Raw genomic sequence first — 55536 nt, forward strand, 5'->3', positions numbered from 1 at the left:
AACCGGCACGCCCTACAACGAGACGACCGCCTGGCCACACCACACCGCCGAACCCGCTACTTGACACTCGTACGTCCTGGGATGTCTTACACCTCAGAAGGTGTGCTCGGGGGCGGGGAACTCGCCGCCGCGGACCTCGTCGGCGAAGCGGCGGGTCGCCTCGGAGAGGGTGCCGGCCAGGTCGGCGTAGCGCTTGACGAAGCGCGGCGCCTTGCCGGTGCGCAGGCCGGCCATGTCCTGCCAGACCAGCACCTGGGCGTCGGTGTCCGGGCCGGCGCCGATGCCCACGGTCGGGATCGGCAGCTCGGCGGTGATCCGCTTGGCCACCTCGCCCGGCACCATCTCCAGCACCACCGCGAAGGCGCCGGCCTCGGCCACCGCCCGCGCGTCGGCGATCACGTCGTCGGCGGCGTCACCGCGCCCCTGCACCCGGTAGCCGCCGATCGCGTGCTCGCTCTGCGGGGTGAAGCCGATGTGCGCCATCACCGGGATGCCGGCACCGGTGATCGCGGCGACCTGCTCGGCGCAGCGCCGGCCGCCCTCCAGCTTCACCGCGTGGCAGCCGCCCTCCTTCATGAACCGCACCGCGGTGCGCAGCGCCTGCGTCGGCCCCTCCTCGTACGAGCCGAACGGCAGGTCGCCGACGATCAGGGCCTGCCGGGTGGCGCGGACCACCGCGCGGACCAGCGGCAGCAGCTCCTCGGCGGTCACCGGCACGGTCGTCTCGTAGCCGAAGACGTTGTTCGCGGCCGAGTCGCCGACCAGCAGCACCGGGATGCCCGCGGCGTCGAAGATCCCGGCGGTGTACTGGTCGTACGAGGTGAGCATCGACCAGCGCTCGCCGCGCTCCTTGGCGGCGATCAGGTCGCGGGTGCGTACCCGTCGGGTGGCCGGCCCGCCGTACAGGGCGGTCACCTCGGTCGGGGTGGATTCCACCATCACTGTCTCCCTTCCTCGAGGCCGCGCACGCGGTCCCCGGGTTCTGCCGCGATCGTCGCACCGGGACGCGGCGGGGCGGCAGGGTCGAGTGCAGGATTTCACTCCCGGCGGGGCCGGCGCGCGGCCCGGACCGGCTCAGCCGTGCTCCCGCCAGCGGTTGGTGATCGGCAGGCGACGGTCCCGCCCGAACGCCTTGATGGAGATCTTCGTGCCGGGGGCGGACTGGCGCCGCTTGTACTCGGCGAGGTCCACCATCCGCAGCACCTTGTCCACCACCGCCGGGTCGTGGCCCGAGGCGATCAGCCCGTCCCGGCCGAGGTCCCCGTCCACGTAGCCGATCAGGATCGGGTCGAGCACGTCGTACTCCGGCAGGGTGTCGCTGTCGAGCTGGCCCGGGCTCAGCTCCGCCGACGGCGGCTTGCCGATCGAGTTCTCCGGGATCGGCGGGGTCTCGCCGCGGGCGGCGGCCTCCGCGTTGCGCCACTTCGCCAGCCGCCAGACCAGCGTTTTCCAGACGTCCTTGATGGGGTTGTAGCCGCCGACCGAGTCGCCGTAGAGGGTGGAGTAACCGACCGCCAGCTCGCTCTTGTTGCCGGTGGTGAGGACCAGGTGGCCCTCCTGGTTCGACAGCGCCATCAGGAGCACGCCGCGCACCCGGGCCTGGAGGTTCTCCACGGTCACCCCGGACAGCGACAGGTTGGCCAGGAAGGCGTCCACCATCGGCTGGATCGGCTCGACCCGGTAGTCCAGCCCGGTGCGCTTGGCCAGCTCGGCCGCGTCCTCCCGGGAGTGCTCCGACGAGTGCTGGCTGGGCAGCGACACGCCGACCACCCGGTCGGGGCCGAGCGCGTCCACCGCCAGGGCCGCCACCACCGCCGAGTCGATGCCGCCGGAGAGGCCGAGCACCACCGACGGGAACCGGTTCTTGTCGACGTAGTCGCGCAGGCCGACCACCAGCGCCTGCCACACCTCGGCCTCGTCGGCGACCGGCTCGATGATCCCGCCGGTCGCGGACTGCCCGGCGGGCGCGGGCGGCAGGATGTCGCTGATCTTCGCCCGGACGATCCGCATGTCGTCGGCCAACTGCTCGCCCTGGCCGGCCGGCTCCACCGCCGTGGGCAGCTCCACGTCGTGCACCAGCAGGTGCTCCACGAACTGCGGCGCCCGGGCGAGCAGGGCGCCGTCGGCACCGACGATCATCGAGTCGCCATCGTAGACCAGCTCGTCCTGGCCGCCGACCATGTTCACGTACGCGATGGTGGCGCCGGCCTCGGCGGCCCGGCGGCGGACCAGCGGCAGCCGCACGTCGTCCTTGTTCAGCTCGTACGGCGAGCCGTTGATGGTGAGCACCAGCCCGACGCCGGCCTGCCGGGCCACCGCGAACGGGCCGCCGGCCTGCCACAGGTCCTCGCAGATGGTCAGCGCGACGTCGACCCCGCCGATCCGGACCACGGTGAGGATGTCGCCCGGCACGAAGTAGCGGTCCTCGTCGAACACGCCGTAGTTGGGCAGGTGGTGCTTGAAGTAGGTGGCCACCACCCGGCCCTGGTGCAGCAGCGCGGCGGCGTTGCGGGCGCCCCGGCCCGGCTCGGCGTCGGCGCTCACCTGCGGCGGCCCGTCGGCGTCCAGGTAGCCGACCAGCACCGGCAGGTCGCCCAGCCCGTCGGCGGCCAGGTCGGCGGCGAGCCGGTCCCGGGCGGCCTGCGACGCCGCGACGAACGAGCGCCGGAAGACCATGTCCTCGACCGGGTAACCGGTGAGCATCAGCTCGGGGAAGAGGACCAGTTGGGCGCCGGCGTCGGCGGCCCGGCGGGCCCAGGCGCGGACCAGGTCGGCGTTGCCGGCGATGTCGCCTACGGTCGGGTTGACCTGCGACAGGGCGAGACGCAGCGTGGGCATGCCCTCATCTTGCCCCAGCCACCGGCGCCCGACACCGGCGGACCGCCCGACACCGGCGTAGGTGGGACACGGCCGCACGCCGTGTCCGGCGAGCGCGTAACGTCGGCGTAACGAGGTCGATGGACACTGGTCGGTCAGGCGCGTGGCCGGTCCGACCGGTGGCGGAGAACAGTGTCGCGAGGTGTTGAAGTGGACCGTCAGCAGGAGTTCGTCCTCCGCACGCTGGAAGAACGGGACATCCGTTTCGTCCGGCTGTGGTTCACCGACGTGCTCGGCACGCTCAAGAGCGTGTCGGTCGCGCCCGCTGAGCTGGAGGCGGCCTTCGAGGAGGGCATCGGCTTCGACGGCTCCGCGATCGAGGGTTTCGCCCGGGTCTTCGAGTCGGACATGGTCGCCATGCCCGACCCGACCACCTTCCAGGTCTTCCCGTTCGAGGGCGGGGTCAGCGGCGAGAGCGCCCGGATGTTCTGCGACATCCTGCTGCCCGACGGCGCCCCGTCCTGGGCCGACCCCCGGCACGTGCTGCGCCGCGCGCTGTCCAGGGCCGCCGAGAAGGGCTTCACGTTCTACACCCACCCGGAGATCGAGTTCTTCCTGCTGGAGAACGGGCCCCAGGACGGGTCGGTGCCGGTGCCGGTGGACACCGGCGGCTACTTCGAGCACACCACCCACGCGGTGGCCCGGGACTTCCGCCGGCAGGCGGTGCTGGCGCTGGAACGGATCGGCATCTCGGTGGAGTACAGCCACCACGAGGTCGCCCCCGGCCAGCAGGAGATCGACCTGCGCTACGCCGACGCGCTGACCACCGCCGACAACATCATGACCTTCCGGCACGTGGTGAAGGAGGTGGCGCTCTCCACCGGGGTGCAGGCCACCTTCATGCCGAAGCCCTTCACCGACCAGCCGGGCAGCGGCATGCACACCCACCTGTCACTGTTCGAGGGGGAGCGCAACGCGTTCCACGACGGCGGCGACCCGATGAAGCTCTCCAAGGTGGCCAAGTCGTTCATCGCCGGCCTGCTGATGCACGCCCGGGAGTACACCGCGGTCACCAACCAGTGGGTGAACTCGTACAAGCGGCTCTTCCCGCTGGCGCTGCCGGACCGGATCACCGAGAGCCCGGCGTACGTCTGCTGGGGTCACCTGAACCGGTCCGCGCTGGTCCGGGTGCCGGCGTACGGCAAGCCGAACTCGGCCCGGATCGAGGTCCGTTCGCTGGACTCGGCGGCGAACCCGTACCTGGCCTACGCGGTGCTGCTCGGCGCCGGCCTGAAGGGCATCGAGGAGGGCTACGAGCTGCCGCCGGGCGCCGAGGACGACGTCTGGTCGCTGTCCAGCGCCGAGCGCCGGGCCATGGGCTACGAGGCGCTGCCGGAGAACCTGGCCGAGTCGATCGACGTGATGGCCGGCTCGGAGTTGGTCGCGGAGGTGCTCGGCGAGCACGTCTTCGACTTCTTCCTGCGCAACAAGCGGGCCGAGTGGGAGCAGTACCGCCGCGAGGTCACCCCGTACGAGCGGCAGCGCTACCTCTCGCTCTAGATCATGGCGGTGCGGTGCCGCTATCGTCTGCGGCACCGCGCCGGCACGCCGCCGCGCGGCGAGGGCGGGAGGCGGCCGGTGTTTGCGGATCTGCTCAGCGCCGCCAGCCACTTCGGGGCCGCGCTGATCGTCTGCGCCTGCATCGCCTGAGCGCCGTCGTACCCCCGGGTTAGCCTGCGGGAGTGAACCGGACGGATCGGCTCTACGCCCTGGTGGAGGAGTTGCGGGCGGTGTCGCCGCGACCGCGCAGCGCCCGCTGGCTGGCCACGCGGTTCGAGGTGAGCACCCGCACCGTCGAGCGGGACATCGGCGCGTTGCAGGCCGCCGGGGTGCCGATCTGGGCGGAGCCGGGTCGCACCGGCGGCTATGCGCTCGACCGGGCGCACACCCTGCCTCCGGTCAACCTGACCCCCATCGAGGCGGTGGCGATGGCCCTGGCGCTGCACCGCCTGGGCGGCGGCCCGTTCGCCGGGGCCGCCGGCTCCGCGCTGCGCAAGCTGCTGGCCGTGCTGCCGCCGCCCGCCGCCGCCGAGGCGCGCCGGCTGGCCGACCGGGTGCACCTGATCGGCGGCGGGCCGGCCACGCCCGTCCCGGCCGCCGTCGCCGACGCGGTCTCCGCCCGCCGGGTGCTCCGCCTGACGTACGCCGACCGCGCCGGCGCCGATTCGGTACGCGAGGTGGAGCCGCTGGGCTACCTGGGCAACCGGACGCACTGGTACCTGCTGGCCTGGTGCCGGCTGCGCGACGGGCTGCGCTGCTTCCGCACCGACCGGATCGTCTCGGTGCGCGCGCTGGCCGAGCCGGTGACCCGGGAGCTGCGCCCCGGTGACCTGGACATCCCGCACGACCGGGTCCGCGCCCTCACCCTGGCCTAAACACCGACAGGGGGTTGTCGCGGGCCGGGCCGAGAGTGGGGGGTGACGGTTCAACCCGACGACCCACAGGGAGACACCATGTCCGACACGCCCATCACCTGGTTCGAGATCGGCACCGACCGCCCGGAGGAGGCCGAGCGCTTCTACGGCGAGCTGTGCGGGTGGAGCTTCGAGGAGCAGGGCGGCCCCGCCGGGTCGTACCGGGTGACGACGGCCGGCGGGGAGCAGGGGATCGGGGGCGCGATCCGGGCCACCGAGGGGCAGCCGCCGTACGCGATCTTCTACGCCGAGGTCCCCGACGTGGCGGACGCCTGCCGCCGGGCGGAGGCGGCCGGCGGCAAGGTGGTGTCGCCGCCGCGTACCGCGCCGAGCGGGTTGGTCTCCGCCCACCTGGTCGACCCGGCCGGCAACCGGCTCGGCGTCTTCACCCCGCCCACCGGGGCGTGACCCGCCGGGGGCCGGGCCGCGCGGGGCCACGGCCGAGCTGAGGGGTGCGGCGGCCCCACCGGGTACGACCGGCGGGGCCGCCGCTGTGGGGGTGCGGTGGCTCCGCCGGACGACGGGCGCCGGCCAGGAGGGAGAGGGTCGGCCGGCCCGGGCCCGGCGGGGCCACCGGGTCAGTTGCCGCCCGCGCCCCAGCGCATGTGGTGGCCGCCCCGGCCGCCCGGACCGCCCGGGCCCGGGAAGACACCCGCGTCGACGGCCTTCTCGATCGCGTCGGCCTGTTCCTGGGTGAGCTTGCCGTCCTTGACCGCCTGGTCGAGGCGCTCCGTCAGCTTCGCCTGCCGGTCCTCGCCGGTCGGGCGCTGCGGCCGGTCGCCCTGGTGCTGCTCGCGGAGCTTCTCCAGCGCGGCGGTCACCTTCTCGGTCGGCACGCCCAGCTCCTTGGCCAGCGCCTCGGCGAACTCGCCCTGCCGGTCGGCCCGCTCCTGCTGCCGGTCGGTGCCCTGGCCGGTACCGCCCTGATCGGTGCTGCTGCTGGTGCTCGGCGTCCGGGTGGCGTCCCCGGCGAAGGCGGGAGCGGCGATCCCCACCCCGAGTACTCCGGCGGCGGCCAGGCCGGCTAGCAGGTGCTTCTTCGACATCGTGCGGGACATCGGTCCTCCGGTCGGTTGCAGTGTTGGTGCGATGACATCACCCACGGTGACCACCCGACCTGGAGGCAACCCGTGGCGACCCTATGAACCAGCTGGCAATCGCCCCGTCACGAGCCTGCGGAAAGCCGTTGCGCGGGGGAGACGTCGCCGGACGGGGCGCTCTGGGTCACCCTGGCCGGAAGTGGCGGGACGGCCCGGGTGCGGCCGGACGGGGAGACGCGGGTACACCACGACGATCCCGCCGACAGCCGTCCGCTGATCATCACGACCGGCCCGGACGGGGCCCTCTGGTACACCCGCTCCGGGGACGACCGGCTCGGCCGGGTCACCACCGGGGGCGTCACCAGCTCGGTGCCGCTGCCGGCCGGCAGCGGCCCGTGTGGCATCGCCGCCGGTCCGGACGGTGCCCTCTGGTACGCCGCCATGAACCGCGACACCATCGGCCGGGTGACCCTGGACGGGCGGGTGACCGAGTTTCCGCTGCCGGTGACCGGGGCCTTCGCGTCGATGCTCGCCGTCGGCCCCGACGAGGCGCTGTGGTGCACCCTCAACCAGGCCAACGCGATCGCCCGGATCGGCCTGGACGGGCGGGTGCGGCTGCACCCCCTGCCGACCGACGCGGCCGGCCCGGTCGGCATCACCCTCGGCGTCGACGGCGCGCTCTGGTTCGTGGAGATCGCCGCCGGCCAACTCGGCCGGATCACCGTCGACGGCGCGATCACCGAGTTTCCGCTGCCGGACCGGACCGCGCGCCCGCACGCCGTCGTCGCCGACCCGGCCGGCGGCTGCTGGTTCACCGAGTGGGGCGCGAACCGCATCGGCCACCTCGACCCCGCCGGCCACATCGAGGAGTACGACCTGCCCACCCCGAACTCGGAACCCCACGGCCTGACCATGACCCCCGACCGCACCCTCTGGGCAGCCCTGGAACAAGGCCCCCTGGCCCACCTGACCCCCTGACCCTGGCCCCAGCCGAGTTGACCAAGGGGTTTGCGTCGCGGAGTGCCTGCTCTCGCGACGCAAACCCCTTGATCAACCGCCTGGTGAGTGTGCGCGGCGGGGGCGCTCCGGCTAGATGCAGTTGGGGAACTGGGCGTTGACGAGGTTGCAGTTGGTGCCGGGGACCACGGTGCCGGACTGGTCGAAGAAGCGCAGGTTCCAGGTGGCGCCGACGTCGCGCAGGACCGCGTAGCCGAACGTCTGCAGGGTGATGAGGTGTCCCACCGGTAGGCCGTCGACGAGCTGGCCGATCATGGCGCCGTCCTGCCAGTTCTTGACGTCGAGTTCGGTGCCCGAGTCGCCCACGGTCACCTGCGGCGGGCGGCGGGGCGTGGCAGTGCCGAAGTCGAGCATCTGGTAGAGGTGGATGTGGCCGGAGAGGATCAGGTTGATCCGCGGGTCGAGCATGCCGCCGGTGGTCGACGCGACGGCCGTCTCCAGGTCCTGGTCGATCCAGATCGGTCTGCCGTTGGTCTGGCGGATGATCGCCCAGATCGGTGTGTGACTGAGCAGAAAGTTGTCGCCCGGCTGGACGAGAGCGTTGTTCACCTGGTTGAACTGCGTCGTGTAGGTGGCGACCCGGTGCGACTGGTCGCAGGTTGCCGGCGCTTCGTCGCCGGCGCAGGACGTGTCCATGAGCAGCAGTCCCAGGGTCCCCGCGTTGATCCGTACCGGCGGGCTGTAGTCCTCCGGGTTCGGGCCGTTGCAGGCGGTCAGGCTCGGCGTGGTCGCCAGGTAGCGGAACCACACCGGGCCGGCCCGGCCGCAGGTCTCGTGGTTGCCGCGGACGAACACGAACGGCGCCTGCGCCAGCAGGTCCGCCGCCGGCTCGAAGAAGTCGGTGACCAGGCAGCCCCAGGTGTGCGGGCTCAGGCTCGTGCCCGGTCCGCCGCACAGCGGCGCCGGCTGCTGCTGCGGCCGGGACCGGTAGATGTAGTCGCCGGTGTGGACGACCAGGTTCGGCGGGACCGGGCTGGTCGCGGCGTTGGTCGCGACGCGTTCCAGCGGCCAGTTCCACGGCTGCCCGTCGCAGGTCTGGCCCAGCCCCCCCGCCGGGATCCGGCAGCCGGTGTCGCCGATCTCGGCGATGTTGGTCGGGCGTACGGTGGTGGCCCCGGGCTGGGTCCAGTCCGGCAGGGGGACGGTTCCGTTGACGTTGGGGCGCACCGTGGCGGGGCTGGTCAGCACGTCGATCCGCGCCGAGGTGGCGGCCGGCGGGACCAGCCGGGTGCAGACGGTGGCCGTGCTGGGGAACAGGCCCACCGTGCTCTCCAGCACCATCTGGCGTCGTACCGACTGGGTGCCGGTGGTGACCACCAGGATCGGGCAGGTGGGCGCGGGCGTGGCGAACCTGACCTGGGTGCCGGCCGGGGTGAGCTGGGTCCACGCCCAGGCGTCCTGCGGCATCCCCGCCGTCGGCGGCGGCTGCTGTGGCGGTGGTGGCGGCTGTGGCGGTGGCGGACGATGACCGCCGCCGTCGGCCTGGGCCTGGCCGTCGGCTTGGGCGAGCGGCGCGGGCTGGCCGGCGCTGAGGGTCGCCGCGACCAGCGAGCCGATCACCACCGCGAGCCGCAGCGCATTCCGATGCCTCATGGTGTTGCCTCCGCACTGTCGGGTGATCCGCGTCGCCGCCGACGGGTCCGAGCCGGTATGGCCGGTTTACCGACCGTACCGACGGATTTTCACCTTTTGCTGCGGGTCTGCGAAGCCAGCGCCGGGACACACCCGGATGGGTGGTCAGCGGACCGCCGGCGCGACGGTCAACGTGCCCGCGTCCGCGTCGAGGACGGCCGGGGTGCCGACGGGGACGGTGAGCTGGCCCGGGCCGTGGCCGATCGGCAGGCCGCCGAGGACCGGCACGCCCAGGTCGGCGAGGCGGTCGGTGAGCACGTCGACCACGGTGGTGTCCCAGTCGTCGGCGCAGTCGGTGAACTGGCCCACCGCCACCCCGGCGACGCCGTCCAGCGCGCCCGCGCGGCGCAGGTGGGTGAGCATCCGGTCGACCTTGTACGGGGGCTCCTGCACCTCCTCGATCAACAGCACCGTGCCGGTCAGGTCCGGCATGTCCGGGGTGCCGATCGAGGCGGTGACCAGGCAGAGGTTGCCGCCGAGCAGGACGCCCTCCGCGCGACCGGGCGCCCGGACGGCGTACGTCTCCTCCTCCGCCACGGCGGCGACGGTCACCGGCTCGGTGGTCATCAGCGCGGCGTGCAGCGACTGCGCCGAGTGCAGCGGGGTGCGGTCGTCCAGCCACGCCGCGCCCGGCCCGTGCACGCCGGCCAGCCGGGCGCCCCGCCAGAGCGCGAACTGCAGGGCGGTGATGTCGGAGAAGCCCGCCACCACCTTCGGGTCGCGGCGTACCGCGGCCATGTCGATCAGGTCGACCACCCGCTGCGCGCCGTAGCCGCCGCGGGTGCAGATCACCCCGCGGATCTCCGGGTCGGCGAACGCGGCGTTCAGGTCGGCCGCCCGCAGCGCGTCGTCGCCGGCCAGGTAGCCGTGCCGGGCGTACGCGTTCGGCGCCAGCACCGGCCGCAGCCCCCAACCGGTGAGCAGTTCCACTCCCCGCGCCACCCGTTCCGGTCGGGTGGGGCCGGACGGAGAGACCAGCAGCACCGGGTCGCCGGGGCGCAGGACGGGTGGGCGCAGCACGCTCTCGTCGGTGATCACAGCGGTCGAGCCTAACCGCCGTCACCGGGCCCGGCCGAGCCGTTCCGAGCGGGGACGGGCGTACCCGTTAGCCTCGACGGCGTGGCAACCGCGCTGGTGATCGAGAACGACCCGACGGACGACGTCCGCCGGCTGGGGGAGTGGCTGGTCGAGGGGGGCCTCGAGCTGCGGGTGCTGCGCCCGTACGCCGGGGACGAGCTCCCCGCCGACCTCGCGGGGTACGCGGCGCTGGTGGTGCTCGGCGGCGACCAGCAGGCGTACCCGCGCCCCGACGGCACACCCGACGCGCCCTGGTTCCCGGCGCTGGAGGGCCTGCTGCGCAAGGCGGTCCGGCACCGGGTGCCGACCCTCGCCGTCTGCCTGGGCGCGCAGCTGCTGGCCATGGCGCACGCCGGCCTGGTCGAACGCAGCCCGTCCGGCCCGGAGATCGGCCCCGGCGTGGTCGGCAAGCGGGACGCCGCCGAGGGCGACCCGCTGTTCCGGTACGTGCCGCTGATCCCAGACGTGCTCCAGTGGCACGCCGACGAGATCACCGAGCTGCCCCGGGGGGCCACCCTGCTCGCCGCCTCCACCCGCTACCCGCACCAGGCGTTCCGCCTCGGCGACCGGGCCTGGGGCCTCCAGTTCCACATCGAGTGCGACACCGCGATGATCGCCGAGTGGGCGCGCGGCTCGCGGCAGCTCGCCGAGCTGGGGTACGACGAGGAGCTGGTGGTGGCGGCCTGCGACCGGGTGATGGCCGACGTGGAGGAGGTCTGGCAGCCGTTCGCGATCCGGTTCGCCGCCCTCGCCCTCGGTGAGCTGGGCGACGACGTGACCCGACCGACCCTGCCCCTGCTCGGGCACTGAGATGACCAGACCGGCCAGGGGACGCCTCGCCCGGTACGGCTTCGCGGAGGGGGACGGCGCGGCGCGCGCCGCCGACCTGCTCGGCCCGGAGGGGCTCGGCCTGTGGCGGATCGAGGAGCAGGAGCCGGCCGACGAGCCGGCCGCCGAGCTGCTGGCCGGGCTGTCCCGCGCCGCCGACCCGGATCTCGCGCTGCGCCAGCTGCATCGGCTGGTCGAGGCGGAACGCCGGGCCGCCGGCAGCGGCGCGGGGCCGGTCACCGGCGCGGGCAGCACGCCGTCGTCGGCCGGCGGGGCCGGTGGATCAACCGTGCTCGGCGCGTTGCACGACGACCCGGGTCTGCACCGCCGGCTGATCGCGGTGCTGGGCGCCTCCGCCGCGCTCGGTGACCATCTGGTCGCCAACCCGGCCCAGTGGACGGTGCTGGCCACCGCGCCGGACGGGCTGGCCCCCACCGCCGACGGCCGGCTCGACCTGGAGCTGGCCGGCCGGCTGACCCCGTCACGCCAGCCGGTGGCGGTGCTGCGGCAGGCGTACCGGCTGGCGCTGCTGCGGATCGCGGCGGCCGACCTGACCGGCGGGCGAGGGCTGGAACAGACCATGGCGGCGCTCTCCGCGCTGGCCGACGCCACCCTCGCCGCCGCGTACCGGATCGCGGTGGCGGAGCTGCCGGAGGGTACGCCCGAACCGCGGCTGGCCGTGGTCGCGATGGGCAAGTGCGGCGGCGACGAGCTGAACTACGTCTCCGACGTCGACGTGATCTTCGTGGCCGCCGAGGACGCCGACCTGGCCGCGGGCACCACCGTCGCCACCCGGCTGATCCACGTCTGCGGCCTGGTGGCCTGGCCGGTCGACGCCGCGTTGCGGCCCGAGGGCAACCGCGGGCCGCTGGTCCGTACCCTGGCCAGCCATCTCGCCTACTACCGGCGCTGGGCCCGGACCTGGGAGTTCCAGGCGTTGCTCAAGGCCCGGCCGGCCGCCGGTGACCTGGAGCTGGCCCGGGAGTGGATCGGCTCGCTGGCCCCGCTGGTCTGGACCGCGGCCGAGCGCCCGGAGGCGGTCGAGGACGTCCGGGCCATGCGCCGCAGGATCATCGAGAACATCCCGCCGAAGGAGCTGGACCGCGAGATCAAGCGCGGGCCCGGTGGGCTGCGTGACATCGAGTTCGCCGTGCAGCTGCTGCAGCTCGTGCACGGCCGCGGCGACGAGTCGCTGCGGGTGGGCGGCACGGTGCCCGCCCTGCGCGCCCTGGTCGCCGGCGGCTACGTCGGCCGCGCCGACGGCGAGGCGCTGCTGCGCGGCTACCGGTTCCTGCGCGGCGTCGAGCACCGGCTGCAACTCCAGGCGCTGCGTCGCACCCACACCGTGCCGACCGAGCCGGCCGCGCTGCGCTGGCTGGCCGGCGCGCTGGGCTACCAGGCCACGCCGGGGCGCAGCGCCGTCGAGGCGTTCCGCGCCGACTGGGTCGCGCACGCCGCCGAGGTACGCCGGCTGCACGCCAAGCTGCTCTACCGGCCGCTGCTGGAGTCGGTGGCCCGGGTTCCCGCCGACGGCCTGCGGCTCACCCCGGAGGCGGCCCGCAACCGGCTGAAGACGCTCGGCTTCGCCGACCCGGCGGGGGCGCTGCGTCACCTCCAGGCGCTCACCGGCGGGGTCAGCCGGACCGCCGCCATCCAGCGCACCCTGCTGCCGGTGCTGCTCAGCGAGTTCGCCGACGCGCCGGAGCCGGACCGCGGGCTGCTCAACTACCGGCAGGTCTCGGACTCGCTCGGCAGCACCCCGTGGTATCTGCGGCTGCTGCGCGACTCCGGCCCGGTGGCTCGGCGGCTGGCCCGGGTGCTCTCCTCCTCCCGGTACGCCGCCGACCTGCTGGCCCGCGAGCCCGAGGCGCTGCGGCTGCTGGCCGAGGACGCCGAGCTGACCCCGCGCGCCCGGCAGGTGCTCTGCGAGGGTTTCACCGCCGCCGCGGCCCGGCACACCGACCCCGAGCAGGCCACCCGCGCGGTCCGCGCGCTGCGTCGTCGGGAGCTGGTCCGGCTCTCCTGCGCCGGCGTGCTCAGCCGGGCCGGTGGGCTCGCCCCCCGCTCCGACCGGGGCGCGGCGGCGTCGCCGCTGGTGGACGTGGAGGTGGTGGGCACCGCGCTCGCCGACGTCACCGACGCCACCCTGGCCGCCGCGCTGCGGACCGCCCGGGCCGCCCGACAGGAACTGCCCGGGCTGCGCTTCGCGGTGATCGGGATGGGCCGGCTCGGCGGGTACGAGTCGAACTACCTCTCCGACGCCGACGTGCTCTTCGTCTACGACCCGCCGGCCGGCGGCAACGAGAGCGCGGCCAGCGCCGCCGCGCACGCCGTCGCCGAGGAGCTGCGCCGGCTGCTCGGCATGCCCGCCCCGGACCCGGCGCTGGGCGTCGACGCGGACCTGCGCCCCGAGGGGCGGCAGGGCCCGCTGGTGCGCAGCCTCGCCGCGTACGCGCAGTACTACGCCCGCTGGTCGCAGGTGTGGGAGGCACAGGCGCTGCTGCGCGCCCGGTTCGTCTGCGGCGACGCCGACCTGGGCGCGGAGTTCGAGACGATGATCGCCCCGGTGCGCTGGCCGGCGGGCGGGCTGACCCGGGAACAGGTGGTGGAGATCCGCCGGATCAAGGCCCGGGTGGAGACCGAGCGGCTGCCCCGGGGCGCCGACCCGGCCACCCACACCAAGCTGGGCCGGGGCGGGCTGTCCGACGTGGAGTGGGCGGTCCAGCTGCTCCAGCTCCGGCACGCCGGCGACCACCCGCGGCTGCGCGTCACCCGTACCCTCGACGCGCTGGCCGCGGCCCGCGAGGCCGGCCTGGTCGACCCGGACGACGCCGCCGCGATGGCCGCCGGCTGGACGCTCGCCGCGCAGGTCCGCAACGCGCTGATGCTGGTCCGGGGCCGCTCCGGTGACCAGCTGCCCCGGCACGGCGTGGAGCTGGCCGGGGTGGTCCGGCTGCTCGGCGGCGAGGACCCGGGGGAGTTCCTCGACGAGTACCTGCGCACCGGCCGGCGCTCCCGGGCGGCGATGGAACGGGTGCTGGATGCCTGAACCGACCGCCCGGCCGACGCCGGTGGTCGCGGCCTCCGCCGTGCTCGCCGCCGCCCTCGGCGTGCTCTTCCTGCTCGCCCCGCCGATGGGCACCGACCTGGCCGCCCAGGTGGCCCGCGCCGACTTCGCCGCCCGGTACGGCGCCACCCCGGTCGACCTGGGCTGGTACGGCGGGGTGAACCAGTTCGGCTACAGCCTGTTCACCGGCTGGCTGGGCGCTCTGGTCGGCGTCCGCCCGCTCGGGGTGCTCGCCGCGGTGGCCGGCGCGGCGGCGTTCGGCGCGCTGCTGGTCCGGCACCGGGCCCGCCGGCCGCTGCTCGGCGGGCTGCTGGGCGCGGTGGTTCTGGTCGGCAACCTGGCCAGCGGCCGGGTCACCTTCGCCGTCGGGCTGGCCCTCGGGCTGGCCGCCTGCGTCGCGGTGTCGGCGCAGCGCCCGCCCCGGCCGGTCCGGCTGGTCCTCGCCGCGCTGCTCGCCGCCCTGGCCACCTGGGCCAGCCCGGTCGCCGGGCTGTTCACCGGGCTGGCCGGCGCGGCGCTGCTGCTGGCCGGCCTGCGGCGCGGCGCCGGCCCGGGCCGGCCGCTGCTTGGCGGCTGGCGGCTGGACCGCCCCGCCGCGGAGAGCCTGGTGCTCTGCCTCGGCCCGGCGGTGGCGCTGGCCCCGATGGCGGTGCTGTTCGGCAACGGCGGCACCCAGCCGTACGCGGCGGAGTCGATGCGGATCAACGTGGCGTTGGCCGTGCTGGTCTTCTTCGTCCTGCCCCGCCGCCGGCGGGCGCTGCGGGTCGGCGCGGCGCTCACCGTGCTGCTGGTGGTCGCGGCGTTCTACCTGCCCAGCCCGGTCGGTTCCAACGCGATCCGGCTGTCGTTGCTGTTCGCGTTGCCGGTGGCCGCCGCGTTCGCCGCGCTGCCCCCGGCGTGGCTGGCCGCGCTGCTCGCCGCGATGATCTGGTGGCAGCCGCCGTGGATGACCAACGACCTGGGCCGGGCCGGCTCGGCCGAGGCCGGCGCGGCCTTCTACCGGCCGCTCGCCGACGAGCTGGCCCGCCGCCAGCTGGTCGGCCGGGTCGAGGTGGTGCCGCTGCGCGACCACTGGGAGTCGGCGTACCTGCCGCCGACCGTGCCGCTGGCCCGGGGCTGGGAGCGGCAGGTCGACACCGGCCGCAACGCGCTGTTCTACGCCGACCGGCTGGACGCGCAGCGCTACCAGCGGTGGCTGCGCCGGGAGGCGGTGGCCTACGTGGCGGTCGCCCCGGACAGCGTGCCCGACCGGTACGGTCGCGAGGAGGCCGACCTGATCGCCGCCGGCCAGCCGTACCTGCGGGAGGTCTGGCGGGACGCCACCTGGCGGCTGTACGCGGTGGTCGACCCGACGCCGCTGGTCGGCGCGCCGGGACGGCTGGTCGCCGCCGACCGGGCGCAGGTCCGGCTCGCCGTGACCGCCCCCGGTGACGTGCCGGTACGGGTGCGCTGGTCGCGCTGGCTCACCCTCACCGGCCCCGGCGGCTGCCTCGCGCCCGGCGAGGACGGATTCACCACGCTCCGGGCCGCCGCCCCGGGCGACTACCGGGTGTCGAGTTCCCTGCGGCCGAACGGGAGATGCTGACCGTGGACCAACCGCGGCTGACCCGCTGGACGGGTTTCGCCGGATCCCTGCTGCTGGCCGTGTCGGCCTGGTTGGGCGGGGCGCTGCCGGACGCCTCGCTGCGTACCAACCCGGTCAAGATCTGGCAGGGCCCGAATGGGCCGCTGCTGCTCTCGCTCTGGCTGGTCGGCACCGCCCTGCTGGTGTGGGCGTGGTGGCGGCTGCGCAACGAGGTGCCGTCGGCGCGCTGGGTGCTGCTCACCGTCGCGCTGTGGGTGCTGCCGATGCTGTTCGCCGCCCCGTTCGGCAGCCGCGACGTGTACGCGTACTCCTGCCAGGGGGCGAGCTTCGCGGCCGGGATCAGCCCGTACGAGCAGGGGGTGTCGGCGCTGCCCTGCCCGTGGCTGGACACCATCTCCTACATCTGGCGGGACACCCCGGCGCCGTACGGGCCGCTGTTCGTGGTGATCGCCGGGGCGGTGGTGAAGGCGACCGGCTCGCTGACCGCCAGCATCGTGGTGTTCCGGGCGCTCGCCCTGGGCGGCGTGGTGCTGACCGCGTACGCGCTGCCGGCGCTGGCCCGGCGCTGTGGGGTGCCTCCCGCGCGGGCGCTCTGGCTGGCGCTGGCCTGCCCCCTGGTCGCCATGCACGTGATCGGCGGGCCGCACAACGACGGCCTGATGGTGGGCGTGCTGGTCGCCGGCCTGGCCGTGGTGGCGAGCCGGCCCGGCCGGCGCTGGCCGCTGCTGGGCGGCGGGGTGCTGCTGGGGCTGGCCTGCGCGATCAAGATGACCGCCGTGGTGGTGGTGCCGTTCGCCGCGCTGGCCGCGATCGCCGGGGCGTTCTCGATCCGGTCGCTGATCCGCGACGGCGGCTGGGTGGTCGGTGGGGCGGTCGCCACTGTGGTCGGCGTGACCTACGCGGGCGGCCTCGACTTCGGCTGGGTCGGTGGGCTCTCCGAAGGCGGGGTGGCGGTCGCCTGGACCTCGCCGCCGACCGCCGTCGGCCAGACCGTCGGCCAGGTGGCGCGGTTGTTCGGCTGGCACGTCGACGCGCTGCCGGTGACCCGGGGGATCGCCGTGGTGCTGCTGGCGGTGCTGTTGGTGCTGCTCTGGTTCCGCGCGGTCCGCCGGCCCGACCCGATGTACCACGCGGGGCTGGCGCTGGCGCTGACCGTGGTGCTGTCGCCCGTGGTGCACCCGTGGTACTGGATCTGGCCGCTGACCGTGCTCGCCGCCACCGCACCGCTACGGCAGCAGTGGTACCTGGTGGTCGCGCTGGTCTCCTCCTTCCTGATCCTGCCGGACGGCACCGGCCTGGCCCGGTACACCAAGACGCCCGGGGCCCAGCTGATGACGCTGTTGATGATCTGGACGGTCGTGCGGTTGGTACGGTCGGCTCGGGCGGAGCGCACCCCGGCCCCCGTCGACTGAGGGAAGGTCTGCCGGTGGACGACGTGCGGCCCGGTCGGGCCCGGCTCGTCCGCTGGGGCGGGCTGGCCGGCGCGCTCCTGCTGACCGTCGCCGGTTGGCTGGGCGGTGCGCTGCCCGGCACCGCGGGTGGCGGTCCGGCGGAGCTGTGGCGCACCGGGCGGGCACCGGTGGTGCTGGGCTGCTGGCTGGCGGGCATGGCCCTGCTGGCCGGCGGCTGGTGGGCGCTGCGCGCCGGCGCCCCGTCGACCCGCTGGGCGTACCTGACCGCCGGGCTGTGGCTGCTGCCGCTGCTGGCCGCGCCCCCGCTGGGCAGCCGGGACGTCTACTCGTACGCCTGTCAGGGCTGGGTGTACGCGGCGGGACACGACCCGTACGCCGGCGGGGTGGCGGCGGCCGGCTGCCCGTGGGTGGACGCGGTGGCACCGATCTGGCGGGACACCCCCACCCCGTATGGGCCGTTCTTCGTGCTGCTCGCCGCGCTGGCGGCCACCGTGGGCGGCGGCCTGGTCGGCACGTTGGCCGTGCTGCGCCTGTACGCCGTCCTCGGCGTGCTGCTGGCCGCGCTCTGCGTGCCGGGGCTGGCCCGGGCCGCCGGGGTGCCGACCCGGCGGGCGGCCTGGCTGGCGCTGGCCTGCCCGCTGGTCGGGGTGCACCTGGTGGCCGGCGCGCACAACGACGCGGTGGTGCTGGGCCTGCTGCTGCTCGGCCTGCTGGTGCTGGTCCGGCTGCCCGGCCGGCCGCGGGCGCTGCTGGTCGCCGGGGCACTGCTCGGGCTGGCGCTGGCGGTGAAGGCGACCGCGCTGGTGGTGCTGCCGTTCGCCGGGCTGCTCGCGGTGCGCGGCCGGTACACCGTCCGGGCCCTGGCGCGCGATGCCGGGCTGCTGGCGGCCGGCGGGTTCGGCGTGCTGGCGGTCACCTCGCTGCTGTCCGGGCTCGGCCTCGGCTGGCTGGGCGGGCTGGCGCACAGCGGGGACTCCCGGCAGTGGACCTCGCCGCCGACGGCGGTCGGCCTGGTCGGCGACTACCTGGGCGAGGCGGCCGGCGCGCGGTGGCCGGCCGTGCCGGTGGCCCGGGTCGTCGCGCTGGTGCTGCTGGCGGTGGCGCTGGCCGGCCTCTGGTGGTGGGCGTGGTCGGCGTTGCGTCGACTCGACGACGTACCCGGGCGGGTGCGCCGGCTGGCGGCGGCCCGGCCCCGGGTGGCGCTGCTCGGCGCCGGCCTGGCCCTGGCGGCCACGGTGCTGGCGGCCCCGGTCTTCCACCCCTGGTACGCGACCTGGCCGCTGCTGGTGCTGGCGGTGGCGACCGTCCCTCCGGCCCGGGCGCGCTGGTTCGTGCTGCCCTGCGCGGCGGTCTCCTTCCTGACCCTGCCGGACGGCAGCAGCCTGGCCGCGTACACGAAGGCACCGGGCGCGGTCGGGATGACCCTGCTGGTGCTGGCCGCGGTGGTGCTCGGATCGCGGGCCGCGCTGGGCCGCCGACGGCGCCCCCCGGCGCCGGGTTGACCGGCTGGGCCCCGCTCGGCCCGGCCCCGCTCGCCCCGGCTCGGCCCGGCCCGGCCGGCTCTGCGGTTGGCGTCGGGCCCGTCGCCGATGTCCGGAGTGGCTGCGGCGACTCATGAGGGTACGTTCCGCGCCCTACCAACTTGATGTCGTGAACGAATCGCTCACTCGCTCGGGTCACGCCGGTTTGCGGCGATCAGCGAGGTCGGTGATTCGTTTGTGAGGTCAAGTTGGTAGGGCGCGGACGGGGTCCGGTCAGCCCCGGGCCGGTGCGTCGGCACGCCGGTCGGCTCCGGCGGCCAGCGCGGGCGCCGGACCGCAGCGCCGGCTCAGCGGGATGACCCGCAGGTCGGGCAGGGCGGGGTCGGCTGTTGCGGCGCGGCCTGGAGGCGGGCGGACAGCGCCGCCAGCAGCAGCCCGGGCCCGAGCAGGCTCACCGCCACCGCGGTGGCCGCCAGCGTGGCCCAGTCCGGATTGCGCTGGCCCAGCTGGGCGAGCTCGTGGAGGTTGAGTAGGCCGATCGGGGTGAGCAGGATCAGCAGCGCCCAGCCGCCCCGGAAGTCCCAGCGCCGCCCGGGGCGGAGCGCGGCGGCCACGGCGGCCAGCAGCAGGACCGTGCCGACCGCGACGGGCGCCTGGAAGTTCCAGACATCGCGGTAACCGACGATCGGGCCGATCCGAGGCACGGCGGTCTGGGTGAACACGACGACCAGCACCGCGACGGCGAGCGGGACAACCCGGGCCCGGTGCGGCACCCGCGGCGGCAGGCCGAGCGCGATCACCCCCAGGACGAGTTGCGGCAGCACCACGAACAGCGGCGGCCGGGACAGGCCGGTCACCGCCGACACCGGCACGACCAGGGCGGTGGCCAGCACCGCCGCCCAGAGGAGCGGCCGGGCGTAGCGGCGCGGCGCCAGCGTTTGCCCGAGCGCCGCGGCGAGCCACGCCGCCCAGACCACCGCGCCCAGGCTCGCGAACGGGCCGACCTGCTGGAGCCCGTACTCGGGGCGCGCCGGGCGCAGTTCGGGCACCATCCAGTGGGCCGCGAGCGCGGTGGCGGCCAGGAACGCCAGCACGGCGGCGAGGCGTACGCCGGGCAGCAGGTCGGTGGCCCCGGCCGCGCGCAGCCGGGCGGCCAGGCCGCCGCGGGCGAGGTCGAGGGCGTCCGCCGGCGCGGGCCAGCGCCGTCCCGGCGCGGCCAGGTCGAGGTACGTCCCGACGATCTCGGCGCCCCGGGCCCGCCGGTACGCGGCCGGGTACGCCCACAGCAGCCGCAGGTAGCGCCGTTCCAGCTCGGTCATGCCAGCCCTCCCGCCAGCCGTGCGGTGCTGCCGGCGCTGCTGGCGGCCCGTCGGCGCAGCCGGGTGGTGGCCGCCTCGACGTTGCGGCGCATCCGTTCGGTCTCCGCGCTGAGGGTGCCGGCGCCGTCGGGGGAGAGGCGGTAGTAGCGCCGCAGCCGGCCGTCCACCACCTCCTCCCGGTCGACCTGGACGAGGCCGGCGTCGACCAGCCGGTCGAGGGCGCCGTAGAGGGTGCCGGGGCGCAGCGACACCCGGCCGTCGGAGAGCGCGGCCACCTCGCCGATCAGGCCGTAGCCGTGCATCGGCTCGCCGGCGAGCGCGGTGAGGATCAGGTACGTGGGTTCGCGTAGGGGAGTGTCCACGCCGACAATATATCGGACGCGAAGGTATTACGGGGGGCGATACACGGCCGGGCCGGCCCCGCTTCCGCGGAGCCGGCCCGGCCGGCGCTGGTGGAACCCGGGTCGACCGCGTCAGCAGTCGAAGTACATGGCGAACTCTCCCCGTGCGTTGACGCTCGTTGACTGCCGTTGGATACCGCTCCTGACCTGGGCAATCAGACCGTCCGTCCGTTGGCCACCGTTGGCAGTCTGCGGACTTCCTGCGGACTAGCTGCGGACCCGACCCGCCCAAGTAGGCGGGCCCGGACTCGGAGATAGCGACTCCGGCCGGGCCCTTGATCAGGAAGCGAGTCCTGACCCATGAGCAATCTATCCATCATTCTGTCCGACTGCGACCAGCTGGCCACCGTGCGGCTGGAGGTGTTCAGCCCCGCTGATGGCGACCTGTACGGCTCCCTGGACGCCTCGGTGTACGTGTGCGAGCAGCACGGCATCGACACCGTCGCGGCCCTCTGGCGGGCCAACCTGACGGCCCACAAGGCGACGATGGCGCCCGGCGTCGTGCGGGCGTGCCCCGAGGTGTACGTCTTCCCCACCGGCACGTTCGGGAACGCGAAGTGAGCGCCCGGCACCCGGCGTGGTGCGACCGGAGCAACTGTGCCGAGCGCCGGGAGCACCGCTCCCGGGCCAGCCACATCGACACCAACCGGCCCGAGTCAACAATTGTTGACGTCGCGCTCATCCAGGCCCTGCACCCAGCCGCCGCGCCGATGCTGTCGCTCACCTCGATCGAGGGGCACTTCGCCGAGCAGGTCATCATGTCGATCGGCCAGGCCCGGGCGCTCACCTACGTGATGCGCCGCCTTATCGACCAGACGAAGGGCGGCCAGCGATGAGCCGCCCGGACCGCTGGTGGCGGCCGACGACGAGCCGTCGGCCGGCGCAGCGCACCCGGGCCCGCCGGATGTACTCCGGCAAGGAGTTGGACACGACGTTCGACCTCGGTTACACCATCGGCCAGGCCGACGAGCGCAAGCGTCACCAGCAGCGCGACGAGCAGATCACCCGGCTTGCCCGGGCGGCCGACGCGGCGCAGAACGGCGACCCGTCGCTGCTCGACGAGATAGCGCGTGAGGCAGCCGCCGACGACCTGCTCGACGTGGCTGACGCGGCCGGGGCTACCCCGCTGCCGGTGGCCGACCCGGACCGGATGGTCGACGAGCTGGAGCGCTGGCTACGCGAGCAGGGCTGATCGCGCAGACTCCTGCGCGATTGCGAACCCGGGTGCCGAATTCGGCACCCGGGTTCCGAATTTCGGCCGCGGCCCGCTCGGTCCGATGGGTCCGGGCGGGCCGCCTGGCCGGGGCTGTCCCGGCATCAGGCGGGCCGGTTCGGAACGGCGTAGACCAGGCCGAGCGCGGCCAGGGCGGCCGAGGCCACACCCACCCACTCGGCCGGGGTGACGGTGTTGTCGACCAGGGCGGTGCCGAGGACACCGAGCCCGGCGACGGCGGCGCCCACGAGCGCCTTGGCGTACGGCTTCCAGGTCATGTGGTCCCTCCGTGGGATCGGATGTGGTCTTCCAGGCGCTGCTCTAGGCGGCCGATGGCGTCGCGCAGCGTGCTGCCGGAGTTGGGCTTGAGTTCCTTCTCGATCAGCGCGAGGCGCTCCGGCACGCCGGGCACGGCGACCCGGCCGGGCCGGGCGGGCCGGCCATACCAGTCCTCGCGGAACTCGTCGTTCTGCCGGGCCAGCCGCCGCAGCGGCTTGCCGACCATCACGGCCAGGGTCAGCGCGGTGAGCAGCACGCCCAGGACCACGCCAGCGCCGGCCCACTGTTGCAGGGTCATGGCCTACCTCTGGGAGAGGCGTTCCGCGACGCCCTGGAGCAGGGTGCGCAGCTGGGTCACCTCGGTACGGAGCTGCTTCATCTCGGTGTTCAGCCTGACCGCCGTGGCGTGGGCGGACCAGAGGATGTCCTTCGCGGTGCGGTCGTCGCGGATCTTGTTGCCGTCCTGGTCGACGTACTCGCGGGCCTGGGCGGCCCAGACGGTGTTGGCGTCGGCGGGGGTGAGCGGCATGTCGTCCTCCAAGAGTCCCCACGGGCGGCGGTCCTGCTCCGCCGCCCGGGTCTGGTCGATGCTGACGTGGACGTGCTTGTCGTGCGGGTTGACCCCGCCGTACGGCTCCGGCCGCCAGCCGCGCAGCCGGTGGTAGAGGCGCCGCTCGTAGATGACGTAGCGGGCCGACGGGTGCCGCTTGATGGCGGCGAACACCACGGCGAAGCTGATGCCGTCCTCGTCGATGTCGATCGCGTCGACCGACCCGCGCTCGTTCGGGTTGTGGTCGCTGCGGGTGGCCCGGTGGCGGGCGTCGCCGATCCACCCGTCGGAGGTCTTGTCACGACCCGGCCACCGCCGGTTGATCTCGTCGCGCAGCACCGCCAGGGACGGCGCGAGGTACGGGGCGGTCACGGTCAGCCCCTCACGTAGTCGACGTACAGGTACGTGGGGCGGTTGCTGCTGGCCTCCCGGTACAGGTTCCCGGTGCCCGACGCCCGCTGCGCGGTCCCGACGAACGTCTTCGCGCCGTCTGCCGCCGCGGTGTATTCCGTCTCGACGATGAACAGGTTCCCGACGGTGCCGGCGTTGGGCAGCGGCAGGAAGTCCACCGTCCGCTCCGCCCCGGAGACGTTGTCCTCGCGGATGCGGGGGGTGGCGATGTCGTTGGCCACCGACGTGCCGATGCGGGTCACCCACCGCACCCGGTACGTGCGGCCCGCCTTCAGCGTCGCCGTGACCGACGCGATCACCGTCTCCGCGGTCGTGAAGGTGCCGGAGTCGGTGTCGTGGGTGGCGGTGGCGATCCGGGCCCCGGACACACTGCCGTCAGTCAGGATCCGGTTGACGTCGGTCGCCAACGTCTCCAGGTGCTCCCAGATACGGGTGTGCCCGTACGACGCCGGGTAGGTGATGCCCTTACTGGTCGTGGGCACGGCTCTATCCTCTCTGCCACATGATCGTCAGGGTGAACGCCGGCGACCACGAACCGCGGCCGGCCAGCCGCACGTACGGGGCGCCGGTCGCGTCGTAGACGGCCAGCCCGCCGGCGGTCCCGTCGACGAGCTGCTGCGCCCACGACAGCGGCACCGCGAACTCGAGCTCACCGCCGACCGCCAGAGCAGGCCCGGCGGTGCTCGCGCCGAGGGTCGGTGCGCCGGCGGGCCGGGCCGCCTCCGTGACCAGGCGCAGCGTGGTCGCCTGGGCTGCGTGGTCCCCGCCGGGCAGCCGCCGCACCCGCACGGTCGCGGCGGTGACCGTCGCCCCGGCCAGGCTGCGCGGCTTCGTCGCGTAGAACGCCGCGCCGGTGTGGTTGCCGCCGTAGTCGCCCTGGAGGACGTCGTCGACGTCGCCACGCCACCCGCCGGCCGGCCGGTACGAGCGGGTCTCCACCGGGGACACCGCCAGCCGGCCGCTGGTCACCGCCGGCCGCGGCGTCGGCGGGGCGTCGTTGTCCACCGCGGTGGGCGCGGTGGCGAAGCCGCGGGCCACGGCGAACCACTGCGACCCGATGCGCTCCACCACCAGCACGTCCCCCGACGCGACGGCCAGGTCCCGGGCCACCTGCACGGTGGTCGGCGTGCCGTTGACGGTGGCGGTGACGGTGGATCCGCTCTTCGCGGCGGTGGCGGTGGCTAGGATCGCGCTCATGCCAGTGCCCTCACCTTCAGCGTCTGCGACCCGCCGCCGGCCACGTACGGCAGGGTCAGCGCCTCCACCGAGCACGGCAGGCCGGTGTAGTCGTCGGTGGTGACCGCGACGACGTCGCCGACCTGGATGCCCGGGTGCGGCACCATCACGACCTTGAACTCCCGCGAGGTGCGCCGCTTCAGGGTGGCCAGCCGGGTCGCTGCGGCCTGCCGGCACTGCGCGACGGTGGTCAGCAGCGGCGACGAGTAGAAGAACGGCACCGGCAGCGGGTTGAAGTCCCCGCCGTACGCCTTCGGCCCGTCGTAGTTGTAGGCGACGCCCTGGACCTGCCCGCCGTCCGGGGCGGTGCCCCTGGCGACCACCACGTTGTACGCCTCATCCCTGGTGGACGAGCCGGACGCGGTGATGATGGTGCCGCCGGTGCCGTTGGTCAGCGACAGCAGCGGGGTGGTGGGCTGCGTCGCGGGCCGCACCGACAGGTAGCCGTCCTCGGTCACGTGCGCGTCGGCCGGCCAGGCGTCGATCAGCTCCCACACGGCGGCCAGCCGGTCCTCGTCCCAGTTGATGCCGGCCGGCACCGCCCGGTCCGTGAGGCCGACGTCGACCACCGCGGTGAGCGCCGGCTCGACCAGGGCCCGCAGCGTGGAGGCGAGGGTGCCGGCCGGTTGGAACGGGCTGACGAGCCGGGCCTCCTCGAGGAGCGCGAGCAACCCGACGGCTTCGACGTTGACCGCGTCGCCCTCGGTGCCCGAGTCGCGGATGACGAACCAGCCGCGCTGGATCCACTCCACCCGCCCGTTGCCCAGGCCGATGCCGAGCTGCACGCGCAGCCTCTGGCCGTTCGCGGCGAGGGGGTGATCGTCGGCGACCGGCGACCACGACCGGCCGCCCGCCCGGCGGGGCACGGTGAGGGTGAGCCGCTCCGGCACCCGGATTCCCCGGTCGGTTTCCTCGGTCGCCGCGTCGATCGGCACGTCGTCGGCGAGCAGCTGCCCGCCCAGCCACGACTCGACCCGCTGGTATAGCTCGTACGAGCCGGTCAGCACCGACAACGCTTCCGCCGACAGCCCGATCACGAGAAATCCCCCTGCGCCAGGTCGAGCAGCGTCGCGTAGTCGGCGGCCAGCGCGGTCAGGGACTCGTACGCCTTGCCGAACCACGCGTCATCGATGTAGAGCAGCGACGACGCGGGTGGGGTGCCGGTGAGGGAGCCGCCGACCATCCGCGCAGCGACCGCGCCGGCCGGCGCGGTCACCTCCGTCTCGTTGAGCGTCCACGTGTTGTCGATCGGTTCTGTCTGCTGACTCGCCGACGAAATGATCACGTTGGACGCGTTGTAGAAGTTGACTCCTACGGCAGTGAGCCGGGTCGACCCGACACGCTGCCACGCGGCGAGCCGGTACACCTTGCCCGCCACCACAGCCACGGGCGGGTCTATGCGGGCCTCAACAGTGGCGGTGGTGCCGTTCGGGGTCAGCAGCAGCGACGCGGTGCCCTGGTGCGCCTGCGCGGTGGACCGGGCCACCGTGCCGCCCAACGGCAGCCACCCGGCGGCGTCGACCTCAAACGTCGGATTGGGCAGCAGGTTGGGCCCGGCTACGTCGTAGCGGGCGGCGACGTCGGCGAGGGTGAACCCGCGCGCCTCCAGCTTCCCCGCCCACGCGTCGGTCTGGGCCACGTCCAGGGCGAACACCCGCCGCTGATCGGAGCCGTCCTGCGACCACCGGCGCTCCCGCACGCCGAGCACCGACAGGTACGAGTCGACACCGTCGTACCCGCCGGGCTGGCGGATCTGCACGATGCCCTCGGTCGCCGAGGCGATGGTGGCGGCCAGATTGTCCCGGGAGCTGGTCGTCTCGACGTACAGCTCGATGGTGCTCTCGAACTGCCCCATCGGGCCGACGACGGCGATGTTGCGGCCACCGACGCGGAACACCGACGCCTGCCGGCCGACCGCCTTCTCGTCCCAGGCCAGGATCGTCACCTCGGCGGCGTTGCCGTTTATCGCGTCGGACACGGCCACCCGCCCGCCCGGCAGCACATAAGTCACCGGGTCCGTCCGGTGCTCCACCAGCCCGCCGGACAGCGACGCCACATACCTGACCGGCACCCCGAACGGCAGCTCCGCGTCGGTGCGCAGGAACACCCCGGACATCGGCCCGGCCGACCCGGCACGCAGCGGGGTCCGCACCCCACCAACCTCCCGGTACACGGCCACCGACTCGTCGGCGAGGAACTGCACGGTCACCAGCACCCGGGGCGGCCAGGTGTCCTGCAGGGCGGCGCTGATCTCGGCCACTACCGGCTCCCCACCTTCTGCCGCCAGGCCGTACGGCGCCGGTCGTCGGCGACCGCCCGGGCGGTGTACGCGTAGAACGGGGCCCCGTCGAGGTTGACGTTGAGCGTCTGGTTGACGCTGGCCTCCACCCGGGTGGGGCCGCCGGTGCGGAAGCTGCCGGCGGTGCCGTCGATGAAGCTGGAGCCGGCCGCGTTCTTCACCTGGGTGCCGACGCCCGGGATGTAGTGGTCGCCGGTGTTGTTCACCCGCACGGTGACGGTGACCGTCTTGCCCTTCAGCCCGTTCACCTTCTTCTGGAAGGTGGTGACCGCGGCCGACGCCGCCTTCGTGTCGGCGTTGATGTCGGTGGTGACGTTCTTCGGCACCTTCAGCAGCTGCGCGGCGAGGTTACGGGCCTGGCCGGCGCTGTAGCCGGCCTTCTCCGCCATCGCGACCAGCTTGGCCCGGTTGTTCTGGTAGGCGTCGCTGGCGTCCCGGGCGGAGCGGCCCGACTTGTCGCCGGCCTCCGTCTCCCGGTTGAACGCCGACGCCATCGCGTTGAGCGCGGACTCGTTCTCCCGGCCTTTCTGGGTGTTGAAGCCCTTCGCCGCCCCGTTCTCCTTCAGCGTCTTCGTGGCGTCGGCGATGGCGCTGCGAGCGGCGATCTGCGCATCCCGCAGCGACAGGTTCGAGTCGGCGAACTCGTCGGCCTTCTCCCGCGCCCGGGTGATCCCGTCCGCAGCCGCGTCGGCACCATCACCCAGCTCGCGGAAGCCGCTGGTCAGATTCCACGCCGAGGTCTTCGCCCCGTCCTGGCTGGACGTCATCGAGTCCAGCAGCTGCTTGCCGCCGGGGATCTTGTTGACGAAGAACTCGAACGCCTCCGTCAGCAGGTTAAGCGCGCCACCGATCCCACCGATGGTGGCCTTCAGCAGCTCGAACAGACCCTTCAGCCCCAGCGCCATCGACGCGCCGTTATCCGACAGGTCGGAGAACACCTTCCCCACCACCTGGCCGATGCCCTCGATCCCGGCGCCGATCTGCGCAACGACCGGCCCGGCCTTCGTGACGGCGGCGGTGATCCCGGACAGCATCGACTGCGCGGCCCGACCGAGGGAGTCCGTCAGCGGAGCGACCCAGTTCGCGGACACGTCGAACAGCCGCTTCAGGTCGGGCATCATCCCCCGGAAGGCGGCCTTCGCCCGGCCGATCGCGTCGAGGGTGGCCGGCACGAACCGCTGCGCGGCCTGCCGCAGCTGGGCGCCGGCCGTCTCTTTCAGGTCGGCGAACGCGCCAGCGACCCGGGCGTCCTTCGCGGCGATGAGCACCCCGCCGACCACACCACCGAGGGCGGCGCCACCGACGATCGCCCCGGCGACGGCCGGAGCCGCAGCCACCGCAGCGCCGACGAGGACACCGGCCAGGGCGAGCTGCACGTACGGGCCGGCCGCCGACACGGCCTTGGCCAGCCCGCCGCCGATCGACCCGCCCAGCTCGGCCACCTGGCCGACGCCCTTACCGAGGCCGCGGGCGAACTTCTTCCCCGCGCTGTCACCCGAGTTGGCCCAGCGGGACGTCGCGCCGCCGATCTTCGCCAGGCCGCTGCCCCACGTCGAGGCGATGTGCTGCGCGGCGGCCAGGGTCTTCTTGCCCTGCCCGTCGACGTCCCGCCACGACTTCTCGACCTGCTTCAGGTTGCGGTTGACCGACTGGATGGCCGGGCTGGTCCGGTCGCGGGCGACGACGTCGAGGGTCACGTCCCGGTCAGCCACGGCGGATCACCTCCAGGGCCTCGTCGACGGCGTCCAGGGTGGCCTTGCGCCACCCGTCGAACTCCGCCCCGGTCTCGGAGAAGAACCCCGGGGTCACCTGCTGGAAGTGCCAGTCGCCGTCACCGCGGCGGCCCCACGACGGAGCGGCGGCCCGGCCCTGGTCGATGCGCCGCAGGTCCACCTTCGGCTGCTTGTCCGGGAAGCCCTTGCGACGGCCCTTCAGGCTCACGCCGGCGGCCCGGCCCTGCAGCTTCACCCGGGCGGTAATGGACAGCTTCGACACCCACCGGCCGAACCCGCCCCGGGCCGGCAGCACCGCCAGGGCCCGCTGCCGGATCGCCTTGCGGACCGCGGGGACCGGCTTGCGGACGTTGCGGGCCAGCGCGTTGGTGACCTCCTTGCGGCGGTCGAACGTCCGCAGGTCACGGATCAGCGCCTCCAGACTGTCGCTCACCAGGTCACCCCCTCTGCGCCCGCCGTGCCGCGGCGTCGTGCTCTTCGATCAGGTCCTCCAGCGTGGCGAGGTCCCGCGGATGCCAGGACTCAAGGCCAGCCGGCCCCGTCAGCGGCTGCCCTGTGCGCCACGCGAGCGCGACGAGGTCCGCCCGGACGGAGCCGGCGTCCCAGGGTCCTCGGCGTCCACGCCGATCGTGACCTCACCGCCCTGGCCGTCGCCGTCGCCCGGGTCGCCGGCCTCCAGGCACACCGCGTCGAACTCCGGCCACGTCATCGTGATCTCGCCGCGCCGGGTCAGCACCGACCAGGCCAGCCAGCGCAGCGCCAGCATCGGCCGGGAGTCGATGTCGGAGAACGGGCACCCGAAGTCCTGGATCTCCCAGCGGGCGACGTCGCGCTGGTCGGCGACCACGTCGTACGTGGTGCCGTCCTCCATCTCGACGCGCAGCTCCACCTGGATGCGGGCCATCAGGCGCTCGTCCCGAACACCGGCTGCCCGACGACCGGCAGGGTCAGCTCCTGGGTGAGCCAGTTGCCCTGCTCGCCGCCGAACTCCGGCATCAGCGCCAGCACGGTGAACGTGGCGGTCGCCTGCCCGGTGCCGGCCTTCGGCTGCAACGTCACCTCGATCTCGGTGCCGGCCGCCGTGCGCAGGGCCTTCGCCAGCCCATCGGTGGCGTTGATCTGAAGGCCGGCGATCTCGAACGTCCACACCGGGCTGTCGACGTCCTGCACGACGCCGTCCGGCACGAGGGTCCGCATCGTCTGCACCGGCTGGTCCGGCACCAGCCGGGCCTTGCTCAGCTGGTTGGCGTACTCGACCTCGTCGATGGTGACCACGGCGTTCTTGAACACGTGGGCGCCGGTCGCTGCGGGCATGGTCATTCACCCCTCATGGTGATCTGCAGTGCGTACTGGTCTGAGCCGCTGGCGCCCAACGCCACGGGCTCGATGCGGTCGACGAAGCCCAACGGCTCCAGGACGTCGACCAGGTACTCGGCGTGGGCGTCGATCCACTCCGACGCGCCCCGCTCGTCCTGCGGCAGGTACACCAGCACCCGCCAGGTGACGGTGAACGCCCGGCCGTCCGCGCGGTCCAGCGGGCCGAGCAGCGGCCACCCGTCACCCGACCGCGGCGTGGTCGGCCGGTACGCGTACCCCTTCACCCCGTCGGCTGTCGACAGCGCGGCGGCGATGGCGTCCCGGGCCCCGGTCAGCGACATCAGCCCACCGCCAGCCGGCGGTGCGGGGCCTCGAGGCGGCGGACCTCCGGGTCACGCCCCGGGGCCATGGTCGGGCCGAGCTCGGCGTCGCCCTGCATCACCGCCAGCGGCAGCTGCCGCATGGCCAGGTTCCGCTGGACGCGCCGCAGCAGCGCCTGACGCAGGTCGTCCGGGTAGACCGCGCCGACCCGGCAGGTTGCCCGCTGCGCGGCGGCCTCGGCGTCCAGGGCGTCGGTCAGGTCGGCGGTGTCCCACGACGCGGCGCCCTCGCGCAAGTAGTCGGCGACGTCGTCGGTGGTCGGCATCCCGGTCGTGGTCGTGGTGGCGGTGACGTACGCGGCGAAGTACACGGCGTCGCCGCCGGTGGCCACCTGGGCGATGTAGCGGCCCGGCGCGTCGACGGTGTACGTAGCCCGGTAGCGGCCCGTCCCCACCGCCTCCACCGCCGGCAGCGCGACGCCGCCGGCCGGGGGGGTGACCGTCGCGGTCGGCGCGGCGACGTCCGCGTACCCGTCGAGGTCGCGCGCCTGCACGTCGATGAGCCACTGCCCACCGACGGGCAGCAGCGCGCTGGTGCTCGACAGTGCCGCGATCCCCACGACGGTCACCCCCTTCCGTTACTTCCGGTTCGGCTTCGCGGTGGCGAACTCGTCCGCCGACGCCTCACGCGGCTTGTCGCCGGGCTTGCCGGTGCCGACCTGCCGGGCGCCGGTGAACGGCGACACGGTGCGGCCGGTGCGCTCCAGCTCGTCCCGCTGCCCCTCGGACAGGGCGTAGGACGGCTCGGTCGGCTTCTGCCGGGTCGGCTGGCCGGCGGCGGCGAGCTGCTCGCGCAGCGCCCGGTTCTCCTCCTCCAGCGCGGTGATCCGGCCCGCGTCGGCCGGCTTGTTCGGGGTGTTCGCCATGGTCACTGCTCCTCTGCTCCGGCTCACGGCACCGGGTCGTAGGTGATCTCGCGGACGCCGTTGATGTCGCTGATCGCGGTGGCCTTGTAGCCCCAGATCGCGAGATCCACGTACGCGACGCGGTACTGGAAGTCGAGGCGCTGCGGGGCGCTCGCCCAGCCGTGCACGACCTCCCGGTCGAACAGGTACGAGCTGGCGACCACCGAGCCGGTCGCGGCCAGCGCCCAGGCGGGCAGGAACTGCACGCCGTCCACGTCGATCGCGCCGAGCCGGGACCGGGTGGAGCCGTCAGCGTTGGTCGGGCCGAGGATCGGGAACAGCGGCCGGCCGTCGTTGTCCTTCGCCCCGGCCAGCGCCTTGTAGAGGTCGATCTGCGAGAACGCGGTGTCCATCGAGAACCCGCCCCGGATGAACTGCAGGGCGGCGAACGCGGCCTTCAGCTCGGCGGCCAGGGCCTGCCCGGTGGTGCCGCCGCCGGCGGTCAGCGCGATGGCGGTGGGGGTGGCATCGTCGAGCACCTTGACCGCGGCGGCCTCCAGCGCCTCGTACCAGGCGCGGGTCATCTGCCGCCAGATCAGGTTGGACACCTGCGGGTTGCCGCCCTGGTCCCACGTCTCGCGGGTGATCTCGATTTTCCCGGACACCGCCGACGGGGTGACCGTCTGACTGGTGGCGGTGAACGCGCCCGGGGTCGGCTCGGTGCCCTCCGTGTGGTTGGCGACCAGGCCGGACGAGCTGGAGAACTTCGGGAACGTGAACGGGGTGTTGTCGCTCAGCGAGCCCTTGCTGATCGCCTCCCACACCGGGTAGCGGTACTCGCGCTGGTCGACGTACATGTCGGGGCGCTGCCGGGTCGGGTTGAGGCTGGACACGTTGGTCTGCGTCACCGCGAACTGCTCGCGCATGAACGTCTCGGCCCGGGCCAGCGCCGCGGCGTCGCCCTTGCTGCCGGCGATCAGGTCGGTGCTGAAGTCGTGGGTGCCCTTCTGCAGGTGGCCCTTGGCGTCGAAGGTGTACGGGGTCGGCTCGTCGACGAACACGGCACCGCCGGGCGTCGGGTTGACCACCTGCCGGCCCTCCGGCTGCGCGGGCGCCTGCGGCTGGCCCTGCGCCTGCATCAGCTGGAGCACCTGCTCCATGGTGAACGTGGCCGGTCCGGTGTCCGGCGCGGTGGCGGCCGGAGTGGTGGAAGCGGTGCACGCCACGCCCTCCGCGTGGACCTGCCCGCAGGTGGCGCATGGCATGTTGCTACCTCCCTCTCTGCTCGCCACGACGGATGTCAGGCGAGAGTCGTCGAACGCGGGCATCGCGGTCAGCGACACCTCGCGCAGTGCGGCACGCTTCACCAGCCAGGTGGCCGCGTTGTCCGGGTCCTTGGTGAAGGCGTCGTCGGTGAAGTCCACGCCGATCGACAGGCCGTCGAGCACCCCGTCGGCGGCCAGGGCCAGCGCCTCGTCACCGCGCGGGCCGCGGGCCACCTTGAACGTGGCCACCAGCCCTTGCGGCGTCTCGGTGAGCTTGGTGGCGTAGCCGATGGCCTGCGCGTGGTCGTGGTCGCGCAGCAGCTTGACGCGCTTCTCCGCCGACCAGCGGATCGAGCCGGCGGCGAACCGCCACTGCCGGCCACCGGAGCGGGCCACCTGCCCGTACGGCACCGCCAGGCCGGTGATCGTCCGGGAGTCCTCGTCGACGGCGAACGTCGAGGCGGGCACGTCGTCGAACGTCAGCCCCGACTCGCGGGACAGCACCAGCCGGGCCGGCCCGGTCGCCGACACCTCGGCGGGCGCCGGGGCGGGCGCGGGCTGCGGCAGCTCGGCCGGGTCCAGGGCGGGCATCTTCTCCTCGGCGCGGATCTCCGGCACGGTGATCGCCCCCATGTTCTTCGCCTTCTCGTACACGTCCCAGCGGGTCCGCGGGTCCGCGCGCATGTAGTCGTCGACGTCGAAGCGCACCTGGTGGCCGCGCTTGGTGACGTCACCCATCGACAGCCGGTCGGTGACCGCCCGCATGTACGGCGACAGGGTGTCGTTGATGCGGTCCTGCCGGCGGTCGGTGGCGTTCTGGTAGGTGCGGCTGGTCGTCGACTGGCCGAGGTCCTCCGGGTCCAGGCCGAGCGCGTTGGCGATGTCCAACGTGGCCTGCCTCTGCAGCTCGACCAGCTGGAGGTCGGCGGGGGTCGGCTGGTCCGCGGCGTTGTACTTCAGGGCGGCCGGCACGTAGGCGGTGCTGCCCTCCTTGCGGGCCTTGCGCCACTTCGCCAGCACGTCCTTGATGTCGTCGTCGTCGGCCGGGTCGGCACCCTCGGTCGGGGTGAAGTAGTCCAGCGGCCTCGGGTTGTCGGCGTACATCGCGGCGAGCTGCTCAAGCAGCAGCGCCCGCTTGATGGGCCGGCCCGCCGACGACAACAGCCCCGGATTCGGGCTGTAGAAGCGGATCAGCTCGGTGGCCGGCACCCGCTTCCCGTCCACCCAGACCGTGCCGTCCTCGTCGAGGGTGACCCGCAGCGGGTCGAGCCGGCGCGCGTTCACCGGGTAGCCGTCCCAGCCGAACCCGGAGATCCGCCACCAGGCGATGCCCTCGAACAGCAGGTCCTCGATCGTCTGCGCCAGGGTGACGACGTTGGGCACGTCCGGATCGATCTGCTCGAACAGCGGGTTGCGCACCGGGGTGTTGTCGCCGTCGTACTGCACCAGCGGCAGCGTGGCGATCGAGCAGATCAGGTTGCGGCCCCGCAGGACGGCCGGCACCGACAGGGCCTGGACGCGGCCGATGCGCGGGGAGTCACTGCGCCCCGACATCTCCAGGATCAGCTTGTCGATCGGGCGGGGCGGCGGCTCGGAGAACCGGGCGGTGGGCACGCCGAAGAAAGCAGCAACGCGATTCCGGAATCCCACGCCGCCTATCGTCGCACATGGCAACGGTTTTCAACTAGCACCGGCTCACGGGGCGGTCACGATCCGCGGCTTGCCCACCGGCGTCGGCAGCGTCCGCGCCAGGTGCGCCGCCCCGGCGGCTGCATACAGCGCGTCAACGTGCCCGTCGCCCTTGCGGCTGAACACCCAGGCGTCGCCGCGCTTCAACGGCTCCGCCCCGGCCACGTGCTGGTTGAGCAGCGGGTCGTCGGGGTGCACGATCTGGCCGGACAGCACCAGCTCCGCGAAGCCCATCGCGACGGCCGTCAACTCGCCCCGGATCTCCTCCACCTTCACCCCGGCCGGCGGCCAGCCCGTCCGGCCCGCCTTGCGCCGGTCCGCGAGATCGGCCACCAGCGACGCGCCCGGCCCCGACGGCAGGTAGCCCAGCGCCTGCGGGCGGACCTTCGCGATCAGGGCGGGCAGCTCGCGGCGCAACTGGTGCGTGCACGTCGCTCCGGACCAGTCGCCGACGTGGTCGACGGCCACCCGGCCGTCGGCGAGCACCGCGGCGGCGTACAGCGACGCGTGCTGCTGGTCCGGTGCCACGTCGACGCACAGCGCCACCCGCGACCGAACGCCGGCCAGGTCGACCGGCCCGGCGCACCGGCTCCACGCGCCCGGGTCGATCGCCGGGTTCATCAGCTTCACCCGGATGCACATGCGCTCGGTCTTGAAACCCGCCAGCGCCTCGCCGCCCAGCCGCTTCGCCCGCGCGGCGCCGGTCTTCAGCACCTCCAGGTCCAGGCCGTACCCGACACGCGGGTTCGCCTGGAGCAGCGCGTCGACGTCCTCCGGGTCCGCGTCCTCCGGCGCCGACCACTCCAGCAGCCCCAGCCGCGGATCACCGACGCCCGTCTCGATGAACTCGCGCGCCGAGTCCTGCAGGTCGTTGAGCACCACCGACCGGGCGTCGCCGGCGTTCGACAGGCACCAGATCTGCGCGTCCTCCGGCGAGCACGCCGGCTCGAACGCGTCCCAGGCCTCGTACGTGCGGTGCTGCCGCAGCTCGTCGGCGATGCCCCGGTGGATCGTCAGCGACCGGCCACCCTCGCTGTTGCTGGCCGCGATCCGGTACCGGGCCCCGTCCAGCGTCCAGCTCTCCGTCTCGCCGTTCGTCCGCCGCAGCCACTTGCGGCCCGGCTCGTGCAGGTCGTCCAGCAGCCGGGTGCGCCGCACCAGCGACACGGCCTTCTGCCACGACTCCTTGGCGTAACTGAGCTGCGTCGACGTGCCGAGGATCAGCGGCACGCTCTTGCGGAACTGCCAGTACACCGACAGCACCACCGGCAGCTCAGTCTTCCCGTTCTGTCGGCTCACCAGCAGCACCACGATCCGGAACCGCGGCCGACCGTCCGGCAGCAGCTCCCCGCCGTGGATCACCGCGAACTCCTGCCACGGCAGCAGCGGGTGATCGATCTCCCGCGCGAAGTCGATCACCTCGAAGCCGTACGACGTCTCCGGCGTCAACTCCCGCAGGGGTGGCGTGAACAGCCGCGGCTCAGTCTTGCCGAGCACCGGCGCGGCCAGGACAGAGGCGGTCATTCCGGTTCCTATCTGGGCATCGGGGAGGGGGAAAGGACACGTACGGCGGGGTGTCCATCCCCCTCTGGCGGGAAGAATCGGGCCTCACCAGCGGGTCGCTGAGCGTCCAGGGGGGTCGGGTAGGGCGGCAGGGTCACCCACTGCCCCGTTGCACGGCTGGCACGAGGCCACGAGGTACGCAGGGTCGTCACCTGTGACTGTCCTGCCCAGGGTGTGGTGTACCTGGGTGGCCACCACCGTGCACACGGGTAGGCGTACCTGGCACTGGTACTGGTCTCGCAGTAGGACGGCAGCACGGGTGCGTCTCCACGTCCTGGTGCTGCCGCCCTCCCACGCTCTGCTCATGACCGGCCCAGGTACCAGACTCCGCCCCAGCAGCACAGGTACATCAGGCCGAGGGTGACGACCAGGGCGACGACGGTGCCCAGCGGGCTGGCCTTCTTGCTGGTCTTGGGTGCGGTGATGGGCTTGCTGTAGCGGACGGGTCCGATGCCGATGTTCCAGCGCCAGTTGCTCACGTGCTCCTCCTCGGGTTCAGCGACCAGGGTGCGCGGCCTGCGCAACCATGTGCACCTGGACGAGCTGGAGCGCCCGTGCGAGGTGCTTGCCGCAGAGCAGGATCTCGCCGTCGGCGTCGACGACTTCGCCCGCGCACATCTCGTCGTTGCGTCGCCGGTAGCGGCACCGGACGGCCCGGCCGCTCATCGCCGCATCCCGTCAAGAATTCTTGACGTCGGTCTCGCGGTCACTGGTTGTCCTTCCGGCCGTGAAGCTTCTGGTGGTGGCGTCGCTTCAGCCCGATGGTCCGGGCGGCGGCGAACTCGTCGCGGATCCGCTTGCGCTCTTCCCGCTTGCGCAGCGTCTCGGCCACGGCGGCCTGGAGGCGTTCCTGCCACTCGGCCTGTTCGGTGGGGGTCATCTATCCCTTCCCCTCTCGGATGGCTATCGCTCTCATCGCTCTCACCCCTACGGGGTGGTGAGAGCGTGAGAGCCATGGCGATCGGCGCTCACTGAGAGCGTTTGAGAGCCATGAGAGTCATTGATGCTCATGGCTGGCGTGTGAGCTTGTAACGGACGTTGCGACCGGCCCCTGTGCGCTCCACCAGACCGGCCCTGATCAGGGCGAACTTCTGCCGGTGGAACGTCGCCTCGGACACGACTTCGGTCTTGGTCAGGACGCTGACGCTGACCTCATCGCTCTCATGTGACTCCCACCAGAGCTTCAGCCAATGGCTCTCAAGCAGGGCCGTCGGATCGCCTCCCTGGCCGGGGTCCGTGAGAGCCAAAATGGCGGCCGGTCCGTGCGAGATCAGCCGCAGCGTGACCTTGTCGAACTCCGGGGCGTCCTTCTGCTTCACGCACTCGACGGTGAGCAGGTCGTCGGCCTTCTTCACCTTGATCACGGTCGTGGCGGCGCCCTCGAGGGCCGTGGAGCCGCGCATGTGCTCGCCGCTGCGGCCCTGGTGGTGCACGACGAGCACGCACGCCCCGGTGGCCTCGCGCAGCTGCTCGATCCGCTGCACGAACTGGCCCATGTCCCGGGCGGAGTTCTCCTCCATGCCGACGGTCACCCGGGCCTGGGTGTCGACGACGACCAGGTTGGGCCGAGGGTCCATCTCGGCGGCCACGGCCACGAAGGCGTCCCACTGGGCGCCCTCGGCGGCCTGCACGGCGACGGGCAGGATGGTCAGGCCGGTCATCTTCTGGTTCTGGCCGGACTCCCACGCGCGGATGCGCTGCTTGATGCCGGTCAGGCCCTCGGCGACCAGGTACAGCACCGGGCCCTGCTCGACCGGGCTGCCCTGCCAGGTCTCGCCGGTGGCGACGGACCCGGCCATGTCCAGGGCCACGAACGACTTGCCGTTGGCGGGCGGCCCGATCAGCCAGGCGGTGGAGTTGCGGTACAGCATGTCGCCGATCAGCGGCTCCAGCTCGGGGATGCTGTCGAGCTGGTCCGGGGTGATCAGGGCGGCGCGGATCCGGTCGACGTGCCCGCCGGCGGCCTTCGGCGTGCCGGCGATGCGGTCCAGGAGCTCGCGCAGCTCGGCGACCCGCGCGATGCGGGCCTCACGGTCGGCGGTCTTCGCCGCGTTGTCGGCCTGGACGCTGAGCTGCTCCAGGGCGCGGCGCTGGCGGTCGTCGAGGATCTGCCGGGCGTGGTACGGCCCGTCGAGGCCGAGGCCGGCGGCATAGCAGGTGTGCAGGTACTCCAGCCCACCGGCCTTGCCGAGCGCGCCGGCGGCGTCGAGGTGATGACCGACGGCGGCCGGGTCGGTGGGCTCGCCCCGGTCGTGCAGCGCCGCGACGGCACGCCAGATGTACGAGTGGCGGGGTGGGCTGAGCGGGTGGTCACGGCCGAGCAGGTCGAGCAGCGCCCCCGTGGTGTCGGGCGCGCCGGACATGGCCACGCCGATGACGACTCGCTCGGCGAGCACCAGCGGCGAGACCTCGGTGAGCGTTGCGGTCACGCGGCGCGCTCTGGGTGGTAGATCTGGCGCATCAGGGCGCGGGTCTGGTCGCGCGCCTGGTCGGCCGCCTTGACGATGTCGGCGTGGAGCCGGTCGAGCGCCGCCTCGATCTGCTTCGGGTGGGCGTCGAGGACGTCGAGGGCACGCAGCTGCTCGCTGAACGTCCAGACCATGCCCTGCAGGGTGTTCGACCGCGACACGACGGCGCTGTCGACGATCCCCCGCTCCCAGTCGGTCAGACCCGGCCCGGTCATCAGGCGCTCGCCTTGGCCTGCTCGTCCCCGCCGGCCAGCCACGCCGCCACGCTGCTCTCGGCGTAGAGCACCCGGCGGCCCCGCTTCACGCCCTTGGGGCCCTTGCCGACGTGCCGCCAGTAGCGGACGGTGCTCGGCACCGTTCGGGCCAGCTCGGCCACTTCCTCGGTGGTGAGGTACTTCTCCACGTCCGACGCTCCCTGCGCTCCGCGCACTCTGACAATGGCGCGACACGCAGAAAGCCTATGCATGATCCAACGTTGACTGCAAGCGCCCAACGCAGTTAGATTCTTTCGCGTGGCGCAACAACCATCAGCCGAAGATCTCTTCGGCACTCAGGTTCGGCAAGCGCGCGAGGCGCGTGGCTGGACGCAGGATCGGCTACGCAGGGTGCTGCGGGATGTGGCCGGACTGGACCTGAGCTCGACCGCGATGACGCGGCTCGAGCAGGGGAAGCGGCCGATCCGGCTGAACGAGGTGACGGCCCTTGCCCGAGTCCTCGAACTGGAGCTGGCGCAGTACGGAGGCACGGAGGTGCGTCTCACGCAACACGATGCCTACGAGCAAGCCAAGACGCAGCTTGCTGAGTTGCAGGGCATGTTGGAGGCGGCGGAGAACGAGCTGGCCGCCGCCTCCATCACAGAGCAACATGCGAGGCAGGCGAGGGTGGTGGCGATGCAGCACGTGGACGTGCTGCGCCGTCAGTACACGCTTCTCCAGACGGCGATCAGTCAGTACGACATGGGTCGGGAGGAACTCCTGAGGGAGCTTCACGGCCCGGATCGGCGCAACGATGGCCAGCATTAAGAAGCGCCCTGACGGGAAGTACCGGGCCCGGTACCGGGACGAGGCCGGCAGGGAACACGCGAAGCACTTCGTCAAGAAGGCCGACGCGCAGAACTGGCTGGACGAGCAGACGGCAGCGCTGGTCACCGGCACTCACGTCGCGCCACGGAAGGCCAGGACGACGGTGGCCGAGTGGTGCTCGACCTGGCTCGACGGGTACGGCACCCGGCGCGCGTCGAGCGTCCGCCAGGCCAAGGTGCACGTGGCGCAGATCGTCGCCGAGTTCGGGGAGATGCGTCTCGGTGCCGTCCGGCCGTCGCACGTCAAGGCCTGGACCACGAAGCTGCGGGAGGCTGGCCTGGCGGCCTCGTACGTCTACGCGCTGCACAACCGCTTGGCGCAGATCTTCTCCGACGCCGTCCACGACGGGATTGTGCCGCGGTCGCCATGCTCGCGGCGCACCTCGCCCGGGCGGGCCAAGCAGCGGGCGTACGTGGCCACCACCGCGCAGATCTGGGGTCTGTACGACAAGATGCCGGCCCGGATCCGTGCGGCGATCCTGTTGGGCGCGTTCGCGGGTCTGCGGACCGCTGAGGCGTGCGGGCTGCGGGTCACTGACGTCGACTTCATGCGCGGTGTCATCACGCCAGCGGTCCAGTACCCGGCGCTGCCGCTGAAGACCGAGGTCTCCCGTACGCCGATCCCGATCTCGCGCAAGCTCGCCGTCGAGCTGTCGGCGCACGTGGCGCAATGGCGGGCCGACACCATCCTGACCGGCGACGACGAGGGCCAGCTTGGTCCGTGGGCCCTGGAGCGGGCTGTACGCGACGCCCGGCAGCGGGTACCTGGCCTGCCGGACGGCTTCCGCTTCCACGACTGCCGGCACTTCTTCGCCAGCCTCTTGATCGAGTCGGGCGCCAACGTCAAGGTCGTCCAGGCGCGGCTGCGGCACGCCTCGGCAACCACGACGCTCGACACGTACGGCCACCTGTTCCCCGATACCGACGAGGCCACCAGGTCCGCGGTAGACGCGGTCCTGGTGGCCCGTGCGGACTCCCTGCGGACTAAGGAGGTGATCGCCTAGCTATCACCGCAGGTCAGCAGCATGATCACAACTAGCAGTCGAAGTACATGGCGAACTCGTGCGGGGTGGGACGCAGGCGGACCGGGTCCACCTCGTTGCTCCGCTTCCAGTCGACCCAGGTGGAGATCAGGTCGGGGGTGAAGACGCCGCCGTCGAGCAGGTAGTCGTGGTCGGCCTCGAGCGCGTCGAGCACCGCCGGCAGCGAGCCCGGCACCTGCTTGACGTCGCCCCACTCCTCCGGCGGCAGGTCGTACAGGTCCTTGTCGATCGGCGCCGGCGGCTCGATCTTGCTCTTGATGCCGTCCAGGCCGGCCATCATCATCGCCGAGAAGGCGAGGTACGGGTTGCTGGACGGGTCCGGCACCCGGAACTCGACCCGCTTGGCCTTCGGGTTGCTGCCGGTGACCGGGATCCGGGTGCAGGCGGAACGGTTGCGCTGCGAGTAGACCAGGTTGACCGGCGCCTCGAAGCCCGGCACCAGCCGGCGGAACGAGTTGACCGTCGGGTTGGTGAAGGCCAGCAGCGACGGCGCGTGGTGCAGCAGGCCGCCGATGTACCAGCGGGCCATGTCCGACAGGCCGGCGTAGCCGGTCTCGTCGTAGAACAGCGGCTCGCCGTTCAGCCAGAGGCTCTGGTGGGTGTGCATGCCCGAGCCGTTGTCGCCGAAGAGCGGCTTCGGCATGAACGTGGCGGTCTTGCCCTGCGCCCAGGCCTCGTTCTTGATCAGGTACTTGAAGAGCTGGAGCTGGTCGGCCGAGCGCAGCAGGGTGGAGAACCTGTAGTTGATCTCCGACTGCCCGGCGGTGCCGACCTCGTGGTGCGAGCGCTCCACGGTGAAACCGGCGTCGACCAGGCGACGGACCATGCTGTCGCGCAGATCGGCGTAGTGGTCGACCGGCGGCACCGGGAAGTAGCCGCCCTTGTACGCGGTCTTGTAGCCGCGGTTGCCGCCCTCCTCGACCCGGCCGGTGTTCCAGGCGCCCTCGATCGAGTCGATGTAGTAGAACGACTGGTGGGCCGACGTCTCGTGGCGGATCGAGTCGAAGATGTAGAACTCGGCTTCGGCGCCGAAGTAGGCGGTGTCGGCGATGCCGCTCGCGGCCAGGTACGCCTCGGCCTTCTTGGCCACGTTTCGCGGGTCCCGGGAGTACGCCTCGCGGGTGAACGGGTCGTGGATGAAGAAGTTCAGCGCGAGGGTCTTCTGCGTGCGGAACGGGTCGATGAAGGCGCTCGCGACGTCCGGGAGCAGGAGCATGTCCGACTCGTGGATCGCCTGGAAGCCGCGGATCGACGAGCCGTCGAACGCGAGGCCGTCGGTGAAGACGCTGTCGTCGAAGGACTCGACCGGCAGGTTGAAGTGCTGCATCACGCCGGGCAGGTCACAGAAACGTACGTCGACGAACTTCACGTCCTCGTTCTTGAGGTATCGCAGGAGTTCCTCGGGATTGGCGAACACACGTCCTCCTGGCACGTCCACGGGGTGGCTGGCTCCTGGCGACGGTATGACCACCGGGTTGCCCGGCAATGTCTCCGGTGTTTCTGCCGTGTTACGTCGCTCGCGCAGCGTCATACCCGCCGCTCAGTTGCCGTCGAATGTCCGTTCGCACGATACCCGGCGAGGGATAGTGTCGCAGTTCAACGTGTTTGGTCCGAATTCCCGAGGGGTGCGGGCGGCGCCATCGTGACCGTGCGTACCGGACGCCGCGGGCGGCTGACTACCCTTGGCGGCTGTGACCACGCCGTACCCCGTACCGCCCGCCCGGGACCCCGGGTTCGTCCCGCCCACCCTCGGCCGCCGGTTCGGCGCGTTGGTCACCGACTGGCTGCTCTGTCTGCTGGTGTCCAACTTCTTCGGTGGCCCGGTCCAGCACCCGTGGCTGCCGGTCCTGGTGCTGATCCTGGAGTACGGCTTCTTCCTCGGCCTGTTCGCCCAGACCCCCGGCATGTACATCACCCGGATCCGCTGCGTGGCGTGGACCGACGGCGGCCGGATCGGGCTGGTCCGGGCGCTGCTGCGCGGCGCGCTGCTCTGCCTGGTGGTGCCCCCGCTGATCATGGACGAGCACCGGCGCGGCCTGCACGACCGCCTCACCGGCTCGGTCATCGCCACCGCCACCCGCCCCGCCCGCACCCCCTCCTGACCCGGCGCGCCCGCTCGCTGGCTCCTCGTGCACCGGCCCCGCGCCGGCAGGATCGTGCTCGATCCTGGTTGTGGTGGCCTCGGCGGCGCTCGGCTGCCACCACTTCCAGGATCGAGCCCGATCTTGCGCGGGGCCGGACGCGCGGGAAGGAAGAGAAGGTCAGGGCAGGGCGACCTCGGTGGAGTCGAGGCGGACCCGGGTGGCGGTGGGGGGAAGCAGGGCGGCGTGCCGGCCGGCGGGGTGCCAGCGGCCGTCGGTGCCGAGGTAGCTCAACCTGGCGTCCTTGCGGGCCACCAGCCAGCCCCGCCCGTCCGGCAGCCGGACCGCCACCGGCAGCGGCGCCGTCGGATCCACCTCGTCGCCGTACACCGCGATGACCGGCCCGAACCGCGGGTGGGTCGAGGTCAGCGGCTCGATGTAGACGACGGTGCGGGTGGCGTCGCCGCCGAAGCGTACGTCGGCGGCGACGAACAACTCGCCCCGCCCGGTGCGGCCGTACGCCATCCAGTCGAGTCCCGTCGCCGCGCCGGTCGGTTCGTGCTCCCCTGCGTTGTCGCCCTTGCCGACGAGCGTGCGCACGGTGTCCAGGGACAGTCCGGCAGCGTGCGGGGCGACCGGGAAGAGGGCCGCTCGATCGGCCGGCCGGCCGTCGCCCGGCGGGGTGCGCCAGCCGAGGCCGGGATCGCTCGGGACAACCCTGGGGTCGATGAGGTTGCCGATCCGCAGGTACGTCCCGGAAGCGTCGCGGACCGCCACGGCGTACCGGTCGCGTTGCGGCGGCACCTGAACCACGGCGGCCCCGTCGGCGAACGTCAACGGTCGCCAGTCCGTGCGGGTGACCCGGTCGGCGAGATAGGTCCGTTGCGCGGACCACTGCGCCGGGCCGCCGACGTCCAGCACCACCAGCACCGACCGGTCCGGGCCGGCCAGGAACGCCCGGGTGCTCTCGGTGGGCCGGTCCGAGGCGGGGAGGAAATCCGCGCCGACCGGCTCCGGCCGGCCGGCGGCATCGCTGCCGGCGAACCAGATGAACACCGACTGCCGGCCGCCGTCGCCCGACATCCGCTGCACCACGGCGGCGGCCGGCCCGGCCGAGGTGCTGCCCGCCCAGGTGACGTGGGGTGGCCCGGCCGGCCGGCGGGTCAGGCCCAGCCCGCCCAGCGGAGAGTCGTCACGGGTCCGCTCGTAGCTCGCCAGGACCCGCGCCAGCCAGTCCCGGTCGTCGGCCAGGTCGCCCCGGGTCGGCTGGTCCAGCAGCCGCTCCGCCACCCCGGCGGGCGGGGCCGGGGCGGGCGGCCCGGCCAGCTGTGCCACGCCGGCCGCCCCGCCGAGCAGCAGAACCGCGAGGGTGGCCGCCACGGTCCGCCGGCGGTGGACCCGCCGCCGGCCGCCGCGCCGGGCCCGGTCCGCCAGGTCGGCGCGGGGTCGTACCTCGTCGGCGGTGATCGCCAGGGCCCGGCGTACCGGGTCGATGTCCAGGTCGCTCGTCATCGGATGCTCCGCAGCGGGTGGGTGACGGGGAGGGTGGGCAGCGGCGGCGTGCGGCGCTCGACCGGGCCGAGGTGGGTCTGCTCCCGGAGGCGGGCCAGGCCGCGCGCCGTGTGGCTCTTCACCGAGCCGACCGAGCAGCCCATGACCTGGGCGGTCTCGGCCTCGGAGAGGTCGTCCAGGTAGCGCAGCACCACGGCGGCCCGCTGCCGGGGTGGCAGCGCGCGCAGCGCCGCCAGCACGCTCTGCCGGACCGCCACGCCGTCGGCGTGGTCGACGGCCAGCGGGCCGGTCCGCTCGCCGAGCGGCGCCTCGGGGCGCCTGCCCCGTAGCCGCCACCGGTCGACCGCCCGGTTGTAAAGGATCTTGCGGGCGTAGGTGTCCGGGGCGGCGCGGGCCCGGCGCCACTTCGCGTACAGCCGTTCCAGGACGTCCTGGAGCAGGTCCTCCGCCGCGTGCCGGTCGGTGGTCAGCAGGTACGCCGAGCGCAGCAGCGCGGTGGAGCGGCTGCGGACGAACTCGTCGAAGGAGTCCGGGTCGTCGTCGGTCTTCATCACCGGGGAAGACGACGGCGGACATCCCGGGGTTTACCGGCGTACGGAAAAGCCGGGCCCATCGACGACGGGCCCGGCTCCGGTGGCATGGTTGCGGGTCAGCGGCCCCGCGTCTGGCGGTACGCGCCCCGCGGCGGCCGCATGTTCTTCGGGATCGCGCCCTTGGGCAGCTGCGGCCGGGCGGTCAGCGCCTTGAGCCGCTTGTCGAGGGCGTTGACGTCCTTGGGGGAGAGGGTGCGGGGCAGCCGCATCAGGGTCATCCGCAGCTTGCGGATGGGCAGCTCGCCCTCGTCCTGGCCGATCACGTAGTCGTGCAGCGGCGCGGTGCCGATGACCTTGGCCAGCCGCCGCTTCTCCTGGCCGAGCAGGCCGCGCACCCGCTGCGGGTTCCCCTCGGCCAGCAGGATCACCCCGGGCCGGCCCAGCACCAGGTGCACCATGTCCATCTGGGTGGTGGAGCTGACGGCCGGGGTCACCCGCCAGTCGCCGCGCATGCTCTCCATGATCTGCGCCGCCGCGCCGGGCTGCCCCTCGGCGGCGTTCATCATCGCCCGGTTGGACCGCAGGTTGAGCACGATCAGCACGGCGAGCAGGGCGAACAGGATGCCCACCGGCAGCCAGATCCAGCCCCAGAGGACCACCGCGACCACGGTGAGCGCGAGCGGGATCAGCACCGCCGCCGCGGCCAGCGGGGCGAACCACCGGTCCTGCTTGGCGGTGAACCGGAACACCATCCCGATCTGCTTCAGCCGCTGGCCGAACGAGACCTTCTCCTGGGGCTTTGCCATGTCCCAGAGTCTAGTGGGCGCCCGCGCGGGCGGTGATCCGCGGCCGGCCGCTGAGTACCTTACGTGGCCGGGAGGCCGCGCCGGCCCGGCGTAAGGAGGGTGGTGGCGGCGAAGATGAGGCGGCGGCCCCATGCCCCGGGGGCACCTTCGGGCGGAAAGTCGATGTCGACAGGGAAACCCACCGCACGTGAGGGGCACCGAGATGTTCGGCAACGACGCAGATTTCCTGCTCTCCATCCACCGTACCCACGCCTCCGAGCTGCAGGCCGACGCCGAGGCGGACCGGCTGGCCCGGGCGCTGCCCCGCCGCCACCCGCGCGGCTGGCTGGGCCGCCGCCGGCACGCCGTCCGCACCACCGACACCCGCCGGTGACCGCCGCCGCGCCGCCGGTCGCCGCCGGCCCGGCCGTCACGGGGGCGGCCGGGCCGGCTGGTCCGGCCGGGTCCGGCCGTCATGGCATGCTCGGTGCCGTGACCGTACGCGCCAGCAGCACCGTCCTCGTCGGCCGCCAGCGTGAGCTGGCGGCCCTGCGCGCCGCGCTAGTCCGGGCCGGCGCGGACGAGCCCACCACCGTCCTGGTCGGCGGCGAGGCCGGGGTGGGCAAGACCCGGCTGCTGGACGAGTTCGGGGCGGTGGCGGCCGGGACGGGTGCCCGGCTGCTGGTCGGCCAGTGCCTGGAGCTGGGCGAGGCCGGCCTGCCCTTCGCCCCGTTCGCCGCCGCGCTGCGCGAGCTGCTGCGCCGCGACGGCCCGGGCGTCCTCGACGGGTACGAGCCGGAGTTCGCCCGCCTGCTGCCCGAGCTGGCCCGGGGGCCGGCCGCCGTCGCGGCGCCCGCCGGTCCGCTCGCCTCCGACGCCCCGCGCGGCTACCTGTTCGACCTGGTGGCCGAGCTGTTCCACCGGCTCGCCGAGGCCCGCCCGCTGGTGCTGGTGATCGAGGATCTGCACTGGGCGGACCGCTCCACCCGAGACCTGATCGGGTTCCTGGTGCGCGCCGCCCGCCCCAGCCGGCTGCTGCTGGTCTGCACCTACCGCACCGACGAGCTGCACCGGGGCCACCCGCTGCGGCCCTTCCTCGCCGAGCTGGACCGGGTGCGCGGCGTCGAGCGGGTCGAGCTGGGCCGGCTGGACCGGGACGGCACCGCGGCGATCCTGACCGACCTGCTGGGGGCGGAGCCCGCCGCCCGCGGGGTCGACGACGTGCACGAGCGGACCCAGGGCAACCCGTTCTTCATCGAGGAGCTGGCCGCGGCCGGCTCCCCGGTCGGCTGCGCCACGCTGCCCGACACCCTGCGCGACCTGTTGTTGGCCCGGGTGGACCGGCTGCCCGACCCGGCGCAGCGGGTGCTGCGGATCGCCGCCGCGGGCGGCACCCGTTTCGGCCACCAACTGCTCTCCGAGGTGGCCGGCCTGCCCGAGGCCGAGCTGGAGGACGCGTTGCGCGCCGCCGTGGCCGCCCAGCTGGTCGTCGCCGACCCGGACGGCGACTACGAGTTCCGGCACGCCCTGGTCCGCGAGGCGGTGCACGACGAGCTGCTGCCCGGTGAGCACGCCCGGCTGCACGCCCGGTTCGCGGCCGCGATCGAGGCGAACCCGCCGCTGGTCGCCGCCGGTCGGGCTCCGGCCGAGATCGCCCACCACTGGCACGCCGCGCACGACCACCCCCGGGCCCTGGTCGCCGCCCGCGCGGCGGCCACCGCGGCGGCCGACCGGTACGCGTACGCCGAGCAGAGCCGGCTGCTGGAACGGGTGCTGGAACTCTGGGAGCAGGTGCCCGACGCGGCGGACCGGCTCGGCATGGACCACCTCGCGGTGTTGGAGGAAACCCTCGACGCGGCCACCACGGCCGGCGACTACGGCCGGGCGATCACCCTCACCCGGGCCGCCCTGGCCGAGGTGGACCGGGACGCCGAACCGCTGCGCGCGGCCCGGCTGCTGGACCGGCGCGGCCGGCTGCTGGCCCTGCTCGGCAAGAGCGACGGCGGCGTCGAGGTGCGCGAGGCGTACCGGCTGGCGGCCCGGGTGCCGGACGGGCCGGAACGGTTCCGGCTGCTCGCCGACATCGCCGCCCACCTGTCCCGGATCGATCCCGAGGAGGCCGTCGCGGTGGCCGACGAGGCGATGGCCGGGGCGGCGGCGCTCGGCGAGGACGTCACGCTGCTGCCCACCCGGATCGCGATGCTCTGCCGGCTCGGCCAGGACTCGGCGCGCGGGCTGGCCGACCTGCGTCGGGCCGAGGCGAGGGCCCGCGCCGCCGGCAACGGGCCGGCGCTGGTCAGCGCGCTGGTGTACCTCTCCGACGTGCTCTTCGAGGTGGGCCGGTACGCCGAGTCGGCGGCGGCCGCCGCCGAGGGGGTGACCGAGGCGCGCCGGGTCGGGATCAGCCGCTCCGGCGGGGCGTACCTGCTGTCGAACCAGGCCGAGGCGTTGATCGCCCTGGGCCGCTGGGACGAGGCCGAGGCGACCTGCGCGCAGGCGGCCCGGATCGACCCGCCCGGCGTGTCCGGGCTGCACTGGCTGCAACTGCGGGCCGGGCTGCGGCTGGCCCGGGCACACCCGACCGCTGACGACCTGGTGGGCCGGGCGCTGGGTTTCCTGGCCCGGCCGTACCTCTGGCCCAGCCACCGGCTGCCCCTGCACGAGCTGCGGATCGAGATGGCGCTGGCCGCCGACGACCGGGCCGAGGCGGTCCGCGCCGCGCACGACGCGCTGGCCGACGAGCGCCTGCCCGACCTGCCCCGGGAGGGCTGGCCGCTGCTCACCGCGGCGGCCCGCACCGCCGCCCGGTACGCGGTGCCCGAGCTGGGCGCCATGGTCGGCGCGCTCGCCGCCGGCCTGCCCGCCCGGTACCCGGCGGAACGGGCGCACGCCGCCACCGTGGCGGCGCTGCGCGCGACCGGTCCCGCGGCGCTGCCGGCCTGGCGGGTCGCGGTCGACGCGTGGCGGGCCGGCGGGCAGCCGTACCCGCTGGGCCGGGCGCTGCTGGAGCTGGCCGGGGCCGCCGCCGCGGCGGGGCAGCGGTCCGAGGTCGCCGAGGCGGTCCAGGAGGCCGGGGCGTTGGCGGACAGCCTCGGCGCGGCGCCGCTGGCCGAGCAGGTGGCCACCCTGGCCCGCCGGGTCGGCCTGCCCGGCCGGGGTGGCCCCGGCACCGATCTGCTCACCTCGCGGGAGCGGGAGGTGCTGCGGCTGGTCGCCGCCGGGCACAGCAACAGCCGGATCGCCGAGCAGCTGTTCATCTCGCCCAAGACGGCGAGCGTGCACGTCTCGCGGATCATCGCCAAGCTGGACGTCAGCAACCGGGTGGAGGCCGCCGCGCTGGCCCACCGCCTCGGCCTGCTGGAGCCGGCCGCCGCCGTCCCCCAGCAGCGCCGCGCCTGACCGCCCCCCGGCCCGGCCGGGTGAACGGCGCGGGAGAGCAAGGGCGGCGGTCAGCGGGGCGGGAGGTAGATGCGCCAGCCGTCGAGAGCGACCAGGCGCAGGTCGCCGGGGCCGAGGCGCTGGTCGAGGCGGGCCGCGAGGGGTGATCCGGCCGGCGCCACCCAGGCCGCGTCGGGCGCCGCCTCGACCGCCCGCCGGTACGCCGGATAGCGGTCGTGGCCGGGGCGCAGCCGGTCGTCCACGACCGCGCAGACCACCCGTTCCCGGCTGGCGAAGGTGAGTCGGTTGCAGGTCCAGTAGCCGCCCCGGACGTGGCTGACGCCCAGCTCGTGGAGGGTGTCGACCAGGGCCGCGTGCCGCCGCGCCTCGGCCCGCACCTCGGGGGCGCGGGTGATCGCGCCCCAGGTGGCGTACCCGCCGGTGGCGAGTGTGGCGGCCAGCACGGTGACCGCCGCACCGCGGGCCACCCCGCCCCACCGCCCCGGCGCCGCTCGCCGGGCCGCCGTCCAGAGCGGCCAGAGCAGGGCCGGGGTGGCGACCGCCAGGCAGGACAGGTAGCGGGCGCTCTCCGTCGGGCTCCGCCCGGCCGCGCCGCTGAGCGCGTACGCCCCGAGCAGCCCCGCCGCCCCGGCGAGCAGCGCCAACCGCACCGCCGCCCCGGCCCGCCACCGATCGCCGCCCGCCGGGGCGGGGGTGGGCGGGGGGCGCAGGCGGCGAACGGCGTCGGCCGCGCCGAGCAGCAGCAGGACCGGTAGTGCCGCAGCCCACCACAGTTGCCAGGGGGCGCAGTGGCCGGGCGAGCAGAAGCCCGTGCTCAGCGGCGGGCCGAGCACCAGCCCGCCGTACAGCCGGTCGGCCCAGCCCGCGGCGGCGCCCCCGCCGCCGGCCGCGAGCACCGCGGCCAGCGGGTTGCGGCCGTGTACGGCGCTGTCCACCAGCATCGGCGCCGCCCCCAGCAGCGCCGCCCCGACCAACACCATCCCGGCCCGGCCGGCCAGCTCGGCCCGGCACCGGACGACGAGCACCGCGCCGAGGGCGAGCAGGTACGGCAGCAGCAGCGGATCGACCCAGAGCAGCAGGCCGGCGATCACTCCCCAGCCGGCCCACCGGGGCAGCCGGGCCCGCCGGTCGGCCGCGCACAGGTCGAGGGTGAGCAGCGCCAGCGCCGCGCCGGCCGGATTCAGCTCCGGATAGCCGCCCCCGGCGATCAGCTGGTTCTTCAGCACCCGGTCCGCGCCGAGCGCGAGCAGCCCGACCACCAGCAGCGTGAACCAGGGGTCACCGCCGAGCCGTCGGGTCAGTCGCCAGGCCAGCGCGAGGAAGAGCGCGTACAGGGCGAGGGTGGGCACCCGCAGCGCGACCGTGGACGGGCCGAACACCGCGAAGACCGGCGCCGCCAGGTACGCCTCCAGCGTGCCCATGTACGCCTGGCCGTAGAACCAGACCGGGAAGTGCCGCCCCTGCGCGATGTGCAGCGCGGCGAGCCCCATGGTCGCCTCGTCGCTGTTGGTCGGCGGGTTGTCGGCCAGTACCAGCACCACCCGGTACGCCACCCCGGCGAGCAGCACGGCCAGGGTGAGCGGCCCGGCGGGCGAGGCCGGACGGGGCCACCGCCGGTGGGCGCGCGTACCCGCCTGCCGGCGTACCCCCGTGGTCATGCCGCAGATCATGGCATCCGCGGACCCGGGCCGGCGGTCGGGACGCGGCGCGATCGGCTCAGCTCGCGGCCGTGGCCTGCCCGCGAGCCTCCAGGGCCTGGCGGTAGAGCCGGCCGGCGCGGTACGACGAGCGCACCAGCGGCCCGCTCATCACCCCGGCGAAGCCGATCTCCTCGGCCTCGTCGCGCAGCTCGACGAACTCCTCCGGCTTGACCCACCGGGTGACCGGGTGGTGCCGGGGGGAGGGGCGCAGGTACTGCGTGATGGTGATCAGCTCGCAGCCGGCCTCGTGCAGGTCGCGCAGCGCCTGGGAGACCTCGGCCCGCTCCTCGCCCATGCCGAGGATCAGGTTGCTCTTGGTGACCAGGCCGTCGGCGCGGGCCTGCCGGATCACGTCGAGCGAGCGCTCGTAGCGGAACGCCGGCCGGATCCGCTTGAAGATCCGGGGCACCGTCTCGACGTTGTGCGCGAGCACCTCGGGCCGGGAGCCGAACACCTCGGCCAGTTGCTCGGGGACCGCGTTGAAGTCGGGGATCAGCAGCTCGACGCCGCAGCCGGGCTGCAGGGCGTGGATCTGCCGGACCGTCTCGGCGTACAGCCAGGCGCCGCCGTCGGGCAGGTCGTCCCGGGCGACGCCGGTGACGGTGGCGTAGCGCAGCCCCATCGAGACCACCGACTCGGCGACCCGGCGCGGCTCGTCGGCGTCGAACTCGGCCGGCTTGCCGGTGTCGATCTGGCAGAAGTCGCAGCGGCGGGTGCACTGGTCACCGCCGATGAGGAAGGTGGCCTCCCGGTCCTCCCAGCATTCGTAGATGTTGGGACAGCCGGCCTCCTGGCACACGGTGTGCAGCCCCTCGCGCGAGACCAGCCCGCGCAACTGGGTGTACTCCGGGCCCATCTTGGCCTTGACCTTGATCCACGGTGGCTTGCGCTCGATCGGCGTCTCGGCGTTGCGGGCCTCGATCCGCAGCAGCCGCCGCCCCTCGGGGGCAACGGTCGCGCTGCGGGTGGCCTGCGGCGTCGTCGTCGGCGCGGAGTGCTCGATCGTCACGAAACCGAGCCTACGCCCGACGGTGGCGGTCGATGAACGTCGGGCGACGGGCGTCACGCCGGAGGGCTTGTGACACCGGACACCAAAGTGCGCGAAATCGGCGTTACAGGCGGCGCGGGCGGGTGTTTGCGTGCCCGCCAACGCCGGCTATCTGGACGCGTTCCGGCACGGGATGCCGCCGCACGGTGGCTTTGCCATCGGGCTGGAGCGCTTCGTCGCCCGGCTCACCGGCGCGGCGAACGTCCGGGAGGTGACCGCCTTCCCGCGCGACCTGCACCGCCTCACGCCCTGACGACAGGAAAGGAGGGGCCCTGCCACGCCTGGCATTAACAGGGCCCTTCCTTCCAGCCCGGGCGGTTCCGGGGCCGTGGCGGGGTATGAAGGACGGACAGGCGGAGGAGGAGCATGGCCGAGCAGCTACGGGCGGCGCTGCGGGGCCTGTTGTACGTCCGTCCGGTGCCGGGCGCCCACCGGGTGGCGCTGCGGGCCGGGATCAGTGTCGTCGTCCCGCTGCTCGTGGTGCTCGCGCTGGGCCGCCCCGGTTGGTCCGTGTACGCGGTCTTCGGGGCGTTCACGTCGCTCTACGGACGCAACCACGTGCACCTGTCCCGCGCGGTGATGCAGGCCAGCGCCGGGATGGCGCTCACCGTGTCGATCGTCCTGGGCGTGCTCGTCGGGACGGTGGAGTCGCGGGCGTGGGTGGCGGTGCCGGCGGCGGCGGGCGTCGCGGCGCTGGGTGCCGTGCTCGCCGCCGCGCAGGACTGGCACCCGCCGGGGCCGCTGTTCCTCGTGTTCGCATTCGGTGCCGTCGCCTCCGCCCCGCACACCGTCCCGGACGTGCCGGTGGCCGCCGGCGTGGCCGGGCTCAGCAGCCTGTTCGCGCTGCTGGTCGGGAACCTGGGCAGCGTCCTGCGGCGGCAGCGGACCCGGCCGGCCCGGCTGGCGCACGTGTGGACCTGGGAACCGGTGCGATACGCCCTCGCCGTGTTGTTGGCGGGCGGCACGGCGACCGCGGTGGGGATCGGCCACCCGTACTGGGCGATGGTGGCGGCGGTCGCCCCGCTCAGCGTGGAGGGCGTCGCCGCCCAGCTCGTCCGGGCCGCGCACCGGATCCTCGGCACGCTGTTCGGGCTGCTGACCAGCGCGCTGCTGCTCGCGCCGCAGCTTTCGCCGTACGCCACCGTGCTGGTCGTGGCGGTGCTCCAGATCGTCACCGAGCTATTGGTGGGGCGCAACTACGGCCTGGCGCTGCTGTTCATCACGCCGATGGCGCTGCTGATGGGCCAGCTCGCGGTGCCCCGCCCGGCCGGGTCGCTCCTGCTCGACCGAGGCGTCGAGACGGTCATCGGCGCCGGTATCGGCGGGCTCATCGTGCTCGGTGAACCCTGGCTGCGGGCCCGCCTCACCGCCGCCCGGCTGCCGTGGCGGTGACGCGAGTCGCCCTCTTGGGGAGGGGCGGCGGACCGCGGTCGTGCCGGCGTGGACGACGACGCCTGGTGCGCTACGGCGCGATCGGCAGGCGGCGTTTGTGGTCGGTGGCGTGGTAGCGGTCCACCAGCTTCCGCTCGACCTCCGGCGGGACCGGCCGCGCGATCATCCGCCGGCGCGCCTTGATGTTGCCGTGCACGAAGTCCCGCTGGGCGTCGTCGCGGAACGCGGTCCCCGCCACGTCGGTCGTCGAGGGGTCCTTTCTCCAGGTCAGGCCGGGCCGAGCAGGTCCCAGGGGTTGCCGGCGAGGTCGCGGAAGACGGCGACCCGGCCGTACGGTTCGGTGCGCGGCGGCTTCACGAACTCGACGTTCGCCTCGACCATCCGCCGGTAGGTGGCGTCGAAGTCGTCGACCTGGAGGAAGAAGCCGACCCGGCCGTGGGTCTGGTCGCCCACCGCACCCCGCTGGCGCTCGCCGTCGGCGCGGGCCAGCAGCAGGCCGGTGCCGCCGCCGGGCGGGCGGACCACCACCCAGCGCTTCGGCCGGCCGTCGTTGGTCCGTGACGGCTTGTCCTCGATCAGCTCGAAGCCGAGTACCTCGGTGAAGAAGGCGATGGCCGGGTCGTATTCGGCGACCACTAGGGTGACCAGGTCGATGCGCACGTCAGCAGGTTACGCGGGCAGTTCGGCGCGGCGCCGACGCAGGTGCGCGAGCTGCGGCTCGTTCAGGTCCAGGGCCAGCGCCCGGTCGTACGCGGCCGTCGCCTCGGCCGGCCGGTCCAGGCGGCGCAGCAGCTCGGCCCGGGTGGCGTGCCACCACGGGTACCCGGCCAGCCCGGAGATCGTGTCGACCAGGCCGAGCGCCATGGCGGGGCCGTCCCGCTCGGCCACCGCCGCCGCCCGGTTCAGCCGGACCACCGGGGTGTCGTGGACGGTGAGCAGCACGTCGTACCAGGAGACCACCGCGTCCCACGGGGTCCGGTCGTACGCCGGGGCGAGCGCGTGGCAGGCGGCGATCGCGGCCTGCACGACGTACCGGTCGGGGCGGTGCGGTGTCCGGCGCAGCGCCCGCCCGACCAGCTCGACCCCCTCGACGATCGCGTTCCGGTCCCAGCGGGACCGGTCCTGCTCGGCCAGCAGGAGCAGCCGTCCGCCAGGACCGGTGCGGGCGGCGCGCCGGGAGCCCTGGAGCAGCAGCAACGCGAGCAGGCCGAGCACGGTCGGCTCGTCCGGCATCAGCTCGGCGAGCAGCCGGGCCAGCCGGGTCGCCTCGTCGGCCGGCCCGGGGCGGCCGGTCGCGTACCCCTCGTTGAAGATCAGGTACACGGTGCTGGCCACTCCGGTCAGCCGGCCGGGCAGCTCGGCGGCCTCCGGCACCCGGTACGGGATGCCCGCCCGCGCGATCTTCTGTTTGGCCCGGGTGAGCCGCTTGGCCAGGGTGGGCTCGGGCAGCAGCAGGGCGCGGGCCACCTGCGCGGTGCTCAGCCCGGCGAGGGTGCGCAGCGCGAGTGCCACCTGTGCGTCCAGCGACAGCGTGGGGTGGCAGCAGGTGAAGACCAGGCGCAGCAGGTCGTCGCGGACCACCTCGGGTGGCTCGGGTGTCGGGTCCAGCAGGGACATCGCCGCTGCCTCCTTGCCGGCCCGGTTCGCCTCCCGCCGGATCAGGTCCACCGCCCGCCGCCGGGCGACCACCAGCAGCCAGCCGCGCGGGTTGTCCGGTACGCCGTCGCGGGGCCAGGTCTCCAGGGCGCGGACGACGGCGTCCTGGGTGGCGTCCTCGGCGAGGTCGACGCTGCCGGTGACGCGGATCAGGGTGGCCAGGAGCCGGGTGTGCTCCTCGCGGACTACCCGCGCCGCCTCCGTCCATGCGGCGGCGGGCGGGTCCGGGCCGTCCCGCGCCGCGTCACCGCGCAGCGTCGGCGTCACCGGGAGAACTGGATGACCGGCCGGACCTCGACCGCCCCGTTCCAGGCGGCCGGCAGGCCGGCGGCGACCCGCACCGCTTCCTCCAGGTCCGCGCACTCCAGCAGGTAGAAGCCGGTGAGGGCCTCCTTGGTCTCGGCGTACGGGCCGTCGGTGGTGAGCACGTCGCCGTCCTTGCCGCCGGACACCCGGACGGTGGTGGCGGTCGCGGTCGGGTAGAGCGCCTGGCCGCCTCGCAGCACCGCCTGGGCGCCCGCGGCGAACGCGCGGTACTCCGCGAGTTCCGTGGCCTGCTCCGGCTGGCTCCAGTCGACGTCGGCGGTGTAGGTCAGCGCGGCGTACAGGGGCATGATCGCCTCCGATGGTCCTCGGCCGGCGTGGTCGCCGGCCTTTCACCATAGGGACGATCGGCCCGCCGCCGCGCGGGACACCGCGGGCGAGGTTTTTCTCAGGCCGTCGCGATGGTCGGCAGGTGCCGCTCGACCACCGGCAGCACGTCGGCGACGGTGACCGGGCGGCCCAGCTCGGCGGTGAGCGAGGTGACCCCGGCGTCCCGGATGCCGCAGGGCACGATCCGGTCGAAGTAGGTCAGGTCGCAGTCGCAGTTGATCGAGAAGCCGTGCAGGGTCACCCCGCGGGCCACCCGGATGCCGATGGCGGCCACCTTGCGGGCCGGCCCCCGGTCGTCCTCGGGCACCCAGACTCCGCTGCGCCCGTCGACCCGGCCGGCGGTCAGCCCGAACTCGGCGCAGACGTCGATCAGCATCTGCTCGACCCGCCGCACGTACGCGACCACGTCGACCGGGTCGGGGAGCCGGAGGATCGGGTAGCCGACCAGCTGCCCCGGGCCGTGCCAGGTGATCTTGCCGCCCCGGTCGACGTCGACCACCGGGGTGCCGTCCATCGGGCGGTCCCACGGCTCGGTGCGCTTGCCTGCGGTGTAGACGCTGGGGTGCTCCAGCAGCAGCACGCTGTCGCGCCCGCCCGCCACCACCGCGTCGTGCAGCCGGCGCTGCTCGTCCCAGGCGGCCTGGTAGTCGAGCACCCCCGCGCGGACGGCGCTCAGGCCGGAAGTCGTCGTGGTCACCCGTCCAGCCTAGACCCGTACCCGCCGGTCACCTGGGGTGAGCTTCGTTGCGTCAGTCACCCGGCACGGTCCAGAGCCAGACGTCGTCCACCCGCTCGGGCGGGCCGAGGATCGCGGTGGCGGTGCGGCGCAGCGCGTCCTCGTCGAGGTCGTACTTCGCGCCGTGCACCCGATCGGCCAGCACCACCGCGGAGACTCCCCAGTACCGCAGGTCGGCCCGGCAGAGCTGGACGCTGCCCTCGGTGATGATCGGCACCAGCCCGGTGCGGCCGGCCTGGTCCATCAGGGTGTCGAAGGTCCGGGGGACCGGGCCGATCTTGCCGCGCCCGTCCGGGCCGCCCGGGCCGAGGAAGAAGCCGGCCGGGATGCGGAACTCGCGCTGCCCGTGGGACAGGGCGTACGCCTGCCAGCGCTGGCCGTCGGGGGTGACGTCGAGGGTGAGCGGGAGCGGGGTGAGCACCCCGCCCGGCGGGACGTACCGCTGCCAGGTCCCGGCCGTGATGAACGCCGGGATCGGCTCGCGCGCGCTGGTCAGCAGGGGGGTGGGCAGCAGCGGC

General features: G+C 73.8%; 59 protein-coding genes and 1 pseudogene (1 of these 60 only partly in view). 19 read left to right on the top strand and 41 right to left on the bottom strand.

Annotation, left to right across the window (positions count from 1 at the left end):
• Window positions 1-93: 93 nt before the first annotated feature.
• Together panB and AB0H57_RS24400 are read right to left on the bottom strand one after the other, a co-directional pair.
• Window positions 94-939: a 3-methyl-2-oxobutanoate hydroxymethyltransferase gene (panB, locus tag AB0H57_RS24395; RefSeq protein ID WP_357510144.1), complete on the bottom strand. Its 846-nt coding sequence runs from the start codon at window positions 937-939 to the stop codon at window positions 94-96.
• 135 nt (window positions 940-1074) lie between these two features.
• Window positions 1075-2838, bottom strand: a complete 1764-nt coding sequence (locus tag AB0H57_RS24400; protein WP_357510146.1) for an NAD+ synthase — start codon at window positions 2836-2838, stop codon at window positions 1075-1077.
• Window positions 2839-3027: 189 nt separating this feature from the next.
• On the opposite strand from AB0H57_RS24400, the gene glnA (AB0H57_RS24405) reads away from it, so the two are divergent.
• The 3 genes from glnA (AB0H57_RS24405) to AB0H57_RS24415 all read left to right on the top strand — a co-directional run bounded on the left by glnA (AB0H57_RS24405) (window position 3028) and on the right by AB0H57_RS24415 (window position 5699).
• Window positions 3028-4377: a type I glutamate--ammonia ligase gene (glnA, locus tag AB0H57_RS24405; protein ID WP_357510148.1), complete on the top strand. Its 1350-nt coding sequence runs from the start codon at window positions 3028-3030 to the stop codon at window positions 4375-4377.
• A 182-nt stretch (window positions 4378-4559) separates the two neighbouring features.
• Window positions 4560-5252 (top strand): YafY family protein, encoded by a 693-nt coding sequence (locus AB0H57_RS24410; RefSeq protein WP_357510150.1) that lies wholly within the window; start codon window positions 4560-4562, stop codon window positions 5250-5252.
• Between the two features lie 78 nt (window positions 5253-5330).
• Window positions 5331-5699 (top strand): VOC family protein, encoded by a 369-nt coding sequence (locus AB0H57_RS24415; protein WP_357510152.1) that lies wholly within the window; start codon window positions 5331-5333, stop codon window positions 5697-5699.
• A gap of 170 nt (window positions 5700-5869) precedes the next feature.
• On the opposite strand, the gene AB0H57_RS24420 is transcribed toward AB0H57_RS24415, so the two are convergent.
• Window positions 5870-6349, bottom strand: a complete 480-nt coding sequence (locus AB0H57_RS24420) for a hypothetical protein (RefSeq protein ID WP_357510154.1) — start codon at window positions 6347-6349, stop codon at window positions 5870-5872.
• A 198-nt stretch (window positions 6350-6547) separates the two neighbouring features.
• Here AB0H57_RS24420 and AB0H57_RS24425 point away from each other — a divergent pair, with 198 nt between their 5' ends.
• Window positions 6548-7309 (top strand): virginiamycin B lyase, encoded by a 762-nt coding sequence (locus AB0H57_RS24425; RefSeq protein ID WP_357510156.1) that lies wholly within the window; start codon window positions 6548-6550, stop codon window positions 7307-7309.
• A 111-nt stretch (window positions 7310-7420) separates the two neighbouring features.
• Here AB0H57_RS24425 and AB0H57_RS24430 read toward each other — a convergent pair whose 3' ends face one another.
• A complete protein-coding gene (locus AB0H57_RS24430) occupies window positions 7421-8941 on the bottom strand; it encodes a metallophosphoesterase (protein WP_357510158.1) in 1521 nt (506 codons plus the stop codon).
• 144 nt (window positions 8942-9085) lie between these two features.
• Entirely contained in the window at window positions 9086-10018 is a 933-nt protein-coding gene (locus tag AB0H57_RS24435; RefSeq protein ID WP_357510160.1) for an LD-carboxypeptidase, read from the bottom strand.
• An 81-nt stretch (window positions 10019-10099) separates the two neighbouring features.
• Here AB0H57_RS24435 and AB0H57_RS24440 point away from each other — a divergent pair, with 81 nt between their 5' ends.
• The 5 genes from AB0H57_RS24440 to mptB (AB0H57_RS24460) are packed head-to-tail and all read left to right on the top strand — an operon-like array spanning window position 10100 to window position 18451.
• Entirely contained in the window at window positions 10100-10867 is a 768-nt protein-coding gene (locus AB0H57_RS24440; protein ID WP_357510162.1) for a type 1 glutamine amidotransferase, read from the top strand.
• 1 nt (window position 10868) lies between these two features.
• Window positions 10869-13934, top strand: a complete 3066-nt coding sequence (locus AB0H57_RS24445; RefSeq protein ID WP_357510164.1) for a bifunctional [glutamine synthetase] adenylyltransferase/[glutamine synthetase]-adenylyl-L-tyrosine phosphorylase — start codon at window positions 10869-10871, stop codon at window positions 13932-13934.
• Entirely contained in the window at window positions 13927-15537 is a 1611-nt protein-coding gene (locus AB0H57_RS24450; RefSeq protein ID WP_357510166.1) for a hypothetical protein, read from the top strand. The genes AB0H57_RS24445 and AB0H57_RS24450 overlap by 8 nt, the downstream gene beginning before the upstream one ends.
• A gap of 2 nt (window positions 15538-15539) precedes the next feature.
• On the top strand, window positions 15540-16949 hold the full coding sequence (gene mptB / locus AB0H57_RS24455) for a polyprenol phosphomannose-dependent alpha 1,6 mannosyltransferase MptB (RefSeq protein ID WP_357510168.1): 1410 nt from the start codon (window positions 15540-15542) through the stop codon (window positions 16947-16949).
• A 14-nt stretch (window positions 16950-16963) separates the two neighbouring features.
• A complete protein-coding gene (mptB, locus tag AB0H57_RS24460) occupies window positions 16964-18451 on the top strand; it encodes a polyprenol phosphomannose-dependent alpha 1,6 mannosyltransferase MptB (protein WP_357510170.1) in 1488 nt (495 codons plus the stop codon).
• Between the two features lie 326 nt (window positions 18452-18777).
• Here the strand turns inward: mptB (AB0H57_RS24460) and AB0H57_RS24465 are convergent, their stop codons facing one another.
• The gene (locus tag AB0H57_RS24465; protein WP_357510172.1) at window positions 18778-19749 is read right to left on the bottom strand and encodes a hypothetical protein; all 972 of its coding nucleotides are present in this window, start codon (window positions 19747-19749) and stop codon (window positions 18778-18780) included.
• Window positions 19746-20111, bottom strand: coding sequence for a PadR family transcriptional regulator (locus tag AB0H57_RS24470; protein WP_357510174.1), 366 nt, complete (start codon window positions 20109-20111; stop codon window positions 19746-19748). The genes AB0H57_RS24465 and AB0H57_RS24470 overlap by 4 nt, the downstream gene beginning before the upstream one ends.
• A gap of 339 nt (window positions 20112-20450) precedes the next feature.
• On the opposite strand from AB0H57_RS24470, the gene AB0H57_RS24475 reads away from it, so the two are divergent.
• The 3 genes from AB0H57_RS24475 to AB0H57_RS24485 are packed head-to-tail and all read left to right on the top strand — an operon-like array spanning window position 20451 to window position 21342.
• Window positions 20451-20711 (top strand): hypothetical protein, encoded by a 261-nt coding sequence (locus AB0H57_RS24475; RefSeq protein ID WP_357510176.1) that lies wholly within the window; start codon window positions 20451-20453, stop codon window positions 20709-20711.
• A complete protein-coding gene (locus AB0H57_RS24480; RefSeq protein WP_357510178.1) occupies window positions 20708-20986 on the top strand; it encodes a hypothetical protein in 279 nt (92 codons plus the stop codon). Before AB0H57_RS24475 ends, AB0H57_RS24480 begins: the two co-directional genes overlap by 4 nt.
• Entirely contained in the window at window positions 20983-21342 is a 360-nt protein-coding gene (locus AB0H57_RS24485) for a hypothetical protein (protein WP_357510180.1), read from the top strand. Before AB0H57_RS24480 ends, AB0H57_RS24485 begins: the two co-directional genes overlap by 4 nt.
• Window positions 21343-21467: 125 nt before the next feature.
• Here the strand turns inward: AB0H57_RS24485 and AB0H57_RS24490 are convergent, their stop codons facing one another.
• The 22 genes from AB0H57_RS24490 to AB0H57_RS24595 form a co-directional block, all read right to left on the bottom strand.
• The gene (locus AB0H57_RS24490) at window positions 21468-21641 is read right to left on the bottom strand and encodes a hypothetical protein (RefSeq protein ID WP_357510182.1); all 174 of its coding nucleotides are present in this window, start codon (window positions 21639-21641) and stop codon (window positions 21468-21470) included.
• Window positions 21638-21940, bottom strand: coding sequence for a hypothetical protein (locus AB0H57_RS24495; protein ID WP_357510184.1), 303 nt, complete (start codon window positions 21938-21940; stop codon window positions 21638-21640). The genes AB0H57_RS24490 and AB0H57_RS24495 overlap by 4 nt, the downstream gene beginning before the upstream one ends.
• A 3-nt stretch (window positions 21941-21943) precedes the next feature.
• On the bottom strand, window positions 21944-22564 hold the full coding sequence (locus tag AB0H57_RS24500; protein ID WP_357510186.1) for a hypothetical protein: 621 nt from the start codon (window positions 22562-22564) through the stop codon (window positions 21944-21946).
• Window positions 22565-22566: 2 nt separating this feature from the next.
• Window positions 22567-23085, bottom strand: coding sequence for a hypothetical protein (locus tag AB0H57_RS24505; RefSeq protein WP_357510188.1), 519 nt, complete (start codon window positions 23083-23085; stop codon window positions 22567-22569).
• Between the two features lie 4 nt (window positions 23086-23089).
• Window positions 23090-23800 carry a hypothetical protein gene (locus tag AB0H57_RS24510; protein ID WP_357510190.1) on the bottom strand — a complete coding sequence of 237 codons (711 nt, stop codon included), beginning with the start codon at window positions 23798-23800 and terminating at the stop codon, window positions 23090-23092.
• Window positions 23797-24876: a DUF5047 domain-containing protein gene (locus tag AB0H57_RS24515; protein WP_357510192.1), complete on the bottom strand. Its 1080-nt coding sequence runs from the start codon at window positions 24874-24876 to the stop codon at window positions 23797-23799. The genes AB0H57_RS24510 and AB0H57_RS24515 overlap by 4 nt, the downstream gene beginning before the upstream one ends.
• On the bottom strand, window positions 24873-26099 hold the full coding sequence (locus AB0H57_RS24520) for a carbohydrate binding domain-containing protein (protein ID WP_357510194.1): 1227 nt from the start codon (window positions 26097-26099) through the stop codon (window positions 24873-24875). The genes AB0H57_RS24515 and AB0H57_RS24520 overlap by 4 nt, the downstream gene beginning before the upstream one ends.
• The gene (locus AB0H57_RS24525; RefSeq protein WP_357510196.1) at window positions 26099-27850 is read right to left on the bottom strand and encodes a hypothetical protein; all 1752 of its coding nucleotides are present in this window, start codon (window positions 27848-27850) and stop codon (window positions 26099-26101) included. The genes AB0H57_RS24520 and AB0H57_RS24525 overlap by 1 nt, the downstream gene beginning before the upstream one ends.
• Complete coding sequence (locus AB0H57_RS24530) at window positions 27843-28304, bottom strand: hypothetical protein (protein ID WP_357510198.1); 462 nt, start codon at window positions 28302-28304, stop codon at window positions 27843-27845. The genes AB0H57_RS24525 and AB0H57_RS24530 overlap by 8 nt, the downstream gene beginning before the upstream one ends.
• Window positions 28305-28412: 108 nt before the next feature.
• A complete protein-coding gene (locus tag AB0H57_RS24535) occupies window positions 28413-28775 on the bottom strand; it encodes a hypothetical protein (protein WP_357510200.1) in 363 nt (120 codons plus the stop codon).
• Complete coding sequence (locus tag AB0H57_RS24540; RefSeq protein ID WP_357510202.1) at window positions 28775-29185, bottom strand: hypothetical protein; 411 nt, start codon at window positions 29183-29185, stop codon at window positions 28775-28777. The genes AB0H57_RS24535 and AB0H57_RS24540 overlap by 1 nt, the downstream gene beginning before the upstream one ends.
• Before the next feature lie 2 nt (window positions 29186-29187).
• Window positions 29188-29529 (bottom strand): hypothetical protein, encoded by a 342-nt coding sequence (locus AB0H57_RS24545; RefSeq protein WP_357510204.1) that lies wholly within the window; start codon window positions 29527-29529, stop codon window positions 29188-29190.
• On the bottom strand, window positions 29529-30128 hold the full coding sequence (locus tag AB0H57_RS24550; protein ID WP_357510206.1) for a hypothetical protein: 600 nt from the start codon (window positions 30126-30128) through the stop codon (window positions 29529-29531). The genes AB0H57_RS24545 and AB0H57_RS24550 overlap by 1 nt, the downstream gene beginning before the upstream one ends.
• 18 nt (window positions 30129-30146) lie before the next feature.
• Window positions 30147-30434, bottom strand: a complete 288-nt coding sequence (locus AB0H57_RS24555) for a hypothetical protein (protein WP_357510208.1) — start codon at window positions 30432-30434, stop codon at window positions 30147-30149.
• Window positions 30435-30457: 23 nt separating this feature from the next.
• Complete coding sequence (locus AB0H57_RS24560) at window positions 30458-33328, bottom strand: HK97 family phage prohead protease (protein WP_357510210.1); 2871 nt, start codon at window positions 33326-33328, stop codon at window positions 30458-30460.
• 45 nt (window positions 33329-33373) lie between these two features.
• Window positions 33374-34891 carry a terminase gene (locus tag AB0H57_RS24565; protein WP_357510212.1) on the bottom strand — a complete coding sequence of 506 codons (1518 nt, stop codon included), beginning with the start codon at window positions 34889-34891 and terminating at the stop codon, window positions 33374-33376.
• A gap of 341 nt (window positions 34892-35232) precedes the next feature.
• Window positions 35233-35409: a hypothetical protein gene (locus AB0H57_RS24570; RefSeq protein WP_357510214.1), complete on the bottom strand. Its 177-nt coding sequence runs from the start codon at window positions 35407-35409 to the stop codon at window positions 35233-35235.
• 16 nt (window positions 35410-35425) lie between these two features.
• The gene (locus AB0H57_RS24575; protein ID WP_357510216.1) at window positions 35426-35596 is read right to left on the bottom strand and encodes a hypothetical protein; all 171 of its coding nucleotides are present in this window, start codon (window positions 35594-35596) and stop codon (window positions 35426-35428) included.
• A 40-nt stretch (window positions 35597-35636) separates the two neighbouring features.
• Window positions 35637-35810 (bottom strand): hypothetical protein, encoded by a 174-nt coding sequence (locus AB0H57_RS24580; protein WP_357510218.1) that lies wholly within the window; start codon window positions 35808-35810, stop codon window positions 35637-35639.
• 127 nt (window positions 35811-35937) lie between these two features.
• Window positions 35938-37359, bottom strand: coding sequence for an AAA family ATPase (locus AB0H57_RS24585; RefSeq protein WP_357510220.1), 1422 nt, complete (start codon window positions 37357-37359; stop codon window positions 35938-35940).
• Window positions 37356-37613, bottom strand: coding sequence for a hypothetical protein (locus AB0H57_RS24590; protein ID WP_357510222.1), 258 nt, complete (start codon window positions 37611-37613; stop codon window positions 37356-37358). The genes AB0H57_RS24585 and AB0H57_RS24590 overlap by 4 nt, the downstream gene beginning before the upstream one ends.
• A complete protein-coding gene (locus tag AB0H57_RS24595) occupies window positions 37613-37801 on the bottom strand; it encodes a helix-turn-helix domain-containing protein (protein ID WP_357510224.1) in 189 nt (62 codons plus the stop codon). Before AB0H57_RS24595 ends, AB0H57_RS24590 begins: the two co-directional genes overlap by 1 nt.
• A gap of 109 nt (window positions 37802-37910) precedes the next feature.
• On the opposite strand from AB0H57_RS24595, the gene AB0H57_RS24600 reads away from it, so the two are divergent.
• Entirely contained in the window at window positions 37911-38420 is a 510-nt protein-coding gene (locus tag AB0H57_RS24600; RefSeq protein WP_357510226.1) for a helix-turn-helix transcriptional regulator, read from the top strand.
• On the top strand, window positions 38407-39483 hold the full coding sequence (locus AB0H57_RS24605; protein ID WP_357510228.1) for a site-specific integrase: 1077 nt from the start codon (window positions 38407-38409) through the stop codon (window positions 39481-39483). Before AB0H57_RS24600 ends, AB0H57_RS24605 begins: the two co-directional genes overlap by 14 nt.
• A gap of 31 nt (window positions 39484-39514) precedes the next feature.
• Here the strand turns inward: AB0H57_RS24605 and glnA (AB0H57_RS24610) are convergent, their stop codons facing one another.
• The gene (gene glnA, locus AB0H57_RS24610) at window positions 39515-40939 is read right to left on the bottom strand and encodes a type I glutamate--ammonia ligase (protein ID WP_357510229.1); all 1425 of its coding nucleotides are present in this window, start codon (window positions 40937-40939) and stop codon (window positions 39515-39517) included.
• 274 nt (window positions 40940-41213) lie between these two features.
• Between glnA (AB0H57_RS24610) and AB0H57_RS24615 the strand changes: the two genes are divergently transcribed.
• Entirely contained in the window at window positions 41214-41624 is a 411-nt protein-coding gene (locus AB0H57_RS24615) for an RDD family protein (RefSeq protein WP_357510231.1), read from the top strand.
• A gap of 159 nt (window positions 41625-41783) precedes the next feature.
• Here the strand turns inward: AB0H57_RS24615 and AB0H57_RS24620 are convergent, their stop codons facing one another.
• The 3 genes from AB0H57_RS24620 to AB0H57_RS24630 all read right to left on the bottom strand — a co-directional run bounded on the left by AB0H57_RS24620 (window position 41784) and on the right by AB0H57_RS24630 (window position 44454).
• Window positions 41784-43115, bottom strand: a complete 1332-nt coding sequence (locus AB0H57_RS24620) for a hypothetical protein (RefSeq protein WP_357510233.1) — start codon at window positions 43113-43115, stop codon at window positions 41784-41786.
• Window positions 43112-43666: a SigE family RNA polymerase sigma factor gene (locus tag AB0H57_RS24625; RefSeq protein WP_357510260.1), complete on the bottom strand. Its 555-nt coding sequence runs from the start codon at window positions 43664-43666 to the stop codon at window positions 43112-43114. Before AB0H57_RS24625 ends, AB0H57_RS24620 begins: the two co-directional genes overlap by 4 nt.
• A 98-nt stretch (window positions 43667-43764) precedes the next feature.
• Entirely contained in the window at window positions 43765-44454 is a 690-nt protein-coding gene (locus AB0H57_RS24630) for a DUF4191 domain-containing protein (protein WP_222956222.1), read from the bottom strand.
• 187 nt (window positions 44455-44641) lie between these two features.
• Here AB0H57_RS24630 and AB0H57_RS24635 point away from each other — a divergent pair, with 187 nt between their 5' ends.
• On the top strand, window positions 44642-44827 hold the full coding sequence (locus AB0H57_RS24635) for a hypothetical protein (protein WP_357510236.1): 186 nt from the start codon (window positions 44642-44644) through the stop codon (window positions 44825-44827).
• A gap of 98 nt (window positions 44828-44925) precedes the next feature.
• On the top strand, window positions 44926-47832 hold the full coding sequence (locus tag AB0H57_RS24640) for an AAA family ATPase (RefSeq protein ID WP_357510238.1): 2907 nt from the start codon (window positions 44926-44928) through the stop codon (window positions 47830-47832).
• Between the two features lie 50 nt (window positions 47833-47882).
• Here AB0H57_RS24640 and AB0H57_RS24645 read toward each other — a convergent pair whose 3' ends face one another.
• Both AB0H57_RS24645 and lipA read right to left on the bottom strand, forming a co-directional pair.
• On the bottom strand, window positions 47883-49490 hold the full coding sequence (locus AB0H57_RS24645) for a hypothetical protein (RefSeq protein WP_357510240.1): 1608 nt from the start codon (window positions 49488-49490) through the stop codon (window positions 47883-47885).
• Window positions 49491-49548: 58 nt separating this feature from the next.
• Window positions 49549-50541: a lipoyl synthase gene (gene lipA / locus AB0H57_RS24650; RefSeq protein WP_357510242.1), complete on the bottom strand. Its 993-nt coding sequence runs from the start codon at window positions 50539-50541 to the stop codon at window positions 49549-49551.
• A gap of 142 nt (window positions 50542-50683) precedes the next feature.
• On the opposite strand from lipA, the pseudogene AB0H57_RS24655 reads away from it, so the two are divergent.
• Together AB0H57_RS24655 and AB0H57_RS24660 are read left to right on the top strand one after the other, a co-directional pair.
• A pseudogene (locus AB0H57_RS24655) lies at window positions 50684-50833 on the top strand (amino acid--tRNA ligase-related protein); the annotation flags it as partial.
• A 113-nt stretch (window positions 50834-50946) separates the two neighbouring features.
• Complete coding sequence (locus AB0H57_RS24660) at window positions 50947-51972, top strand: FUSC family protein (protein ID WP_357510244.1); 1026 nt, start codon at window positions 50947-50949, stop codon at window positions 51970-51972.
• A gap of 70 nt (window positions 51973-52042) precedes the next feature.
• Here the strand turns inward: AB0H57_RS24660 and AB0H57_RS24665 are convergent, their stop codons facing one another.
• The 6 genes from AB0H57_RS24665 to AB0H57_RS24690 form a co-directional block, all read right to left on the bottom strand.
• On the bottom strand, window positions 52043-52210 hold the full coding sequence (locus AB0H57_RS24665) for a hypothetical protein (RefSeq protein ID WP_357510246.1): 168 nt from the start codon (window positions 52208-52210) through the stop codon (window positions 52043-52045).
• A gap of 29 nt (window positions 52211-52239) precedes the next feature.
• The gene (locus tag AB0H57_RS24670; RefSeq protein WP_357510248.1) at window positions 52240-52632 is read right to left on the bottom strand and encodes a VOC family protein; all 393 of its coding nucleotides are present in this window, start codon (window positions 52630-52632) and stop codon (window positions 52240-52242) included.
• A 9-nt stretch (window positions 52633-52641) separates the two neighbouring features.
• Window positions 52642-53895 (bottom strand): sigma-70 family RNA polymerase sigma factor, encoded by a 1254-nt coding sequence (locus AB0H57_RS24675; protein WP_357510250.1) that lies wholly within the window; start codon window positions 53893-53895, stop codon window positions 52642-52644.
• A complete protein-coding gene (locus tag AB0H57_RS24680; RefSeq protein WP_357510252.1) occupies window positions 53892-54242 on the bottom strand; it encodes a YciI family protein in 351 nt (116 codons plus the stop codon). The genes AB0H57_RS24675 and AB0H57_RS24680 overlap by 4 nt, the downstream gene beginning before the upstream one ends.
• 98 nt (window positions 54243-54340) lie before the next feature.
• Window positions 54341-54979, bottom strand: a complete 639-nt coding sequence (gene lipB, locus AB0H57_RS24685) for a lipoyl(octanoyl) transferase LipB (RefSeq protein WP_357510254.1) — start codon at window positions 54977-54979, stop codon at window positions 54341-54343.
• Window positions 54980-55031: 52 nt separating this feature from the next.
• Window positions 55032-55536, bottom strand: partial view of a DUF2079 domain-containing protein gene (locus tag AB0H57_RS24690; protein ID WP_357510256.1) — the end only. Its footprint extends 1307 nt past the window's final position; 505 of the gene's 1812 nt are visible here — the last part of the coding sequence; the start codon falls outside the window, past its right edge — the gene reads right to left on this strand; its stop codon occupies window positions 55032-55034.

Source organism: Micromonospora sp. NPDC050686 (genome assembly GCF_040654475.1).
Classification (GTDB): domain Bacteria; phylum Actinomycetota; class Actinomycetes; order Mycobacteriales; family Micromonosporaceae; genus Micromonospora.

What these genes read in the sequence shown, in the direction of transcription:
- panB (WP_357510144.1), bottom strand. Translation starts at nt 939, where the DNA reads ATGGTGGAATCCACCCCGACCGAGGTGACCGCCCTGTACGGCGGGCCG.
- AB0H57_RS24400 (WP_357510146.1), bottom strand. Translation starts at nt 2,838, where the DNA reads ATGCCCACGCTGCGTCTCGCCCTGTCGCAGGTCAACCCGACCGTAGGC.
- AB0H57_RS24415 (WP_357510152.1), top strand. Translation starts at nt 5,331, where the DNA reads ATGTCCGACACGCCCATCACCTGGTTCGAGATCGGCACCGACCGCCCG.
- AB0H57_RS24420 (WP_357510154.1), bottom strand. Translation starts at nt 6,349, where the DNA reads ATGTCCCGCACGATGTCGAAGAAGCACCTGCTAGCCGGCCTGGCCGCC.
- AB0H57_RS24430 (WP_357510158.1), bottom strand. Translation starts at nt 8,941, where the DNA reads ATGAGGCATCGGAATGCGCTGCGGCTCGCGGTGGTGATCGGCTCGCTG.
- AB0H57_RS24445 (WP_357510164.1), top strand. Translation starts at nt 10,869, where the DNA reads ATGACCAGACCGGCCAGGGGACGCCTCGCCCGGTACGGCTTCGCGGAG.
- AB0H57_RS24450 (WP_357510166.1), top strand. Translation starts at nt 13,927, where the DNA reads ATGCCTGAACCGACCGCCCGGCCGACGCCGGTGGTCGCGGCCTCCGCC.
- AB0H57_RS24465 (WP_357510172.1), bottom strand. Translation starts at nt 19,749, where the DNA reads ATGACCGAGCTGGAACGGCGCTACCTGCGGCTGCTGTGGGCGTACCCG.
- AB0H57_RS24475 (WP_357510176.1), top strand. Translation starts at nt 20,451, where the DNA reads ATGAGCAATCTATCCATCATTCTGTCCGACTGCGACCAGCTGGCCACC.
- AB0H57_RS24485 (WP_357510180.1), top strand. Translation starts at nt 20,983, where the DNA reads ATGAGCCGCCCGGACCGCTGGTGGCGGCCGACGACGAGCCGTCGGCCG.
- AB0H57_RS24490 (WP_357510182.1), bottom strand. Translation starts at nt 21,641, where the DNA reads ATGACCTGGAAGCCGTACGCCAAGGCGCTCGTGGGCGCCGCCGTCGCC.
- AB0H57_RS24495 (WP_357510184.1), bottom strand. Translation starts at nt 21,940, where the DNA reads ATGACCCTGCAACAGTGGGCCGGCGCTGGCGTGGTCCTGGGCGTGCTG.
- AB0H57_RS24510 (WP_357510190.1), bottom strand. Translation starts at nt 23,800, where the DNA reads ATGAGCGCGATCCTAGCCACCGCCACCGCCGCGAAGAGCGGATCCACC.
- AB0H57_RS24535 (WP_357510200.1), bottom strand. Translation starts at nt 28,775, where the DNA reads ATGGCCCGCATCCAGGTGGAGCTGCGCGTCGAGATGGAGGACGGCACC.
- AB0H57_RS24540 (WP_357510202.1), bottom strand. Translation starts at nt 29,185, where the DNA reads ATGCCCGCAGCGACCGGCGCCCACGTGTTCAAGAACGCCGTGGTCACC.
- AB0H57_RS24545 (WP_357510204.1), bottom strand. Translation starts at nt 29,529, where the DNA reads ATGTCGCTGACCGGGGCCCGGGACGCCATCGCCGCCGCGCTGTCGACA.
- AB0H57_RS24555 (WP_357510208.1), bottom strand. Translation starts at nt 30,434, where the DNA reads ATGGCGAACACCCCGAACAAGCCGGCCGACGCGGGCCGGATCACCGCG.
- AB0H57_RS24565 (WP_357510212.1), bottom strand. Translation starts at nt 34,891, where the DNA reads ATGACCGCCTCTGTCCTGGCCGCGCCGGTGCTCGGCAAGACTGAGCCG.
- AB0H57_RS24575 (WP_357510216.1), bottom strand. Translation starts at nt 35,596, where the DNA reads ATGAGCGGCCGGGCCGTCCGGTGCCGCTACCGGCGACGCAACGACGAG.
- AB0H57_RS24580 (WP_357510218.1), bottom strand. Translation starts at nt 35,810, where the DNA reads ATGACCCCCACCGAACAGGCCGAGTGGCAGGAACGCCTCCAGGCCGCC.
- AB0H57_RS24590 (WP_357510222.1), bottom strand. Translation starts at nt 37,613, where the DNA reads ATGACCGGGCCGGGTCTGACCGACTGGGAGCGGGGGATCGTCGACAGC.
- AB0H57_RS24605 (WP_357510228.1), top strand. Translation starts at nt 38,407, where the DNA reads ATGGCCAGCATTAAGAAGCGCCCTGACGGGAAGTACCGGGCCCGGTAC.
- AB0H57_RS24620 (WP_357510233.1), bottom strand. Translation starts at nt 43,115, where the DNA reads ATGACGAGCGACCTGGACATCGACCCGGTACGCCGGGCCCTGGCGATC.
- AB0H57_RS24625 (WP_357510260.1), bottom strand. Translation starts at nt 43,666, where the DNA reads ATGAAGACCGACGACGACCCGGACTCCTTCGACGAGTTCGTCCGCAGC.
- AB0H57_RS24630 (WP_222956222.1), bottom strand. Translation starts at nt 44,454, where the DNA reads ATGGCAAAGCCCCAGGAGAAGGTCTCGTTCGGCCAGCGGCTGAAGCAG.
- AB0H57_RS24645 (WP_357510240.1), bottom strand. Translation starts at nt 49,490, where the DNA reads ATGACCACGGGGGTACGCCGGCAGGCGGGTACGCGCGCCCACCGGCGG.
- AB0H57_RS24660 (WP_357510244.1), top strand. Translation starts at nt 50,947, where the DNA reads ATGGCCGAGCAGCTACGGGCGGCGCTGCGGGGCCTGTTGTACGTCCGT.
- AB0H57_RS24680 (WP_357510252.1), bottom strand. Translation starts at nt 54,242, where the DNA reads ATGCCCCTGTACGCCGCGCTGACCTACACCGCCGACGTCGACTGGAGC.